The 57,671-nt window shown below is 31.7% G+C and carries 62 protein-coding genes and 1 pseudogene (2 of these 63 cut by a window edge); 44 read left to right on the plus strand and 19 right to left on the minus strand.

Annotated elements, in window-relative coordinates; all coding sequences use genetic code 11:
- On the plus strand, positions 1-479 hold the 3' portion of the coding sequence (locus IM744_RS04125) for an NAD(P)-dependent oxidoreductase (RefSeq protein ID WP_194506841.1). The gene continues 403 nt to the left of window position 1, outside the view; 479 of the gene's 882 nt are visible here — the last part of the coding sequence; its start codon lies off the left edge, out of view; it ends in the stop codon at positions 477-479.
- Positions 480-644: 165 nt separating this feature from the next.
- Here IM744_RS04125 and IM744_RS04130 read toward each other — a convergent pair whose 3' ends face one another.
- The 4 genes from IM744_RS04130 to IM744_RS04145 all read right to left on the minus strand — a co-directional run bounded on the left by IM744_RS04130 (position 645) and on the right by IM744_RS04145 (position 3,854).
- On the minus strand, positions 645-902 hold the full coding sequence (locus IM744_RS04130; protein WP_194506842.1) for a DUF6952 family protein: 258 nt from the start codon (positions 900-902) through the stop codon (positions 645-647).
- 113 nt (positions 903-1,015) lie between these two features.
- Entirely contained in the window at positions 1,016-1,324 is a 309-nt protein-coding gene (locus tag IM744_RS04135) for a thioredoxin family protein (protein WP_194506843.1), read from the minus strand.
- Between the two features lie 7 nt (positions 1,325-1,331).
- Positions 1,332-1,976 carry a peroxiredoxin gene (locus IM744_RS04140; protein WP_194506844.1) on the minus strand — a complete coding sequence of 215 codons (645 nt, stop codon included), beginning with the start codon at positions 1,974-1,976 and terminating at the stop codon, positions 1,332-1,334.
- A 204-nt stretch (positions 1,977-2,180) separates the two neighbouring features.
- Positions 2,181-3,854 carry a Na+/H+ antiporter NhaC family protein gene (locus IM744_RS04145; protein ID WP_194506845.1) on the minus strand — a complete coding sequence of 558 codons (1,674 nt, stop codon included), beginning with the start codon at positions 3,852-3,854 and terminating at the stop codon, positions 2,181-2,183.
- A gap of 120 nt (positions 3,855-3,974) precedes the next feature.
- Between IM744_RS04145 and IM744_RS20835 the strand changes: the two genes are divergently transcribed.
- Entirely contained in the window at positions 3,975-4,205 is a 231-nt protein-coding gene (locus IM744_RS20835; RefSeq protein ID WP_317175386.1) for a metal-dependent hydrolase, read from the plus strand.
- Positions 4,206-4,402: 197 nt separating this feature from the next.
- Positions 4,403-4,828: a hypothetical protein gene (locus IM744_RS04150; protein WP_194506846.1), complete on the plus strand. Its 426-nt coding sequence runs from the start codon at positions 4,403-4,405 to the stop codon at positions 4,826-4,828.
- 47 nt (positions 4,829-4,875) lie between these two features.
- On the opposite strand, the gene IM744_RS04155 is transcribed toward IM744_RS04150, so the two are convergent.
- Complete coding sequence (locus IM744_RS04155) at positions 4,876-6,090, minus strand: aminotransferase class I/II-fold pyridoxal phosphate-dependent enzyme (protein WP_194506847.1); 1,215 nt, start codon at positions 6,088-6,090, stop codon at positions 4,876-4,878.
- 184 nt (positions 6,091-6,274) lie between these two features.
- Here IM744_RS04155 and IM744_RS04160 point away from each other — a divergent pair, with 184 nt between their 5' ends.
- The 4 genes from IM744_RS04160 to lpdA all read left to right on the plus strand — a co-directional run bounded on the left by IM744_RS04160 (position 6,275) and on the right by lpdA (position 9,821).
- Positions 6,275-6,736, plus strand: a complete 462-nt coding sequence (locus IM744_RS04160) for an Lrp/AsnC family transcriptional regulator (protein WP_194507377.1) — start codon at positions 6,275-6,277, stop codon at positions 6,734-6,736.
- Positions 6,737-6,754: 18 nt separating this feature from the next.
- Positions 6,755-7,381 carry a CPBP family intramembrane glutamic endopeptidase gene (locus IM744_RS04165; RefSeq protein WP_194506848.1) on the plus strand — a complete coding sequence of 209 codons (627 nt, stop codon included), beginning with the start codon at positions 6,755-6,757 and terminating at the stop codon, positions 7,379-7,381.
- Positions 7,382-7,427: 46 nt separating this feature from the next.
- Positions 7,428-8,198 carry a LuxR C-terminal-related transcriptional regulator gene (locus IM744_RS04170; protein ID WP_194506849.1) on the plus strand — a complete coding sequence of 257 codons (771 nt, stop codon included), beginning with the start codon at positions 7,428-7,430 and terminating at the stop codon, positions 8,196-8,198.
- Positions 8,199-8,423: 225 nt separating this feature from the next.
- Positions 8,424-9,821: a dihydrolipoyl dehydrogenase gene (lpdA, locus tag IM744_RS04175; protein ID WP_194506850.1), complete on the plus strand. Its 1,398-nt coding sequence runs from the start codon at positions 8,424-8,426 to the stop codon at positions 9,819-9,821.
- Here the strand turns inward: lpdA and IM744_RS20775 are convergent, their stop codons facing one another.
- Positions 9,822-9,947, minus strand: coding sequence for a hypothetical protein (locus IM744_RS20775; protein ID WP_262892943.1), 126 nt, complete (start codon positions 9,945-9,947; stop codon positions 9,822-9,824).
- Between the two features lie 114 nt (positions 9,948-10,061).
- Between IM744_RS20775 and IM744_RS04180 the strand changes: the two genes are divergently transcribed.
- From IM744_RS04180 to IM744_RS04210, 7 genes are all read left to right on the plus strand, one after another.
- Positions 10,062-10,838 carry a DUF6090 family protein gene (locus IM744_RS04180; protein WP_194506851.1) on the plus strand — a complete coding sequence of 259 codons (777 nt, stop codon included), beginning with the start codon at positions 10,062-10,064 and terminating at the stop codon, positions 10,836-10,838.
- 35 nt (positions 10,839-10,873) lie between these two features.
- Entirely contained in the window at positions 10,874-11,578 is a 705-nt protein-coding gene (locus IM744_RS04185; protein WP_194507398.1) for a DUF6090 family protein, read from the plus strand.
- Positions 11,579-11,609: 31 nt separating this feature from the next.
- On the plus strand, positions 11,610-12,263 hold the full coding sequence (locus tag IM744_RS04190; protein ID WP_194507399.1) for a DUF6090 family protein: 654 nt from the start codon (positions 11,610-11,612) through the stop codon (positions 12,261-12,263).
- Positions 12,264-12,295: 32 nt separating this feature from the next.
- Positions 12,296-13,006 carry a DUF6090 family protein gene (locus IM744_RS04195; RefSeq protein ID WP_449421301.1) on the plus strand — a complete coding sequence of 237 codons (711 nt, stop codon included), beginning with the start codon at positions 12,296-12,298 and terminating at the stop codon, positions 13,004-13,006.
- Positions 12,999-13,718, plus strand: a complete 720-nt coding sequence (locus IM744_RS04200; RefSeq protein WP_194507400.1) for a DUF6090 family protein — start codon at positions 12,999-13,001, stop codon at positions 13,716-13,718. The genes IM744_RS04195 and IM744_RS04200 overlap by 8 nt, the downstream gene beginning before the upstream one ends.
- A gap of 70 nt (positions 13,719-13,788) precedes the next feature.
- On the plus strand, positions 13,789-14,502 hold the full coding sequence (locus IM744_RS04205; RefSeq protein WP_194507401.1) for a hypothetical protein: 714 nt from the start codon (positions 13,789-13,791) through the stop codon (positions 14,500-14,502).
- On the plus strand, positions 14,499-15,239 hold the full coding sequence (locus IM744_RS04210) for a DUF6090 family protein (protein ID WP_194506853.1): 741 nt from the start codon (positions 14,499-14,501) through the stop codon (positions 15,237-15,239). Before IM744_RS04205 ends, IM744_RS04210 begins: the two co-directional genes overlap by 4 nt.
- A gap of 84 nt (positions 15,240-15,323) precedes the next feature.
- Here the strand turns inward: IM744_RS04210 and IM744_RS04215 are convergent, their stop codons facing one another.
- From IM744_RS04215 to IM744_RS04225, 3 genes are all read right to left on the minus strand, one after another.
- Positions 15,324-15,914: a hypothetical protein gene (locus tag IM744_RS04215; protein WP_194506854.1), complete on the minus strand. Its 591-nt coding sequence runs from the start codon at positions 15,912-15,914 to the stop codon at positions 15,324-15,326.
- Between the two features lie 67 nt (positions 15,915-15,981).
- Positions 15,982-16,698: a LytR/AlgR family response regulator transcription factor gene (locus IM744_RS04220; protein WP_194506855.1), complete on the minus strand. Its 717-nt coding sequence runs from the start codon at positions 16,696-16,698 to the stop codon at positions 15,982-15,984.
- Complete coding sequence (locus IM744_RS04225; protein ID WP_194506856.1) at positions 16,691-17,752, minus strand: sensor histidine kinase; 1,062 nt, start codon at positions 17,750-17,752, stop codon at positions 16,691-16,693. Before IM744_RS04225 ends, IM744_RS04220 begins: the two co-directional genes overlap by 8 nt.
- 190 nt (positions 17,753-17,942) lie before the next feature.
- Between IM744_RS04225 and IM744_RS04230 the strand changes: the two genes are divergently transcribed.
- The 5 genes from IM744_RS04230 (at position 17,943) to IM744_RS04250 (ending at position 21,501) form a co-directional block, all read left to right on the plus strand.
- On the plus strand, positions 17,943-19,274 hold the full coding sequence (locus tag IM744_RS04230) for a serine hydrolase domain-containing protein (RefSeq protein WP_194506857.1): 1,332 nt from the start codon (positions 17,943-17,945) through the stop codon (positions 19,272-19,274).
- Positions 19,275-19,289: 15 nt separating this feature from the next.
- The gene (locus IM744_RS04235) at positions 19,290-19,712 is read left to right on the plus strand and encodes a MotA/TolQ/ExbB proton channel family protein (RefSeq protein WP_241738284.1); all 423 of its coding nucleotides are present in this window, start codon (positions 19,290-19,292) and stop codon (positions 19,710-19,712) included.
- A gap of 196 nt (positions 19,713-19,908) precedes the next feature.
- On the plus strand, positions 19,909-20,463 hold the full coding sequence (locus IM744_RS04240; RefSeq protein WP_194506858.1) for an RNA polymerase sigma factor: 555 nt from the start codon (positions 19,909-19,911) through the stop codon (positions 20,461-20,463).
- Positions 20,463-20,639 (plus strand): hypothetical protein, encoded by a 177-nt coding sequence (locus IM744_RS04245; RefSeq protein WP_194506859.1) that lies wholly within the window; start codon positions 20,463-20,465, stop codon positions 20,637-20,639. The genes IM744_RS04240 and IM744_RS04245 overlap by 1 nt, the downstream gene beginning before the upstream one ends.
- A 31-nt stretch (positions 20,640-20,670) precedes the next feature.
- Entirely contained in the window at positions 20,671-21,501 is an 831-nt protein-coding gene (locus IM744_RS04250; protein ID WP_194506860.1) for a mechanosensitive ion channel family protein, read from the plus strand.
- A 218-nt stretch (positions 21,502-21,719) separates the two neighbouring features.
- Here the strand turns inward: IM744_RS04250 and IM744_RS04255 are convergent, their stop codons facing one another.
- The 3 genes from IM744_RS04255 to IM744_RS04265 all read right to left on the minus strand — a co-directional run bounded on the left by IM744_RS04255 (position 21,720) and on the right by IM744_RS04265 (position 24,375).
- A complete protein-coding gene (locus IM744_RS04255) occupies positions 21,720-21,941 on the minus strand; it encodes a hypothetical protein (RefSeq protein ID WP_194506861.1) in 222 nt (73 codons plus the stop codon).
- A gap of 195 nt (positions 21,942-22,136) precedes the next feature.
- Positions 22,137-22,919, minus strand: coding sequence for a S1/P1 nuclease (locus IM744_RS04260; RefSeq protein ID WP_194506862.1), 783 nt, complete (start codon positions 22,917-22,919; stop codon positions 22,137-22,139).
- Positions 22,920-23,013: 94 nt separating this feature from the next.
- Positions 23,014-24,375, minus strand: coding sequence for a DEAD/DEAH box helicase (locus tag IM744_RS04265; RefSeq protein WP_194506863.1), 1,362 nt, complete (start codon positions 24,373-24,375; stop codon positions 23,014-23,016).
- An 87-nt stretch (positions 24,376-24,462) separates the two neighbouring features.
- Between IM744_RS04265 and pabB the strand changes: the two genes are divergently transcribed.
- Together pabB and tilS are read left to right on the plus strand one after the other, a co-directional pair.
- Positions 24,463-25,767 (plus strand): aminodeoxychorismate synthase component I, encoded by a 1,305-nt coding sequence (gene pabB / locus IM744_RS04270; RefSeq protein ID WP_194506864.1) that lies wholly within the window; start codon positions 24,463-24,465, stop codon positions 25,765-25,767.
- Between the two features lie 163 nt (positions 25,768-25,930).
- Positions 25,931-27,265, plus strand: a complete 1,335-nt coding sequence (tilS, locus tag IM744_RS04275) for a tRNA lysidine(34) synthetase TilS (protein ID WP_317175382.1) — start codon at positions 25,931-25,933, stop codon at positions 27,263-27,265.
- A 36-nt stretch (positions 27,266-27,301) separates the two neighbouring features.
- Here tilS and IM744_RS04280 read toward each other — a convergent pair whose 3' ends face one another.
- Complete coding sequence (locus IM744_RS04280; RefSeq protein WP_194506866.1) at positions 27,302-27,952, minus strand: response regulator transcription factor; 651 nt, start codon at positions 27,950-27,952, stop codon at positions 27,302-27,304.
- Positions 27,953-28,141: 189 nt separating this feature from the next.
- Here IM744_RS04280 and IM744_RS04285 point away from each other — a divergent pair, with 189 nt between their 5' ends.
- The 15 genes from IM744_RS04285 to IM744_RS04355 all read left to right on the plus strand — a co-directional run bounded on the left by IM744_RS04285 (position 28,142) and on the right by IM744_RS04355 (position 46,188).
- On the plus strand, positions 28,142-28,840 hold the full coding sequence (locus IM744_RS04285; RefSeq protein ID WP_194506867.1) for a C40 family peptidase: 699 nt from the start codon (positions 28,142-28,144) through the stop codon (positions 28,838-28,840).
- 35 nt (positions 28,841-28,875) lie between these two features.
- A complete protein-coding gene (locus IM744_RS04290) occupies positions 28,876-30,345 on the plus strand; it encodes a hypothetical protein (RefSeq protein WP_194506868.1) in 1,470 nt (489 codons plus the stop codon).
- 76 nt (positions 30,346-30,421) lie between these two features.
- Positions 30,422-31,693, plus strand: coding sequence for a hypothetical protein (locus IM744_RS04295; RefSeq protein WP_194506869.1), 1,272 nt, complete (start codon positions 30,422-30,424; stop codon positions 31,691-31,693).
- 55 nt (positions 31,694-31,748) lie between these two features.
- The gene (locus IM744_RS04300; RefSeq protein WP_194506870.1) at positions 31,749-32,024 is read left to right on the plus strand and encodes a hypothetical protein; all 276 of its coding nucleotides are present in this window, start codon (positions 31,749-31,751) and stop codon (positions 32,022-32,024) included.
- Between the two features lie 78 nt (positions 32,025-32,102).
- On the plus strand, positions 32,103-33,320 hold the full coding sequence (locus IM744_RS04305; protein WP_194506871.1) for a murein L,D-transpeptidase catalytic domain-containing protein: 1,218 nt from the start codon (positions 32,103-32,105) through the stop codon (positions 33,318-33,320).
- A gap of 85 nt (positions 33,321-33,405) precedes the next feature.
- On the plus strand, positions 33,406-34,047 hold the full coding sequence (locus IM744_RS04310; RefSeq protein ID WP_194506872.1) for an HmuY family protein: 642 nt from the start codon (positions 33,406-33,408) through the stop codon (positions 34,045-34,047).
- 139 nt (positions 34,048-34,186) lie between these two features.
- Positions 34,187-35,839 carry an adenine deaminase gene (ade, locus tag IM744_RS04315; RefSeq protein WP_194506873.1) on the plus strand — a complete coding sequence of 551 codons (1,653 nt, stop codon included), beginning with the start codon at positions 34,187-34,189 and terminating at the stop codon, positions 35,837-35,839.
- 122 nt (positions 35,840-35,961) lie between these two features.
- Positions 35,962-36,927 carry a YheT family hydrolase gene (locus IM744_RS04320; protein WP_194506874.1) on the plus strand — a complete coding sequence of 322 codons (966 nt, stop codon included), beginning with the start codon at positions 35,962-35,964 and terminating at the stop codon, positions 36,925-36,927.
- Positions 36,928-36,931: 4 nt separating this feature from the next.
- Positions 36,932-37,921 carry an aldose epimerase family protein gene (locus IM744_RS04325; protein ID WP_194506875.1) on the plus strand — a complete coding sequence of 330 codons (990 nt, stop codon included), beginning with the start codon at positions 36,932-36,934 and terminating at the stop codon, positions 37,919-37,921.
- 293 nt (positions 37,922-38,214) lie between these two features.
- The gene (locus tag IM744_RS04330) at positions 38,215-40,812 is read left to right on the plus strand and encodes a hypothetical protein (protein ID WP_194506876.1); all 2,598 of its coding nucleotides are present in this window, start codon (positions 38,215-38,217) and stop codon (positions 40,810-40,812) included.
- Positions 40,813-40,818: 6 nt separating this feature from the next.
- Complete coding sequence (locus IM744_RS04335) at positions 40,819-41,643, plus strand: hypothetical protein (protein WP_194506877.1); 825 nt, start codon at positions 40,819-40,821, stop codon at positions 41,641-41,643.
- A 27-nt stretch (positions 41,644-41,670) separates the two neighbouring features.
- Entirely contained in the window at positions 41,671-42,072 is a 402-nt protein-coding gene (locus tag IM744_RS04340; protein ID WP_194506878.1) for a hypothetical protein, read from the plus strand.
- Between the two features lie 5 nt (positions 42,073-42,077).
- Positions 42,078-43,232: a hypothetical protein gene (locus IM744_RS04345; protein ID WP_194506879.1), complete on the plus strand. Its 1,155-nt coding sequence runs from the start codon at positions 42,078-42,080 to the stop codon at positions 43,230-43,232.
- Between the two features lie 853 nt (positions 43,233-44,085).
- Positions 44,086-44,307, plus strand: coding sequence for a hypothetical protein (locus IM744_RS04350; RefSeq protein ID WP_194506880.1), 222 nt, complete (start codon positions 44,086-44,088; stop codon positions 44,305-44,307).
- A 342-nt stretch (positions 44,308-44,649) separates the two neighbouring features.
- Positions 44,650-46,188, plus strand: coding sequence for a YifB family Mg chelatase-like AAA ATPase (locus IM744_RS04355; protein WP_194506881.1), 1,539 nt, complete (start codon positions 44,650-44,652; stop codon positions 46,186-46,188).
- A 50-nt stretch (positions 46,189-46,238) separates the two neighbouring features.
- On the opposite strand, the gene IM744_RS04360 is transcribed toward IM744_RS04355, so the two are convergent.
- Positions 46,239-46,580, minus strand: a complete 342-nt coding sequence (locus tag IM744_RS04360; protein ID WP_194506882.1) for a hypothetical protein — start codon at positions 46,578-46,580, stop codon at positions 46,239-46,241.
- Between the two features lie 193 nt (positions 46,581-46,773).
- On the opposite strand from IM744_RS04360, the pseudogene IM744_RS04365 reads away from it, so the two are divergent.
- Positions 46,774-46,944: pseudogene (locus IM744_RS04365) on the plus strand (magnesium chelatase subunit ChlI family protein); the annotation flags it as partial.
- Positions 46,945-46,952: 8 nt separating this feature from the next.
- Here IM744_RS04365 and IM744_RS04370 read toward each other — a convergent pair.
- The 5 genes from IM744_RS04370 to IM744_RS04390 all read right to left on the minus strand — a co-directional run bounded on the left by IM744_RS04370 (position 46,953) and on the right by IM744_RS04390 (position 51,975).
- On the minus strand, positions 46,953-47,720 hold the full coding sequence (locus tag IM744_RS04370) for a hypothetical protein (RefSeq protein WP_194506884.1): 768 nt from the start codon (positions 47,718-47,720) through the stop codon (positions 46,953-46,955).
- 96 nt (positions 47,721-47,816) lie between these two features.
- Entirely contained in the window at positions 47,817-49,100 is a 1,284-nt protein-coding gene (locus IM744_RS04375; RefSeq protein WP_194506885.1) for an ATP-grasp domain-containing protein, read from the minus strand.
- 43 nt (positions 49,101-49,143) lie between these two features.
- On the minus strand, positions 49,144-50,397 hold the full coding sequence (locus tag IM744_RS04380) for a glycosyltransferase family 2 protein (RefSeq protein ID WP_194506886.1): 1,254 nt from the start codon (positions 50,395-50,397) through the stop codon (positions 49,144-49,146).
- A complete protein-coding gene (locus IM744_RS04385) occupies positions 50,398-51,219 on the minus strand; it encodes an SMP-30/gluconolactonase/LRE family protein (protein ID WP_194506887.1) in 822 nt (273 codons plus the stop codon).
- 9 nt (positions 51,220-51,228) lie between these two features.
- Positions 51,229-51,975: an SDR family NAD(P)-dependent oxidoreductase gene (locus tag IM744_RS04390; protein WP_194506888.1), complete on the minus strand. Its 747-nt coding sequence runs from the start codon at positions 51,973-51,975 to the stop codon at positions 51,229-51,231.
- 286 nt (positions 51,976-52,261) lie between these two features.
- Here IM744_RS04390 and IM744_RS04395 point away from each other — a divergent pair, with 286 nt between their 5' ends.
- From IM744_RS04395 to IM744_RS04425, 7 genes are all read left to right on the plus strand, one after another.
- Complete coding sequence (locus IM744_RS04395) at positions 52,262-53,380, plus strand: DUF2891 domain-containing protein (RefSeq protein ID WP_194506889.1); 1,119 nt, start codon at positions 52,262-52,264, stop codon at positions 53,378-53,380.
- Positions 53,373-54,584 carry an Nramp family divalent metal transporter gene (locus IM744_RS04400; RefSeq protein ID WP_194506890.1) on the plus strand — a complete coding sequence of 404 codons (1,212 nt, stop codon included), beginning with the start codon at positions 53,373-53,375 and terminating at the stop codon, positions 54,582-54,584. Before IM744_RS04395 ends, IM744_RS04400 begins: the two co-directional genes overlap by 8 nt.
- A gap of 9 nt (positions 54,585-54,593) precedes the next feature.
- Positions 54,594-55,328 carry a 5-oxoprolinase subunit PxpA gene (pxpA, locus tag IM744_RS04405; RefSeq protein WP_194506891.1) on the plus strand — a complete coding sequence of 245 codons (735 nt, stop codon included), beginning with the start codon at positions 54,594-54,596 and terminating at the stop codon, positions 55,326-55,328.
- Between the two features lie 7 nt (positions 55,329-55,335).
- Positions 55,336-56,067 carry a 5-oxoprolinase subunit PxpB gene (gene pxpB / locus IM744_RS04410; protein WP_194506892.1) on the plus strand — a complete coding sequence of 244 codons (732 nt, stop codon included), beginning with the start codon at positions 55,336-55,338 and terminating at the stop codon, positions 56,065-56,067.
- The gene (locus IM744_RS04415; protein ID WP_194506893.1) at positions 56,060-56,908 is read left to right on the plus strand and encodes a 5-oxoprolinase subunit C family protein; all 849 of its coding nucleotides are present in this window, start codon (positions 56,060-56,062) and stop codon (positions 56,906-56,908) included. The genes pxpB and IM744_RS04415 overlap by 8 nt, the downstream gene beginning before the upstream one ends.
- Positions 56,909-56,999: 91 nt before the next feature.
- Complete coding sequence (locus IM744_RS04420; RefSeq protein WP_194506894.1) at positions 57,000-57,524, plus strand: hypothetical protein; 525 nt, start codon at positions 57,000-57,002, stop codon at positions 57,522-57,524.
- A gap of 7 nt (positions 57,525-57,531) precedes the next feature.
- Positions 57,532-57,671, plus strand: the start of a protein-coding gene (locus tag IM744_RS04425) for a hypothetical protein (RefSeq protein WP_194506895.1). The gene runs 571 nt beyond the window's last position; only the first 140 of its 711 coding nucleotides appear in the window; the start codon lies at positions 57,532-57,534; its stop codon lies beyond the right edge, outside the window.

A 57,671-nucleotide genomic window follows, 5' to 3' on the forward strand; every position in this document is an offset into this window, starting at 1 on the left:
TGCTTAACATTATGGCAGCTGGAAATAAAGATACTTTTGACAAGGTGAAACCAGTTCTTGACGAACAAGGTGAAAACATATTTTATCTAGGTGCTCTTGGTGCTGGTCATACGACTAAGCTTATCAATAATTTTATGGGTATGACAACTGTTGTTGCTATGTCTCAAGCTTTCGCAGCAGCGGAACTTGCAGGTGTAGATAAGCAGCAACTGTTTGATATCATGTCTTCAGGACCATCGAATTCACCATTCATGAAATTCTGTAAACACTACGCTGTAGATCATGTAAGTGATTTAGGTTTCTCTATTGCTAATGCTAATAAAGATCTAGGTTATTTTGTACAGATGATGAATGATCTTGGTACAGTTTCTCAGATTGCTGAAGCTACTTCTGCAAATCTTCAGGAAGCTTTAGGTGCTGATATGGGTAATAAAAATGTACCTGAAATCTACGATTATTTCATGAAGCTAGAGAAATAGTAGATCTGCTAATTTGTTTTAATACTGAAAAAGTCCAGTATAGCTGAAGTTTTTAGGTCATAAAATAAAGACAGCAAATTTTTTAAATGTTACTTTCAAATAAAACAAAAACCACTTTGCTTTCGCAAAGTGGTTTTTTATTACTAATTTTTATTGGTCTACTTTCTACTTATCAATAGATCCTAAAACACGTTTCATAAAGTTGTTTACTGCATCTTTTTTAGTTGCACCTTCTTTAATCATTTTATTAACTTCAATTGCACCATACATGTTAGAGATTAATTCTCCAATAACATCTAGTTCTTCATCTTTTAGAGAAGGAACTTCGGTTAAAGCTTCTAAAGTTTCAATGGTTTCAACGATGTAGTCTTCATCATTGTCTTCAATAAATTGCGTTAGGTGTTTTATTACTGGTAATTTCATCTCATCATCCATCTTCCCAAAGGGAAAATTATTTTTAATTAATATTTTCTAGCCTTATAGAATGCAGCCGAAAGGTTTAAAGTTTCGGCTGCGATCTATTTGGTATTTCTAGTTTATAAGACCTCGTTTACTAAATCTTTTAAAACATCAAACTTGTTAGTTTGTACTTGATCAACAAAATCGCCATTTTTAAAAGTTGCAAAGGTTGGTAAATTATCAACTGTTGCTAATTTTCTAGATTCTGGAAATTTCTCTGCATCAGCCATAATAAACGTGATGTTTTCATTTTCCGAAGCTAACTTTTTAAACTTTGGTTTCATGATTCTACAGTTTCCACACCAAGTGGCAGAATACTGTACAACCACGGTTTCATTCTCTGAAATTAATTCAGATAAATTATCTTGTTCTAATTCCTTAACCATGATCAACTTAGTTTAAATGTGCTTTCAAGTATTCAGCAGTACCTTTAGCATTAGCTTGCATTGCATCTTTTCCTTCTTCCCAGTTTGCAGGACAAACTTCTCCTTTTTCTTGTACGTGAGTTAAAGCATCAATGATTCTTAAATATTCGTTGACGTTTCTTCCTAAAGGCATATTGTTAATGCTTTCGTGTTGGATTGTTCCTTCTTCATCAATGATGTACGTAGCTCTGTAAGTTACATTATCACCTTCTACTGTGTATAATCCAGTTTCTTCGTTAAAAGTTCCTTCGGAAATATCTAAAATATCAAGTGCAGATGCTAAGTTTCTATTTGAGTCTGCTAATATTGGGTAAGTTACACCTTCAATTCCTCCGTTATCTTTTGCAGTACTTAACCATGCAAAATGAACTTCGGCAGTATCACAAGATGCTCCAATAACAATTGTGTTTCTTTTTTCAAATTCTGCTTGAGCAGCTTGAAACGCGTGTAATTCTGTTGGGCAAACAAAAGTGAAATCTTTTGGGTACCAAAATAATACTACTTTTTTATTGTTGTTTTTTGCTTCTTCAAGAACGTTGAGTTTGAAAGTGTCACCCATATCGTTCATTGCATTGACGTTTAAATCTGGAAATTTTTTACCTACTAAAGCCATATCTATATTTTTTAATTGTTGTTATAATTTTATACAAAATTAAAGAATAGAATAGGTAATCAAAATAGGAATTAATTATAAGAAACTATGAAATGATAGTATGAAAGAATGGCTTTAAGAAAGTACGTCAAAATGTGCTAATTTGGCAACAAACAAGTGTTCAAATTGTCAACTATGCAAATATCATCTAATAATGATGCATATCTATTTTTGCTTCTTTTTCAATTCTCGTATTTTTATTGAAAAAGCTGCAAAAACCAAAGTGGTAAAAGGACTTAGCCAATTAAAAATAGCGTAGGCAAAATACTCACCAACACCAACACCTAAAACACCAGATTGGTAAGCTCCACAAGTGTTCCAAGGAATTAATACAGATGTCACAGTACCAGAATCTTCTAGAGTTCTAGATAAGTTTTCTGGAGCAAGACCTTTATCTTTATAAGCTTGTTTAAACATCTTTCCTGGAATAACTATAGCGAGATATTGATCTGATGCAATAATATTTAACCCTAAACAACTTGCAACAGTAGCAGCAAAGAGACCAAAGACTGAAGTTGCAATAGAAAGTAATGCGTTTGTAATTCTTGATAATGCTCCAATCCCATCCATAATACCTCCAAAAACCATAGCGCAAATGATGAGGTATATCGTCCATAGCATTCCGTTCATTCCACCAGCACTAAATAGTTGTTTTAGTTTGTCAATCGTTAGAAGTCTACTTAAACTCTCAGTTTTTAAGTTTAATGTGTTTTTATCATAATTTGCATTAGCAAAAACTTGTGCTAATTCATCGTTAGAGAAATTTTTATCAATACCACCATCAGTAAACAAAGTCGCAAGATTCTTATTGTCATTTATTGCTTCAATATCTTGTGTGTTGAGATTGGCAACATAAGCAGAGTCATCTATAGGAATGTTTGTATCTGTGAGTACTGCATTCACAATAGTTTTAGTTTTTGATCCTGTAACATCTTCTATAACATCTGGTTGAAAAACGAGAGCAAAAACAATTGCTAAAATGACTCCGGTTCCTAAAGCGATTAACGGTTTTGTTTTTAAAAGAATTAATGCAACAACAGCAACAGGTACCAAAAATAACCAAGGAGTGATATTAAACGTCGTATCAATAGTTTCTAAAATTTGAGAGATATCTGCATTTCCTGTAGTATCTATTGAGGCACTTATAATTCCGAAGAAAATCAACGTCACAATAATGGTTGGTACAGTTGTATAGGTCATGTATTTTATATGTGTAAACAAATCTGTTCCAGCCATAGCAGGAGCAAGGTTTGTTGTATCACTTAAAGGCGACATTTTATCTCCAAAATAAGCTCCGGAAATCACTGCTCCAGCAATCATTCCAGGATTAATACCTAAAGCTGTACCAATACCAACCAAAGCAATACCAACTGTTGCTGAGGTCGTCCAAGAACTACCTGTAGCAATAGAAATCACTGCAGCAATAATCACAGAGGCTGGTAAAAATATCTCTGGACTTAACACTTGCAAACCATAATAAACCATGGCAGGAATCACACCACTAATGAGCCAAGTACCAGCAAGAGCACCAACTAAGAGCAATATCATGATAGGTACAAAAATACTTTTTAGGTTTTCCCAAACCTCTTTTAGCATTAGATCTATCGAGACTTTGTTAAAGAAGCCAACAATAGCAGCTACTATACCTCCAAGCAATAAAATAATTTGATTAGTATAACCTCCAAACCATTCTTGACCATCAACAAAAAAGATATTATAAGCTAACATTCCCATTAAAATGATAACAGGAATTAAGGCTTCAAAAAAATTAAGTTCCTTATTATCAACGATATTTTGATCTTTAGCTTTAAATTCTGAAATGTTTTTGTCGTCGCTCATTTAATAGAAGTGTCGGTTTACACTTGTAATGTTACAATAATGTTGGCTATTCTGCAAATCATAATTGTTACGCGCTTTTGTACTTCTATTCTAAAAACAGAAATGGATTCATCAACTTAAATTGTTTTAGGAGCTGCTTTTGGAGAAGGGATTCTAGATGAAAAGAGAGGAAATAAAGCCTTATTATTTGGAGTGATTAGAGGTGCTATTCTAAATTTAAATGTATTCTTCGGAAAATTATTTTACTACAACGAAATGGATCTCATATTATTCCATAGAGGTTTTATGCACTCAATTTTGTTTTTCGTTTTGGCTGCATTTGTATTGTGTTGGCTTGTACATAAATTGTAGAATACCGGAAATCAATTACATACAACCAATTAGTTTTTCAACAAATAGTTGATTAATTACTTGTAACTGTTTAAGGATTAGAGCACTTGGTCGGATTTTTATATCCTATAAACATGAAAATCTGCTTTATATCGAAAACTTGTGACTTTACATAATTTGGGTGTCCAAATAGTAACATTAATTAATTAGCTGTCAGTATGTTAACTATTTCACCTTCTATTTCTAATCAATTTTCTTACAGGTCTTTTGTTTTTCACCACATCAATATGATTGGTGAAATGATTATAAAAAATCTTAATTTTTTAATGATTTCAAAATCTGTTTTACAAGAGATAGAGGTTATCTCTCCAATTATAATTGAGCCTTCAATATCAAAAAACAAGAAGAATAGTAATGAACCAGAGTCTAATTTTGAACTCTTTCAATGGAAGCTAAGAAAGAATTTAGAAACACTAACATTTTTGGCAGAGCTAGAGTCGCGCTACGATGTTAATAAAAGATTGCCAAAGTTTGTTGACGAATGTTATGCTATAAAAGTTGAAGTACAGCAAAAAACTATTGAGCTAACTAAAAAATTAGCGTCTTATAAAAATCTACATACAAATAAGACTGCGTCTTTTTAATATAAAAAACCTCACAGATTTTAAAAACCTGTGAGGTTTGTTTTTATTTAAGCCATTTCTGGTTCTAAAATATTTAATTTTTCCATACACTCACGCATCATGTTGTAAGTGCGTTCAATATCTGCATCTAAACCAATTGAGAAACGAATTAAGCCATCACTTAATCCCATTTCTTTTTGTTCTTCTTCAGGAATTTCCGAAGAAGTAGAACTTCCAGGAGCAGAGAATAACGTTTTATAAAACCCTAAACTCACAGCTAAGTAACCTAAGTTTTTCTCTTGCATAAGTTCCATAAGTTCGTTTGCTTTATCAAGGCTTCCAACGTCAACGGTGAGCATGCCTCCAAATCCATATTTTTCATTCATCATAGATGTGAATAACTCATGAGAAGGATGTGATGCCAATCCTGGATAAACCGTTTTTAGTCCGTCGTTTTCAAATTTTTCAGCTAAATATGTAGCATTCAAACTGTGTTGTTGCATTCTAATATGTAAAGTTCTTAAGTTTTTTAATACTGAAGCAGCTCTTAAACTATCCATAGTAGAACCTAAAAGCATTGAAGCTCCACTGTTTACATTTCTAAGATCGTTAATAAACTCTTGAGTACCACAAACAACTCCTCCAACAGTATCACTAGAACCATTAATGAATTTAGTTAAACTGTGAATCACAACATCTGCTCCTAATTTTGCAGGAGATATTGATAAAGGTGAAAACGTATTATCTACGATTAATTTTAAATTATGACGTTTAGCAATCTCAGCAAGACCTTTGATATCTGCAACTTCTAATAGAGGGTTACTAACAGACTCGCAGTATAATACTTTTGTATTTTTTGTAATTGCAGCTTCAACAACATCTAGTTTTGTAATGTCAACAAAAGACGTTTCAATATTAAAACGAGGTGTGAAGTTTTTTAAGAATGCATAAGTTCCTCCGTAAATAGTTCTACTAGATACAACATGATCTCCTGCACCACATAATTGCATTAAAACAGGTGTAATTGCTCCCATTCCAGAGGCAGAAACATTTGCAGTTTCAGTACCTTCCATTGCTGCCAATGCTTCACCTAAATATAAATTTGAAGGTGTAGAGTGACGTGAGTATAAATAACAACCATCTGCATTACCTTCAAAGGTATCAAACATTGTTTTTGCTGAAAGAAAGGTGTACGTTGACGAATCTGAAATTGAAGGGTTTACACCTCCAAATTCTCCAAAGTATTGTAAATCTTGTATGCTATTTGCTGGTTTAAAAGCCATATCTATTAAGTTTAATTAAAAGTTTATTTGATTAATTTAACATCAAATGTGATGCTATTTAGATTAAAATACAATACTTAGTTGATTAATTAGAATATAAAACTATATAATTGCCTTATTATGGTTATTTTTGTGAGCTCTGCTGAGCTAGTAATTATTAAACTGAAAATCTTTCAAAATCATGATACAATTAGATGCTATAGATAAAAAGTTGCTGCATTTACTTCAAGTGGATAGCAAACAAACCAATAAAGAACTTTCTGGTAAATTAAATCTATCTGTTACAGCAGTTTATGAGCGCATTAAGAAATTAGAACGCGCTCAAATAATTTCTGGATATGTTGCCTTAGTAGATAAAAAGCAAGTAGATAGATCATTCGTGACATTTTGTAGTATTAAATTATTGCAGCACACTCAAGATTTTGTGGTTAAATTTGAAAAAGAGGTGACTAAACTAGATGAGGTTTTAGAATGTTATCACATAAGTGGAGATTATGATTATTTGCTTAAAGTTATTGTTGCAGATATGGATGAGTTTAGAGAGTTTATGGTCAAAAAATTGACAACAATAAGTCATATTGGGAGTACACACAGCGCCTTCATGATTAGCGAAGTAAAACACACCACTGCAATTAATGTAGGATAAATAGGTTACCTTTAAAAGATGCAATCTACAGTTTATAAACTTTCCGAATTATTCATCATTTTCATTCTAGTACCTGTCAGTTTTGCAATTGACTATCCAATTTGGATTAAAATGATCATTGGCGTTTTAGGATTTATGTATGTTCTGTTTGTATTGCTGCGTATTGAAAAAAACAAGTTTAAAATTGCTCAACATCTTAATTGGAAATCTTTTTTTAAACGTACTTTCATTCAACTAACCATTATTGCAGTACTAACGACTTTATATATGTTGTTTGTAGATCCACCAAACCTTTATGTTGTCGTTTTGAATAAACCGTTAATGTGGCTCATACTTCTATTTGTTTACAGTGTTTTTTCTGTATATCCTCAAGAATTAATTTATCGTACTTTCTATTTTCAGCGTTATCAATCGCTATTCAAAAATGAAACGCTTTTCATTATTATAAATGCAACGTTATTTTCTTTAGCGCATTTATTCTTTAGAAATGGTCTCGTCATGATCCTGACGTTCATTGGAGGAATCCTCTTTGCATTAACATATAAAAAGACAAAATCTACGCTTTTAGTGACTATAGAACATGCAATTTATGGCTGTTGGTTATTTACAGTTGGGATGGGAGAGATGCTTGGTTTTCCAAGTTAAAAAAAACTATTAAATTTATGCCACTCCAAATTACATCAATGTTATAATGAAGTACAATCAAATCAAGGACTTATATAAAACAATTTTTCAATCTTACGATAAACCTTCGTTACAAGAACATATTAAGAAAATCATAGAGTTAGATAAGTTTTTACCATACAGTTCTACGTTTTTTTGTATAACGAATACCCAAGATTTAAAATTTGAATTCATTAGTAAAAATTTTAAAGCATGCTTAGGATTAGATCCTGTAGAATTAAAGACTAATGGTATGCGTTATTTTTGGCGTAGAATTCATCCAGATGACATAAAAGGATGGTTAACTGCATTAAATGAGCTTATGGAATTTACACTTAGTGAGATTTCAGAAGAGAAAAGAGAACGTGCAAACTACACTTGGAATTTTAGATTTAAAAATGCAGATGATGTTTATGTTAATATCATTCAAAATACAACACCTTTAGCTTTTGATTCTGATGGGAAACCTATTATAGGATTAGCACATTACACTGTTTTGCATCCCAATATTAAAATGGAACTCAATGCTTCTGCCAAATTACTTAATGAGCAAAACGAATATGAGACTATCTATTTTAATAATTTTTCTCAAAAATTATTAAGTGAAGTTGTGAGTAACAGAGAGCGAGACGTGATTAGGTTACTTTTACAAGATTATTCAAGTAAGCTCATTTCAGAAAAATTAAATATTAGTCCACATACTGTTGATACTCATAGGAGAAATATCCTCAAAAAATTCAATATTTCTTCAACAGGAGAACTTATTGGGATGATGAAAATGAATCAGCATTTTTTATAAAATCATAGAAATACTCAAATTGAGTATTGTAATACCTATTGAAAATATCGAGTTTTGAACTGTTATTAATTGAATAGGGAAAATATGCTCATTCTACTTAGATTTTTTAATCTAATAAGAATGGGCTTTTTTATTTTTAAGGTCTTAAATTTTAAAAATAATAGTAATTCATTAATCAAAATTGTACTTTTGTTTATGTATTAAAATTAGATAAAAATATAGTTTATGAAATCATATGATGTAGCAGTAATAGGTTCTGGACCTGGTGGATATGTAGCAGCAATTCGTTGTGCACAATTAGGTATGACAACCGCAATCATTGAAAAATACTCTACACTTGGAGGAACCTGCTTAAACGTAGGGTGTATACCAAGTAAAGCACTTTTAGATTCTTCTCATCACTATGAGGATGCAGTAAAGCATTTTGAAGAACATGGGATTGAAATTCCTGGTGACATCAAAATCAATTTAGAAAAAATGATAGCTCGTAAGCAGTCAGTTGTTGATCAAACAACAAGCGGGATTGATTTCTTAATGAAGAAAAATAAAATTGACGTTTATGAAGGTTTAGGAAGTTTTAAAGATGCTACGCATATTTCTATTGACGGAAAAGAGAAGACTGAAATTGAAGCAAAACATACCATTATTGCTACTGGATCTAAACCGTCAAACTTACCATTTATCAAATTAGATAAAGAACGAATTATCACATCTACCGAAGCATTAAAACTCAAAGAAATCCCTAAGCATTTAATTGTGATTGGAGGAGGAGTTATTGGTTTAGAACTAGGTCAAGTATATAGACGTTTAGGATCTGAAGTAACTGTTATAGAATTCATGGATCGTATCATTGCTGGTATGGATGCTAGCTTATCTAAAGAATTAAACAAAGTATTTAAGAAAGCTAAGTTTAAAATGAATATGTCACACAAAGTGACATCTGTTGAGCGTGTTGGTGATGAGGTTATCGTTAAAGCTGAAAACAAAAAAGGAGAAACTGTAGAATTTAAAGGTGATTATTGTTTAGTTGCTGTTGGTCGTACACCATTTACAGATGGACTCAATCTTGAAGCTGCAGGAGTAAAATTAACAGATAGAGGACAAATTGAAACCAATGCTCATTTACAAACTACTGCTAAAAACATTTATGCTGTTGGTGATGTTGTAAAAGGTGCTATGTTAGCTCATAAAGCATCTGAAGAAGGTGTTTTAGTTGCAGAGGAATTGGCAGGTCAAAAACCACATATAGATTATAATTTAATTCCTGGTGTTGTTTACACATGGCCAGAAGTTGCAGCAGTTGGAAAAACTGAAGAAGAATTAAAAGAAGCTGGTGTAGATTATAAAGTTGGACAATTCCCAATGCGAGCTTTAGGTAGAAGTAGAGCAAGTATGGATACTGACGGATTTGTAAAAATCCTAGCAGATAAAAAAACAGACGAAATTTTAGGTGTACATATGATTGGAGCTCGTGCAGCAGATTTAATTGCTGAAGCAGTTGTCGCTATGGAATACAGAGCATCTGCAGAAGATATTTCTCGTATGTCACATGCACACCCAACATTTGCAGAAGCGATTAAAGAAGCAGCTTTAGATGTTGATGGTAATGCATTACATATTTAATTAACTCATTCCTTTGGAAAAAGGAATCTCAATATATTTAAAAGGCGAGCCATTTGGTTCGCTTTTTCTGTTTGTCTTTTCTGCGGAAATAGGAATCCACACAACAGCTCTGAGAGAGGAACTCATTTTTTTTATAAGATATTATCTATTGTCTGCAACAATTTAATATCTTTAAACACAAATAGTTAACTAGCCTCATCTCTACAGTCATCAACTTAATTTACTTTCTAACCAAAGTGAATGATTACATTGTTTCGCCGATTAAGACAACGACTTCTATCTGAAAATAAATTTTCGAAATACCTTATCTATGCCATAGGCGAAATTATCCTTGTGGTTATTGGTATTCTCATTGCATTACAGATTAATAATTGGAATGAAAATAGAAAATTACAACAAAAAGAAGTTCAAATTTTAAAAGAAATAAGGAGCGATTTATTTCAGACAAAAAAAGATATTTTTAGAACAGTAGAGTATCATAAAAAATTGGTGTCCCAAACCCAGTTTCTTTTAAATGCAATTTACAATAAAGTATCTTACTCTGATTCTATTTACCGAGCATTTGCAGATTCTGGTTACGATTCTAAAATTATTCCTAAATCTAGTAGCTTCGAAAATCTTAAAACTATTGGGTTAAACGCCATATCAAACGATAGTTTGCGTACTGCCATTACCACTATTTTTCAATTGAGTTTTTCACGATTAACAAACGATTTTCAAGAAGATAATTCTGAGTTTGATATATCAAATATGTTGTATCCATATCAACAAAAATATTTTGAAATTGACTTTTCAAACTTTGTAATGCAACCACGAAAACACTCTGATTCATTGAAGCTATTCAAACTCAAAATAGCTAATTATCACCAGTTTTTGAATGATACCGAACTTTTTAAAATAATACAACTCTCAATGTATACTAGAAGTAACTTAATTGATAGCCAAATCGAAGTTATTGACGATATTGATACTGTTGTTGAACAAATAGAAAATGAACTTGAGAAAAAAGCAAGATGATTAAATTCTTTAGAAAAATCCGCCAAAACCTAATTATGGAAAGCAAAACATCCAAATACTTTAAATACGCAATCGGCGAAATTATTTTAGTTGTTATTGGGATTCTCATTGCATTAAGTATTAATACTTGGAATGAAAACCGAATTAATAATGGTAAATTAAAAACCTACATTACAGATATTATTAAAGACCTAAAAAAGGATACCCTAAACATTAATATTGCCATAAAGCAAGCAGAAAAACGAAGTAGAATTACTAAATCATTTTTGGCACTTAAAGATTATAATACGTTGTCTAGAGATAGTTTAGAGAAAAGTCTAGAAACATTTTACTCGAAAGTTGTTTTTAGTAAATCTACTTTTGCAAAAATTGAAAATTCTGGAATTACAGACTTTGGCGATTATGAAGACTTAATAGAAATTTATAAAACATATTATACTATTGCCATACCTGATATCATAAGTTTTGAAGGCACACATAATCGTGCTGTAGATATAGAAGATAATTATTGGAGATATGAACAAAAAGTATATGAATTTATCTATGATGATGCATTATCATCCTATCAAAATAAAGAAGAATCAAAAAGAAATTTAATTCTTTTGTTAAAATCTCCAACTGCTAGGAATATTTTGAAGATAGATTATCGTAGAAATAGAAATACTATTAAAAGGTTGTATAACTTTAATAATAATGTTATAAAACTTATAGACAAATCTCAAAAAGAACTCAATGATTAAATTCTTCCGAAAAATCCGTCAAAACCTCATAATGAAAAGTAAAACAGGCAAATACTTTAAATATGCCATTGGTGAAATTGTGCTTGTGGTTATTGGAATTTTAATTGCTTTACAAATAAACAATTGGAACGAGAATAGAAAACAAGCTATAGCAGAAAAAGAATTTTATAAAGGCATAAAAAACGATTTAAAGCAAGACTTAGAATTTATAAGTTATGTACAAGGGTATATAGAACCCAAAATGGATGCTTATAATCTTTTAAACAGTAAATATTCTAAAAATTATGTTAGCAACAAAACAGAAATAGATTCTTTATTGTCCATTTATCTCTTTTCTGGACAACGTACATTTTATCCTGTTTCTGGGTCATTTAAATCTGCTGTCGCAGGAAATGAAATTAACAATTACAAACAAAAAAAGTTAATTCAAAATATTATAAAACTATATGGCTCTAATTATGATAGGATAATAGACAACGGTAAAATTGTAGATGATAGATGGAGTACTGTAGGTGAAAAATACATTCATCATAGAAGAACTAATACTTTTGAAACTATTAACAATGAGGTATATATTAAAATGTTAGACGATTTTCACTTTCACTTCATTCAATTAAACTGGTACAATAAGTTATTAGATGAAGCAGAAATAGAAGTTAACGAATTGTTGAAAAAATTAAAATGATTAAATTCTTCCGAAAAATCCGTCAAAACCTCATAATGAAAAATAAAACAGGCAAATACTTTAAATATGCCATTGGTGAAATTGTGCTTGTGGTTATTGGGATTTTGTTAGCACTTCAGATTAACAATTGGAATGAAAATAGAAAGATTAATAATCAAGAGACTATTTATTTACAAGACATAAAAAATGATATCACTTTTGATATAGAGACGCTCAATGCTAGAGTTGTGAATAATAATCTAATGTTACATAATATTGATACCATCTTAACACTCATTTCCTCAAAAAAAATATTTACAGAACAAGATGAAGTGTTACTTGCTAATATGACATTAAAATTATTTGGTGAATCTTATTTTATTCCTGAAAAAGGAACCATCAATCAAATACAATCGAGTAGTTCTGGTAGCTTTATAAAAAATAAAACTTTACGAGATCTTATATTTAGATATTATTCTAACGCTGAAAGAATTGAAAAAAACATGGAACAAAGTATTCAAATTTATCAGCATCAAATTATTACTCCCACATTAATACATCCTGCGATATCAAAAAAGGGCATGAATATAGATGCAGAAGTGCCTCTATTAGATATGTCTCTGTTGATAAAAAATAATGATTATTTAAATGCATTAACATTAAAATCAGTTGGCACTCAAAACCAAAATATACAGTATTTAAAAATTATAGGAAAAGCAGAGCAAATCTTATCAATTATTAATACCGAATTAACCAATGATTAAATTCTTTAGACATATAAGGCAACGTTACATTTCCGAAGGAAAAACAACCAAATATTTTAAGTATGCCATTGGTGAAATTTTACTAGTTGTAATTGGAATTTTGATTGCCTTGCAGATTAATAACTGGAATGAAGTCCAAAAAGGCAAAATGAAAGCTACCACTATTTTGGAAGCAATTCGATCGGATATGGTTAAAGATTTAGAACGCATAGAAGACTTAAAGCCTTATTGGGGAAAAGAAATAGTATACTTTAAAAAAGTATTCCCTTCTTATACATATCCAATAGATATGGAGATTATTGTAGATATGGAAACAGTTAGCCAAGTGAATTATTCGACATTATTTGATTATGATGCACCATTTCGATCTAACACTAGCGCCTTCGATGCTATGATTGCTGATGGTAATTCTGACCTTATAACAAATGACACTCTATTTTCAAATATTCAAAAGTTCTATACTTTTAATGTTCCTACCAATGAAAATCTATTCGAAATTTTGAGGGAACGTTCATCGGATTTAAATTATAAATATGCTCATATAATAACTTATAAGCCCTATAAAAATATTAGTGATTTAACGGATGAATATTTAATAGCAGATCTTAATATTTATTTTCGATCAAAGAATTTTTATTACTGGAGAACATTTATAATAAACCAAGAAAGTCTTACAGGTATAATTGCTCAAATTGATAAGGAACTAGAATAATAGCTGAATAAAAATAACGAAAGCACAACAACTAATGATAAAATTCTTTAGAAAAATACGCTATGACCTTATGGAAAAGAACAAAACAGGAAAGTATTTGAAATATGCCATTGGCGAAATTATACTCGTAATGATAGGTATTCTTTTAGCATTACAAGTCAATAACTGGAACAACAATCGCATTGAGCAAAACGAAGAAAAAGAGGTAACTGCCAAACTACACGCAGATTTTAAAGAAAATAAAAAGGTGTTGAAATATTTTCTGATTGAAGTTAATAATCAGATGAATGCGCAAATAACTCTAATGAATTTAGTTGGAGCTTCTAAAGAAGAACTCTATAAACATAATTTAGATAGCATATTTTATATTTCTTTTGGAGCTACTGAAATGGCTTTTGCCGATAATACCATTAAAAATATTATGCAAAGTGGAAAGTTAAATCTTTTGAAAAATGAAAAAATTACAGACTTACTTTATAAATGGAATACATTATCTGAAATTAGAAAAACTCGTATGACAAAATTGGATGATTGGGCAAACGATAAGCTTATACCTTATTTATTACCCAAAATATCTTTTAAACAAATGGATATGACCAGTAATTATCCTTGGTCCGGAATTTCTAAAGTAAAACCAGATTATTATCCTGTGTTTCAGGAGGTAACATTCGAAAATTATTTAGACAATAGTATTTGGCATTATCAACAAGTAAAAGAGCGATGCGTAGAAACAGATAAGCTTATTGATGAAATAATTGATGCTACAAAACCTAAAGGGAAATGATAAAATTCTTCAGAAAAATAAGATACAACCTCATAGAAACAGGCAAAACAACCAAGTATTTTAAATACGCCATTGGCGAAATTATCCTTGTGGTGATTGGGATTCTCATTGCGCTTCAAATTAATAACTGGAATGAAGCCCAAAAATCTAGGGAACAAGAACGACAAGTTTTATTAGAAATCATTTCAGATTTACAGTACACCAATGATAATTGTGAATATGTAATACATGGCAGAGAAAACAATTTAAATAGGACGATATATTCCCAAAAAGCTATAATAGATATTATTGATACAAACAAAAAGTATCACGATTCTTTAGGTGTTTATTTTAGAGCTTCTAACGCTTATGATGAAGTAGATTTTAAAACAAGTGGTTATCAGTCTTTAGTTTCTGTAGGTACAGATCTGGTTCAAGATACCGAAATAAGATCTGCAATAGGAAAATTTTATACATCTACCATATCTGAAACCAAAGAGGCCTTTGATGAGGTTAAACTAGATTTTCATGATTATATGATAGATTATTTTAGGGAAAAGTTTACATCAGAAAATATAAATTCTGCTATAAAGCCAATGCATCCCAATGATTTTGAATCCTTGAAACAAGACAAAGAATATAGACAATCTTTAATGACATTTATGGAAGTTAGCGAGGCCTATTTAGAAAGCTTAGAGATTATGCAAAAGGAAATAAGTACACTAAAAAAAGATATTGAAAATTATATAGATGATTAAAGTTCTTAGAAACTACGTCAAAACTATTAGCCAAGTATTTTACTGAAAGTTATAACTACGTGATGACGCTTAAACCTAAATAAATTAGAGTTCTTTAATCAAATCATAAATACGTAAACGATTACTGTAGTCATACTCATTAACATCTCTTACAAAACAGTACGCGCTAATTTTGTCATTACTTACTTTTTCAGACAATTCCTCTACAGTAAATGGTCCAAATTCTTTTGAATTTTCAATGTAGTAAAATTCATGATCGTAAATTAAACTAGTTAGTTTTTGCTTATATTTTTCTTTTAAAAAATTCTGGACATCTTCAACCGAGTTTAAATCTTCAGTATAATTAGTGGTATTAATAAAAAGAGCAAATTCTTGTTTGTTTTGATGGTTAAGAACCAAAACATCATCGTCCTTGAAATATACTTTTACGGTTATGAGCCCATCTTCTGTCTCTATAGAAAAAATGTTTTGAATATTAATGGTCCAAGAAGTTTCAATAGTGTAATCCTTTCTAGAAATTTCTAAAATGTTATCTGTTTTAAAAATATATGTTGATTTTTTTTCAGAAATACCATTAACTAAAACCCAAGCTTTATTTATAAATAGTGCTTCATAATGAAGCTCATGATCAAAAGGTTTTAAATTAGGAATAGTGTTGTGTAGGTATTCTTTCATTAATAAGCAGACTTTAAAATAAACGGATAATAAGGCAACGTCTAAATTACGTTTTTATTGAGTAAACTTAAAATTTTTCAAGTTGTTTTAAAACTTCTTTTTTGTAAGATCTGCTAATAGGTAGTGCTTGTTCATTAATATTAATGTGTTCATTCGTAAAGGATTGAATGCATTGTATTGAAATAATATAAGAACGATGAATTCGCAAAAACAAGTGTTTTGGTAGTTTTGCTTCAATTGAACTTATTGTTTCTCTGGTCACAATGGTTTGATCTTCCAAATGTATTTTTAAATAATCACTATAACTTTCAATATAAAAAATAGAACCATAATTTATTTTAATCATTTTACGGTCTGATCTCACAAACATAAAATCTGAAATGTCATGAGTTGAGGTGTTTGTGTCTGTTACATTTCCGTAGATATCAAAATAAGTATCCAATGCTTTTTTGAGCCTTTCAAAAGAAATTGGTTTCAATAAATAGTCAACAGCTTTGAGCTCAAAACCTTCTACAGCATAGTCTCTATAAGCGGTTGTGAAAATGACTTTAATATCACTATTTATAGATTTCGCAAATGAAATACCCGAAATTTCTGGCATGTTTATATCCAAAAACACCAAATCAATTTGTTGATTACTTATGTGATTAAACGCCTCTAACGCATTACTACAGCTCGCAACAATATGGATGTTTTTAATTTTAGACAAGTGTGTAGCGATGATTTCTCTAGCTATAGATTCGTCATCAACAATCAAACAAGAAAGGGTATGATTTTTATGCATTGCTTGCTGTTTTTAGTTTCAAATTCACCTCAAAAACGTCTTCATGATCATGTATTAATAACTCATGTTTATTTGGATACGATAACTCCAATCGCTTCTTAATATTTTCAAGTCCAATGCCATGTTGAGAAATACTGTTTTGAGAATTTGAATTTTTTATTCGGAAATGAACCTGCTCCAAACTTGCTGTCAATTGAATATCAATATTTAAAACACCATTTTTTATACTGCCATGCTTAAAACTATTCTCAATAAACGGAAGTAGGAGCATAGGAGCAATAGTCGTGTTTTCTGATTCTAATTTCACATCCATTGTCACATTTAAAGTGTCGTTAAAACGCATTTTTTCTAAAGCTATATAATCTTTAATATGTTCAATTTCTTCGGAAATTCGCACGATAGGTTTTTCAGTCTGATACAATAAATAATCTAATAAATTAGAAAGTTTTAAAATCATATCAGGCGTTTCATCTGCCTTTTTTAAGGCAAATCCATACATGGTATTAAGTGTATTAAACAAAAAATGCGGATGAATTTGCATTTTTAAATAGTTAAGCTCTTGTTCCTTTAATTTGAGTTGTGTATTTAAAATTTTGGTTTCAAGTGCTTTGGTCTTTGATGCTTGTTTTAAGTTAAGTTTTAATAATTTAAAAGCGCTTACTATAACGACTATCAAATAAACAGCAGTACTTATAAAAATGATATTCTTGGTTGCAGGATTCATGTCTGCATACTTAAAGTTTGATATATAAATGAAACTAAAATAAATAGAAACCATTAATAAATACAACGAAATAATGAATGTGCAAATGGTATAAAGTATAAATCGCCAATAGCGTTTTGTGATTAAATAATCTGGTATTAATTTATAAGTTGAGACGTAAGTTGTAGCGATTGTTATAGGCATTAAAAATAGAGAAAATACCAATGTATCATTATAATTAGCATTATTGACGCCAAAAAAATAGGTATAGAAAAACAGCACACCAATCCAGAAGAGTAGGTGTAAAAGACCTTGCCCTATTTTTTTTAAAATATATTTCTTAGTAAACATAAATGGTGTTATCCATACAATAATACTATATTTTTTTTCTGAATAACACGAAATAGAGACGAACTACCAATTTAGTAAGCGTTTTGACATTGATGCTAAAACCAGAATTAAAATGGTCGTTGGTCGCAAAAGTTAAGAGAAACAAAATGTTAATGATAGATTCGTTATCGTAATCAAAAAACAACAGAGAATGATATCATTAATTAAAAAGCTATTACTAATCATCTTAGTTATTTCGAGTCAAAGTTTTGCACAACAAACCGACTTTACTCAACTAGATGAATTTTTAAATAGTCTAGAAAAGAATGAAAAACTTATGGGTACAATGATTATTAGTAAAGACGGTAAAGACGTTTTTAGTAAAGCTATAGGTTTTTCAGACGTAGCAATACAATTAAAAAACACTAATGACACAAGGTTTAGAATTGGCTCTATAACTAAAACATTTACTGCTGTGATGATTTTTCAGCTAATTGAGGAAGGGAAAATCACTTTAGAAACCCCTTTATCTAAATTTTATCCAACAATTCCGCAAGCAGATAACATCAAAATAGCAAACCTTTTAAATCATAGTAGTGGTTTGTTTAACATAACTAATGATCCAAATTTTGGTGAATGGATGTTAAAGTACTCAAGTAAGAAAATGATGTTGCCAAGAATATTCAAATATGAACTAGATTTTAATCCAGGAGAACAAACAGCTTATAGTAACACTAATTATATGTTATTAGGTTACATCATTGAAATTTTGGATAGCAGTATCTATGCTCAATCTTTAGAAAGTAGAATTACAAAAAAGATCAATCTAGAAAACACCTATTATGGGAAGAAGATAGGTAGTAATAAAAACGAAAGTTGCTCTTACGCTAAAGAAAATGAAGTTTGGATCATAACTCCAGAAACAGATATGTCAAATCCAGGTGGAGCAGGAGCAATAGTGTCAACATCGCGAGACTTAACAACCTTTATGAATGCGCTTTTTGATGGTAAATTAATATCTGCCTCAAGTCTAGAAGCCATGAAAAAAACAAATGATCAAGAAGTTTGTCATGGTATTTTTTATGCCAATACGAATGGAATGGATTTATATGGCAGTGAAGGAGGAATAGACGGTTTTCAATCCATGTTAGTTTATGTGCCCAAAACAAAGACAACAATTGCTTTAACTGCTAATGGTTTAGATTTTAGTAAAATGCGTATTATGTTATCTGCTTTTGCTGCAAGCCACGATAAATCAATAACACTTCCCAATTTTGAAAAAATAGAACTTACAGAAGAAGAAGTGCAACTATATGTTGGAGAATATGCGTGTGATGATGTACCATATAAACTCATTTTCAAGGCAAAAGGAAATGTATTAATAGGAGCACCAGAACAAAGCAACCTCAAAGAATTAACACCAACTAAACAACACCAATTTACTTTTGATACTTTAGGGATTGTACTGGATTTTTATCCGGAATCAGGATTAGTAAGATTTACTAGAGCAGATGAAGAACCATTATTATTTAAAAAACTATAACTAAATTTGAAAACTATGTACACACTAAAAATGACATGTAAAGGGGTATTTGCCCAACCTATCGCAACTAATCTATTTATGGAAGGAGGACCTGTTTTTATGACACTAATTCTACTATGTTTATTAGCATCATTATTTTTTATTATTAATGGTTTTATAAAAATAAAATCATCAGTAAGTAGCGCTACAAAAATGCTAAGTCTAGCAATAGACGCTAGTTTGTTAGGGCTTGTTATAGGCTTTTTAGGATCTGTGCTGGGATTAATCTCTGCATTTGATACAATCGAATCAATGGGTAATCCAAATCCTGAAGTTTTTAGTGCAGGACTTAAAATTTCATTGTTAACTGCTACATTTGGATTATTCACTTTTATTGTTGCTAGAATAGGAATTATGGCCTTAAGACTGCTGTTGCCAAGTAAAGATATTTCAGAATAAAATAAAATCAAATATTTCAATGAAGCGAACTTTATCAGGTTCGCTTTTTTTTATATCAAATTTTTAGTGCTAACAATTATTTAATTTCATAATTTTAACAAATCATTCTAACATAGATGTGACATGTCACTAATTTGAGTGTCCTAATACAAACTATTAAACAAACTAATTTTTTTTGCAACCCTCTAAAGACATTATGAAATTATCAGATGAAGATCTGGTAGCTGCTATTGTTAAAACTAATGATACCTTACTTTTTGGAGTATTGTATGATCGTTTTTCCAGTCTAGTCTATAATAAATGTTATGGGTTTGCTAAAGATGGAGATGAAGCTAAAGATTTAACTCAAGATGTATTTTTAAAGCTTTTTGTTAAGTTGGCAAGTTTTAAAGGTAATTCTAAATTTTCAACATGGTTGTATGCTTTTACATATAATCATTGTGTTAATTATGTCACTAGAAATACCGCTAAAAAGTTAGAAAAACAATCTGTAGATTATGCAGATATTGAGAATATATCTGAAGAAGAAGATGACTCATCAGATTTTAATGACATGAGAGTTGACAAACTCAAAAAAGCATTAGACCTTGTATCACCAGATGAAAAGATGATACTATTACTAAAATATCAAGATAACCTTACAATTAAGGAAATCGAAACTGTTTTAGGTGTTGGAGCAAGCGCTGTTAAAATGAGAATTAAACGTGCTAAAGAAAAATTATTAACCGTATATGAAAATAACCTTAACTAATGGATAATCCTTTCAGAGATCTAGATAAGCCATTGAAGTCAGTTCCACAGGAATTGAAGTCTAAGGTTATGAATGATATCGCCATTGCTAAATTGCTTATGGAATTGGCAGAGTTGTTCTCATATAATTTGGCAGATGTCATTGAAACAGTAATGAGTAAAAGGGATAAGAACTAATAATAAAAAGCTATTTAATTAATAATAAATCATGGAACAAGTATCAGAATATAAGGACATTGTAATGGATTCGCTATCTACTATGTGGCTAGAAATGACAAAAATTTTCCCAAGCATAGTTGGTGCATTGGTTATATTAGTTTTAGGATGGTTAATTGCTAAAGTAGTGGTGAAGATCATTAAAAAAGCACTCAAGTTAGCTAAAGTGAATAAGCTAGATGACATGATTAATGAAATTGAAATAGTAGAAGGGAAACAACTCAATTTTGATATTATAAAGGTCATTTCTACATTTGTAAAGTATCTAATATATATAATGATCCTTATTGTAGTATCAGATATATTGAATCTAAAAATAATATCAGAGCAAATTAGTAACCTCTTAGGTTATTTACCTAAACTGTTTGCAGCACTAATCATATTCACAGCAGGTTTGCTTTTTGCAAATTTTGTAAAGAACGGTTTGAAAAAGTTATTTGAATCTATGGATTTGTCTGGAGGCAAAATGATTAGTCAAGTTGTATTTTTCTTACTATTAATTTTTATTTCAATTACCGCATTAAACCAAGCAGGAATAAATACAGAAATAATTACTAGTAATTTTACAATGATTCTTGCTGCATTTCTTGTAGCATTTGCTCTAGCTTTTGGTTTAGGAGCAAAAGATGTTGTTACAGATTTATTAAAGACATTTTACACTAGAAAAACTTTTGAAATAGGTAAGAAAATAGAATTTCAAGAAAAGGTTTATGAAATTGAAGCTATTAATAATATATCTGTAGTATTAAAAGATTCAGAAGGGAAAAAGGTTATCATTCCTGTAAAAGATATTGTCGAAAGTCATATTAAGGTAGTAGATTAAAACAATACTTATTCTAAAAACACACAACCCCTTTTCTTAATTGAAGAGGGTTTTTTATTCTGAAATTTTAAAACTTACAAATAGTTAACATATTTGTATGCGTTTTAGTTGTGTTTTTATCAATTGAGTTCTTTCAGTTTATGCTCTATTAAAAGTCTGAAATTTTTCAATCCGTTTGGTAGATTTTCTGTTTTGACTACGTAGTCATTAATAGTAATTTATTTTTTAAGATTACCATCAAATAGTTCTACAACTAACTGGTCTTCATTATTATTTCCAGTAGTATAAAAACTGTTTAGATTTTTATCTAAAATATCATCAGGCACTCTGTTTATTAAGTTTTTAGCAATTTTAAACTTAAGCGCTAACATTAACTCTACTTTAAATGTGTAGCCTTCTCTAGTATGTCTTTTAGAATGCCATATTTCTCTACTATCCACGAATAGTTCTGTGTGAGTTAATTTATAAATTTTATAAGAGTTGTAGTAGTTGTCAGTGAACCTCCCGAAAATGAGATATTCTAGGTTTTGGAGATTGACTTTTTGGTTTTTCTTAAAAATTCTATTTAACTATTTATACATACCTGTATCTTGGTTCTCTTGATGGTTTTTGGCTAAATTTATACGTAATAGTCTTTACAATATATCATTCAACACAACAGCCAATCTAATTCCAGCTTTTTGCATTTGAGATCTAGCAATTTCTAAATATTTATAAGAATATCTACTACGTAAATTTTCTCCTTTTTCTGCGGAAGTATAAATAAGATTAGTCACGATATGAGTTTCAGCAATCCAATCTAAAACAGTTCCTTTTTCTATAGCTTTTATCTCAGTTTTAGATAAAAAAGCTGCATTGTCTGCCAATTCAGAAAAACTCATCCCATAAGAGTCAAGCATCTGCGAATCCCAAACTCTGTGCATATTAGAATCTTTATAAAACCATTGTACATCAAAATCATTTCCACCACGATCTTCCTGCAATCCTAAGTGCATGGGTTGGTGCAAATCGCCAATGAGGTGAATAAGTAATCTTAAATAAAATGCCTTATCATCATCTGTTGAATTTTCATTAGTAATAATCTCTTTACAATATTCAATTCCTGTAAATAAATCACCTTCAGTATTTTTCTCAGACGTTTCATAAGTCCCATTTAAAGGCATATTTAGATAATGCCATGTTTTAAATTTATTATAACGAGAATCTGATTTAATCTCATCAGCAAACGTAGATACAAAAGCTAGTGATTCATTATTTAATAACTTTTTGAGTTGACGTTTAGTGTTTCCTTTTAAATAGTTATCTGCAATAGCACCAACCACACGATGACCAGTTTGTCCCCAAACAGGAGGAGGAGTTTCTGCTTTTAAACTGAAATTGGAAATCAATAGAAACAGGATTAAAAAAGAATATTTCATTATAATTAATTTGAGGGATTGTATGATTTTAAAAAAGTAAGTAATTAATGTTTTTCAATACAAGGGTAAGAACTGAAAAACTGAGATTACTCACTTATTTCTTATTTCGTTTATTGTAATTTTTGTCACCTCTAGTTTTAGGCTTTTTATATTTTGCAGCAATTTTGAACTTGTAAGAGCCACCAAGATTTTCTTTCTTGTTCTTGTCTTTCTTTTCATGAAAAGCAGGTCCAGGAGCATCTAAATCCCTTTGTTTGATAGGATTGTTATGTTCTCTAATTTGAGGTCTTTCCTCTTCAATCAGTTCTCCAGAAACTTCAACGCCTTCAGGGAAATCAAGCAATTTAATTTTCATATCCATGTAAGCTTCAATCTCCTCAATGGATTCTTGCTCTTTTTCCGTAGAAAAAGAAATCGCATGTCCTGGTTGTTCAGCACGACCTGTTCTACCAATTCTATGCATGTAATTTTCAGAATATTTAGGTGTATCAAAATTAATCACCTGACTAATATTCTCAATATCCAATCCACGAGCCATGACATCTGTAGCAATCAAGATTCTGTTTTCACCAGCTCTAAATTGTTCAATACTTCGCAATCTGTAGTTCTGAGTTTTATTAGAATGAATCACACAAGATTGATCAGGGAACAATTCTTCTAATTGCTCAAATAATAAATCAGCCATACGTTTAAAAGCCACAAAAATGAGGACTTTATTATACGTTTGAGTATCATGAAGTAAATGTTCTAATAGATTTACTTTCGTGTAAAAATTAGCAGCATCGTATCGTTCTTGCTCAATATTATCTAAAGGTGTTCCAGAAACTGCAATGGTTACTTTTTCTGGTTTCTTGAAAAAATCTACAATTAAATCATCAACATCTTGAGTCATTGTTGCAGAGAACATAATGTTTTGACGACGAGGAGGTAAAATATCAAAAATGTTGAGTAATTGATGTCTAAAACCTAAATCTAGCATCACATCCACTTCATCAATCACCAATTTTTGTATTGATTTTAAATGGAGTACATGACTAACAGCTAAATCAAATAAACGACCTGGAGTTGCAACAATAATATCTTGACCAGAAGCAACTGCTTGCTTTTGTGTGTTGATGTTTGTTCCTCCATAAACGCCTAAAACTCTCACGTTAGTATAAGCTGCCAATTTTTCTATTTCATCAACAACTTGCACAACTAATTCTCTAGTAGGCACTAAAATTAAAACTCTAGGATTATCTTGTTGTGAATATTTTAGATGACGTAAAATAGGTAGCATATAGGCGAACGTCTTACCAGTACCGGTTTGCGCAATACCAACTACATCTTTTCCAGAGGCCACAATATTAAAAGCTTGTGCTTGAATAGGTGTTGGGTACTCAAAACCTAAATCGCCTAAAGCATTATATAAAGGCGTATTTAAATTTAAATCGGTAAAAGTGGTTTGTTTTTCCATGGTGCAAAGATAATTTTTTACTTCGGAAAAAACATACTTGTTATTGACAGCTTTAATTCGGAACTTTGTTTTTCATAAAAATTCACATTGAGACAGGTCAAAACCCAGCATATTTCTAATCCAGAAACTTTTAAAAAGCAGCTACTTAATTGGAGTCAGCAATTTGATGAAGTCGTATGGTTAGATAGTAATGACTATACTCAAAAACACACATCGTACGACGCAGTTTTAGCGGTTGAGGCGTTTACAGTGTTTCAAACCGACTATTTTGATGCTTTCAACCAGCTTAAAGAATATCAAACAATTACTAATGATTGGATTTTTGGATACTTGTCATATGATCTTAAAAATGATGTAGAACGATTATCTTCTAGCAATCATGATGAATTAGGATTTCCTGATCTCTTTTTCTTTCAGCCTAAAAAACTTTTTTTCCTAAAAGGAAATGTGCTAGAAACACATTATCTCAATTTTGTTGAAGATGAGTTAGATCATGATTTAAAATCGATCGCTTCTAGCGTAATTGAGAAGTCTGAGCAAGAAAATTATTCCGAAGAAAAAGACATTAAAATAAAACTCAGAATCCATAAAGACGAGTATTTCAATAAACTTAACGAAATGTTGTCTCACATTCACAGAGGTGATATTTATGAAGCTAATTTTTGTCAGGAATTTTATGCAGAAGACACAACAATAATTCCTTTAGAAACTTATCAAAAACTTAATGCGATTTCAAAACCGCCTTTCGCAACGTATATGCGAGTTTATGATAAATATCTATTATCTGCTTCACCAGAGCGCTATATTAAAAAAGAAGGCCTAAAAATCACATCTCAACCTATTAAAGGAACTGCAAAGCGTTCTAAAGATAAACAAGAAGATGAGGCTTTGATTAAGCAGCTTTCCGAAGATATAAAAGAGCGTAGTGAGAATATAATGATTGTAGATTTGGTAAGAAACGATCTTTCAAAAACAGCAACAAAAGGAAGTGTAAAAGTTGAAGAGCTGTGTAAAGTGTATACGTTTGATCAAGTGCATCAAATGATTTCTACGGTGACATCTCAAGTTAATGAGTCAACGCATCCTGTAGATATTATTAAAACGACGTTCCCAATGGGAAGTATGACAGGAGCTCCAAAAATTTCGGCAATGAAAATTATTGAAGAATTGGAAGAAACAAAACGCGGACTTTACTCTGGAGCAGTTGGTTATTTCTCACCAGATGATGATTTTGATTTTAATGTCGTGATACGTAGTATTTTATATAACGAGACCAATAAATATTTGTCGTACTCTGTAGGAGGAGCAATTACTGCTAAAAGTGAACCGCTTAAAGAATATGAGGAATGTTTGGTTAAGGCTAAGGCAATGCGTGAGGTTTTGGAGAACTAGAATTCTTGCAAAGTCGCAGAGACGCAGAGTCTTACTCTTATGGTTTTACTCGGTTGCAATTAACTTATTGTATTTTGTTCATTATATCTTCACAAGAGTAATCACATCTAACTTTGCGTCTTTGCGCCTTTGCGAGAAAACCAAAATAATCTACCTTTACAGAGTGCAAAAAACATTCAACAACCATATCATCAAAAATCTACCTTTCCTAAAAGAAAGCAAACTTCTAATCGCTATTTCTGGAGGATTAGATAGTGTCATATTAACGCATTTATGCCACGAATTAAAGTTAGATATATCATTAGCACATTGCAATTTCAATTTACGCGGAAACGAAAGTGATGGAGATGAAGCCTTTGTTCTTGATTTAGCAGAAAATTTAGATTTAGAAATATTTACTGAAAGTTTTTCTACGGAAGAATTCGCCAAAGCAAGCAAGCTCTCAACTCAAATGGCAGCTAGAGAACTACGTTACAATTGGTTTTTTGATTTAGCTGAAATTTTAAAATTCGATTATATACTGACAGCTCATCATGCGGATGATAATCTAGAAACATTTTTAATCAATCTCACAAGAGGAACCGGATTAAGCGGATTAACAGGGATCCCTGAAGTTAATGATAAGATTGTAAGACCTTTATTGCCATTTTCTAGAGAAGCGTTAGAAACTTACGCCAAAGCAAACCATTTAAAATGGAGAGAAGATAGTAGCAACGCTTCAGATAAGTATTTGAGGAATAAATTACGTCATCATGTGATTCCGGTTTTGAAGGAAACCAATTCAAATTTGCTTCAAAATTTTAAGACAACGTTAGAAAATCTCAATGATACAGCAGATATTGTTGAAGAAAGTTTGAACGCAGTCACCAAAAGAGCAATTGACGAAATAGATGAAGAACAAATAAAATTTAAAATTTCCGAATTTAAAAAGGTAAAGAATCCTAAAGCTTATCTTTTTGGGGTTTTTCATGAGTACGGATTTACAGAATGGAATGATATTTTGAATTTATTAGATGCACAATCTGGAAAGCAAGTCTTATCAAAAACACATAAATTAATAAAAGATAGAGAGCATTTAATTTTGATAGATTTTAGTCAGTCAGACGAGTGTCAATCAGAGTATAGCGAAGAATCTCTAATCATAAATGCTACCGATAAAAAAGTTAAAAGACCAGCAGGAGTCTTATTCTTCGATGAAGCTGATGCTGTTTTCGGGAAACGAAGTAATGTGATTTTTGTAGATAAAGATGTATTGAAATTCCCTTTAGAAATTCGCAAATGGAAAGAAGGTGATGTCTTTTATCCATTAGGAATGAAAGGGAAAAAGAAACTGAGTAAATATTTCAAAGACGAGAAGTTGTCATTAGTAGACAAAGAAAATGTGTGGTTGCTCATTTCCGAAGAAAAAATTGTTTGGGTAATTGGAAAACGAGCAGATGAACGTTTTAAAGTGAATGAGAGCACAAGTAATATTTTGAAAATAGAATTTAGCTCATGATTTTTAAATCGACTCCAAAAGGAGCATGATTATCTATCACTGTATATTAAAAATTTTATTTTTAATAGCATAAAGGACCAAACCTGTCCTATTTCTAATGTTTAGTTTTTCAAATAAATCATTTCTATAGCCATCAATAGTTTTTGGGCTTCTATACATGCGATTTGCTATTTCCTTATATGTTAACTCTGAGCAAGCATATCGAATAAACTCTTCCTCTTGTTTTTTTAATTGAATGTTTTCTTGTTTTTCATCTTCATTAATAATAGAGTTAATAATTATGTTGGTGATTTTTTCGTTGTAGTAACTTCCGTTTTGAATTACTCGTTTTAATGTATTCTCAAATATTGGAATGTCTGCACCTTTCAATACATAACCTTTTGCTCCAGCCTTGAGCATTTTAATAATAGAATCATTGTTTTCTATAGCAGTTAAGGCAATAACTTTAATATCTGGATACATTTCTTTAACGTATAAAGTCGTTTCAATACCATTCATGTGAGGCATGGAAATATCCATTAAAATGAGACGTGGTTTTGCCTTTTCAAGTTTTAACTTTTCAATTAATTCTTTACCACTGTTACAAATATATTGTGTTTTAAAATCTCTAAAAGAGTTGACCAAACTACCAATAGCCTGAGAAACTAGAGTGTGATCATCAACTATAACTACAGAATGTGTTTTCATAATACTAAGATTTATATCAATAATGTCTTAGCTATGTAATTACATAAATAGGGTTTTAATGCTTTTTTTGGGGGAAAAAGATGTGGGGAAAAACAATGATTTAATCTTTTGACTATCAGTGTTTTATTTTTTTCAAAGATAAAATTTTATTTCAAATTTACCTAATCTATATATCACAAAATCAATAACATGAAAGACATACTTGAAATAGCATCTATGGAAATTGGTGTTAAAGAGAAAAAGGGAAAAGGGAATAACCCACGAATTATACAGTATGCTAAGGATACGGGTTTTGATAATTACAAATCTGATGATTCTCATTGGTGTAGTTTATTTATGAATTGGTGTGCACATGAAGCAGGATTAGAACGGTCTTATAGTTTGGGAGCGAGATCTTGGTTGCGTGTTGGTATGCCCATAACAAATCCGGAGTTGGGAGATGTTGTTGTTTTTTGGAGAGTAAGTCCAGAATCTTGGCAAGGACACGTAGGTCTTTTTAATGGGTATTCGAGAGATGGTAGAATTTATTGTTTGGGAGGAAATCAAGGAGATCAAGTTTCAAGTACTGGGAAATCTCAAGATCGAATTTTAGGTTATAGAAGATTGCGACTAGTTGAAGATGTTCACTTTCCGAGGAAAATATTAAAGAAGGGGAGTAAAGGCGTAGAAGTAAAATTACTTCAAGATTCTTTAAAAAAACTTGGCTTTGAGGTTGGAACCACAGATGGAGATTTTGGTCAAAGAACAGAAAAAGAACTCATACAATTTCAACTTACAAACCAAAACTTAACAGCTAATGGCGTTTTTGATAAAGCCACTAGAGAATATATGGAAATTGTATTGTCTGGTTTGATATCTGTGAAGTCATTAGTGGATAAAGTGTTTTAGAAATTAAAATAATATTAATCTTAAAAATTATAATCATGCCAGAAGAAAAAAAAGATGTCTATGTCATATTTGATGAATTAAAGAAAAGAATGTTAGGTGTTAGCGATAAAAACCCTAACGGAATGGATGGTTTTTTAGTCTCTTTCTTGCCAACAGGACAACCTGTTAATTGTTTGGATTTTAGAACTCCATGGAAGCCAAATATGACTTCTCCAAACACAGTGCAACCACCTACATTGCCAGGAGAAGATCCTGCTATTCCTGACACTTCTGATATTGCAAAACGGTATGAAAATTTGGCTAATACTTGTACATTGGTGGATAGTAAAATTCGTGTTAATGAAAATTATCAAGCTATAGAGAATAGCTCTACCATTAGCCAATCCTGGGAGCTCATTATAAATGCAGCTAATGTGATGCCAATGGATCCAGCTCAAGAAGCATTTCAAAAAAAACAATTTGAGAAATATTTTCCAAAATTAAGAAAAACGAAAAAAGATGATGATGGAGAAGATGTTGAAGTAGATACTAAAGAGTATAAAGCATATAATGAATATGAAGAAAAGTATAGCGACGCACTTCAAGATTATGCTACAGATTATATGATTGCCATGAGTAATCGTCAAACAGCACAATTATGGGGAATTATGGGGAAAAAACCTCTAAGAAAAGTAGATCGTGCTTGGGATGAATGGATTTCTTTAGGCTCAAAAGCCATGATTGAACAGGCAATAGATAATTTGGCTGCAATGGGAACAGACGCTTCGGCACATATGATTGCTTCTGCGAAGAAAAAATTTGAAGCATATAGTATCGCTACTCAAGGTGTTATTCCGGTAACTAGTAAATATGTTGAATTATTTCCAAGTAATTGGTGCGAGGACGATGCTACTGGGTTTTCAGAATATGAGTATGAATGGGGGAAAAATGAATTCTCAACATCAACAAAAACGTCTAGTTTTAAGGCAGGTGGAGGAGCCTCATTTGGTTTTTGGAGTGCTAAAGCAAATGTGTCTGTTGATAAAAGCGAAAAACATGAAGATAGAAGTGTTGATTCGATGTCCATTTATATTAAATATGGAACAGTGAGTATTAACCGTCCATGGTTGGACACACTATTGTTTGATTTAAGCAATTGGTTTCTTGTTGGTGATGGTGAAATTGGTCAGATTTCTACTGGTAAAATGGATCAAGTATTTCCTGAAACAAAAGGAGCAGATACTTGGTTGCCAATTATACCCAAAAAACTAATTATAATTAAAGAACTTAGAATTAAATCTAAACAATTTGTGTCACACTATGAAGCTTTAAAAAAGGATGTTGGTGTAGGAGGATCAGTTGGTTTTGGACCTTTTAAGTTAAGCAGCAATTACAGTAATAGTAAAAGTTCTAGTACATATGAAGCAGAGACAGAAGGAAGCTCATTGGTAGTAAAAGGAACCCAAATTATAGGGTGGATAAGTAATTTAGTACAGCTAAGTCCTAAAATAGATGCTCCAAAATAATTTCAATCTTTCTTTTTAGAATTTAACCTATCTATGTTTTTAAAAACATTTTAATAAACTTAAACAAACAGTATAAATGGGAATTACATTAGAATCAATATATAAGCCAGTTAATGACTTTTTTCTCAATACGTTTAAAAGCGATGAAGGTGCACCAGTAGAGTTTAGATTACAACAGTTTGGTACTGTAATTAGCGAAGAGGATTTTGAAGGTTTAAGCAATGAAGAAATGTCTTCAGATTTGGTAAATGAGATTCCATATGTAGAGGATAATGGATTGAATGTTGGATTTCTATCAAATAATATTGACAGTGTTTATGAACTAATATTGGGTGCTCAGCCTTTTGTTGATGAAAGTTTGAGTCATGATGAGAAAGAAGTCATTCATAATAATGTTATGAGAACTTTAGCGCAAGTTGGTCGAGATTTAGAATCTTTTAGTTTGGTAAGAGGTAATGGTATTACAGATTTTTTTAGACTGACTAATTTATCGCCTTCAAATTGGTTTGAAAGTGACAGTAAAGTTTGGGAAAAACGTGAGTTTGAAATAAAAGAACCAAAATCTATAGTAGAATCAGAAAAATCAAATACAAATCAAAAGATCCTTAAGGTTAGAATGACAGATGCCCAACTTATTAATGTTTTGCCTATGCTAGAAGATTCTAAGAAGGTAAAACCATTGGAGTTAAAAATGCAAGTACTTAAAATGCAACCTGCATTTATTGCTAATCCAATAATGATAAATAAAGTTCATACGTCAAAACCAATTAGAAGAATTAGAGATCATCGTAAAGTTCAAAAACCAGTTCTTGCTAGAAGAGTAAATATGACATTAAAACCGACTCATAAAAAGATTTCTAATGTTAAAAGAACAGCAGTTGGTTTAAAATTTTCTCAAGCATTTCATGGATTGAGATTAAATGAAAAGATTTTAGTTAAAGATTTTATTAAAAAGGAATCACCCTCAAAAGCTATAAAAACTAATGATATAAATATAAGTTTTGAATTTTGTGTAGTTAATATTAGAAGAAAGTGGTTTAATGAAGTGATATGCAATATTAATAGATCATGGTATATTCCTGGGATACCTAAAGGTGCATTAAGTAATCCGAAAATTGGAGGATTATCGCATTTGCCAGTAGCTTTTCTTGCAGTAAAAAACCTCAATATTACTGCTAATTGGGATAATCTTGATAAAAAAGAGTTAGAAAATGTAGTGAGTTTTGGGCCATTTGATATTAATAATCAAAATATAAAAGAAAAAGGAAGTCTCTCTCATGATGGAATTCAAATTATAGGATGGATGCTACAAAAATTACCAGAATTGCCACCACATGGTAAGAACTAAATTAATGTCAGTTTAAAAGTTGAATATAAAGTCTAAGTATTAATAAATACAAATTATGGAAAATCATAAATCTTTCAATGAAGTTGAAGAATCAATTAAAAATGAATTATCAAAACTTCAAAGACCAAGAATAGAAGCGCTAAAATTGATTATGGAAAATGTTCCAGAAAAATTTGTACAAAAACTACATGATAATTACTTGGGAGAATCACCTACAAGAGCTGTGCTTTCTGCTCAATTTCATGCAACTTTAGATAGTGCGGAAAAAGAAGAGTTACTTAGCATATTATCGAAAAAGATCATCGATTATGAAAACAATACAAGTACTTAAAGGATTCCCTAAATCCCAATATAGATTGGATATAACCTGAATTTATCATTAGTATTTAATTAATCATTAACAATAATTATGAAAATAAATGACTTTATGTTGTGCACCTTTGATGGTGACACTGAGAATCCGAAAACTAATTATGTCGCAAAAATATTAGATATAGATCATATCAATGGCACTTTTGACTGTGAAATTACTGATACTAAACAACAGATGAGATTTCAGTATAATCTCTCCGGAATCTGGCCTGGAACCGATCTTGCAGATGGCATAAATTATAACATCGACACACATGATATTTATTCACCTAACCAAAGTTCTCCAGATGTTGATCAGATGGCTGTAGTTACATTTCCAGATAATGCTCAGTATTTATGTTATGTTGAAAGCATTGGCAATGCCACTAATGTTCAATTTTATCATCATCCATATTCAAGAATAAGCATATCTCATGAGAGTGTTATTACTTTTTCTGATTGGGATCAATATCCTCTTGGAAACAAAATCAGTTCAATTGAAGCGTGTATTTTAACTGATGCTGCTTCAACTGCTACAGAATCTAACGACGAAACTGCTAGACTGTTTAATCTATTTGATTTAGAAGGAGAAATAGCTTTTGAAGCTTTTAGAATTGCCTACTTAGGTTACACGAAAATTGATAATGGTTGCGCTTCTAATGCGCATTGGGTAGATCACAAGAACAGAACAAAGCAAATCACATATGATAAAAACACAGGGTATTTGATAATAATTGATTTTTCTAAACCCTCAAATCAAAGACGTATGGTCGTATTGAATATGTTGAATGGTACTAAACGAAGCCATTTATATGTATCACATGGCGTAGGTTCTGAAAATGAAGATAAAGAAAAGCGAAAAGCTCGAAATTTTTCAAATACAACGGGATCAAATAAGTCAAGCCTTGGTTTTTTTGTTACAGCTAGGGCATATGCAAGAGATAAAGTGAAAAACGGTAACATCGAAAAACGGGTATGGTTAATACTTCACGGACTTGAAGAGGGCATAAATGATATGGCATATAGTAGATTTATAAAGATGCATACTGCAAATTATGTTAACGAACAGTCAGGAAACGTCGGGAGAAGTCATGGCTGTCCAGCTATTTCTGATGATGAAAACGAAGTAGTCGATGGAAAACTAAAAAACAAATTGTTTGAAGATATCAAGAATGGAAATTTGCTATTTGCCTATACTGTTAAGGAGCATGCAACCGATGATTTAGACCATAACTACTTTGAAAATTCATCGTTATTAAAGTGTTTGGAACAATAAAAATTTCTCTACTGGAGCAGATATAAAAAATTGGCTTCTAGATATAAAAGTAAGTTTATATGAAACTCTAAAACCTGATTAAAATATGTCAATTAACACAGATCATAAAAAAAAAGGAAGTAAGTTAAACTGGATTATCGGGATTTTTATTTCAGTTTTAGCTGCTGGTGGAGGCATATCTGCACTTTTGGAGTACAATGATTCTATTATAAAAAAGGATAATAAAGACTTTGAAAAAGAAATGGTTGCATGGGAGAATTTTTCACCTGAGTCGCTATCTCTAGGAGTTCAGTCTGATATTTTGCTTACCAATGCTCCATTTGATTTAGATAAGGGTTCTATGACAAATGGCGCTGAGAATCAATATTCAGATTTAGTTTTTGGATGTTGGCCTCAAGGTAAAGAGTTTTTAAGAGCTCCAAAAGGAGTGACATGGTCAGATCAAGGTGTTATGAATTTTGAAAACATCAAGTATAGAAAAATCAGAGATGCAAAATTTGGTTCTTCAAAATATCTAAAATTTGATCATTATTTCCTTTTTATTGATGACAAAAGTAATGTCCCTAGAAAAAATCATGTTTATTTTGTTAAAACAAATGATGGAAACATAGCCAAAATTCAAATTGTTGATTACATTTCTGGCGGTGACCCAAGACGTTGTCGAAAAATAAAAATTAAGTACGAAGTATTTCCTATTGTTAAAGATCCTCCAAAGCCAAAAAGGTGAAATTGACAACTAGTAATAGTCTTTATTATTATAGATAAAATCTTTAAAATATTTTACTACATATTCAATCCTAATAGCGAGATTTATTCTCGTTTTTTTTATTTTAAAATGTTAGTTTTACAAAACAATTATCCATTACATGAAACTACAAGGACAAATAGTCGACATAAAAAATAAGCGCATCTTCAAAGGAGAAATCATAATTTCCGAAGGAAAAATAAAAAGTATAGAGGAGAAAGAACATGACATCAATCAGTATATCCTTCCTGGTTTTATAGATGCACACATTCATATAGAAAGTTCAATGCTTGTGCCAACAGAGTTTGCTAAAATAGCAGTTAATCATGGTACAGTGGCAACAGTTTCAGATCCTCATGAGATTGCAAATGTTCTAGGAATTGAAGGCGTTAATTTCATGATAGAAAACGGAAAACAAACCCCTTTTAAGTTCAATTTTGGAGCACCTTCTTGCGTACCTGCAACAAGTTTTGAGTCTGCTGGAGCTGTCATAGATTCCGAAGGTATTAAACAACTCATGGCAAATCCAGATATCAAATATTTGGCAGAGATGATGAATTATCCAGGCGTTTTATTTGATGACGAAGAAGTGCTTAAAAAATTAGAATGGGCAAAACATTATAACAAACCAATTGATGGTCATGCTCCAGGCGTTGTTGGTGATGATATTACCAAATATATAAATGCTGGGATTTCTACAGATCACGAATGTTTCACATATGAAGAGGGCTTAGAAAAGCTTCAAAAAGGTATGAAAATTCTCATTAGAGAAGGTAGCGCTGCCAAGAATTTTGAAGCGTTGATTGATTTGCTTCCAGAGCATTATGAAAACATGATGTTTTGTAGTGATGACAAGCATCCAGATGATTTAATCATCAATCATATTAATAAATTATGTGCAAGAGCAGTTGCTAAAGACATTGATATCTTTAAAGTATTACAAGCTGCTTGTATAAATCCGGTTAAACACTACAATTTAGATGTTGGTTTATTGCAAAAAGGCGATGATGCCGATTGTATTGTTGTTGAAGATTTAAAAGATTTTAAAGTCATTCAAACCTATATAAATGGTGAATTGGTGAGTGACCACGGAAATTCTAAACTACAATCTATTGCTTTCAAAAATTTAAACAATTTTAATACAACAAAGAAGCAAGTTTCCGATTTTAGAATTGATTCGGAAAGTGCTTCGGAAAGTGCTTCAGCAAAAAAACAAATTAGAGTTATTGAAGCTTTAGAAGGTCAACTAGTAACAAATGAACTTATAGAGGAAGCAACTATTGAAAATGGAAACTTGGTTTCAAATACTGAAAACGATATTCTAAAAATGACAGTCGTTAACCGCTATAATAATGATGAGCCAGCATTGGCATTTATTAAAAATTTCGGACTAAAAGAAGGCGCAATAGCATCTTCCGTAGGTCATGATTCTCACAATATTATTGCAGTAGGAGTGAACGATGAGATGATTTGTAAAGCAGTTAATCTCATTATTGAAAATAAAGGTGGTATTTGTGCAGTAAATACTTCCGAAGAAAAAATAGTTCCGCTTCCTGTCGCAGGAATTATGAGCGATCAAGATGGTGAAACTATAGGTAAAGCTTATGCAGAGCTTGATAAAATGGCAAAACAGTTAGGGAGTAAATTAAATGCACCTTATATGACGTTGTCTTTTATGGCATTATTGGTGATTCCGTCATTGAAATTAAGTGATAAAGGTTTATTTAATGGTAAAGATTTTAAATTTACAGACCTAATATTAACACAAGAGTAGCATAACAAAATAATAATCAACATTTAAATAGGAGTAATCATATACGATTTTGTGTCTTCGCGCCTTTGCGAGAGAATCATACAAGAATAAAACCGCAAACTGATCGCTACAAACTAAGAAAAATGCCAATCCTACAATCAACTTATAAACCTCCATTTCAATTTAGAAACGGATTCATAGCAACCGTATATTCTGGATTAATAAGAAAAGTGAAACTAGAACAATCTCGTGAACGTATTGAAACACGTGATGCAGATTTTCTGGATTTGGATTGGAGTTATGCTGAAGAAAAATCAGACACAGTTATTATTCTTCTCCACGGATTAGAAGGTCACGCACAACGACCTTACGTCACAGGAACCGCAAAATTGTTTAATCAAAACGGAACGGATGCAGTTTGTGTGAATTTTAGAGGTTGTAGTGGTGAGGATAATAGGTTTTATCATAGTTACCATTCTGGCGCAACAAATGATTTAGATGATGTTGTCAATCATTGTATTGAGCAAAAAAAATATTCTAAAATTTATATCAAAGGAATTAGTTTAGGCGGAAATATTACACTCAAATATTTAGGCGAAGACAGAATAATTCCTAACCAAATAAAAGCTGCAATCGCAATTTCTGTTCCTGCTCATCTTGATGGATCAGCAACCGAATTACACAAATTAAAGAATAGAGCATTTGCGATAAGGTTTAGGAAACATTTACTAGATAAATTAAGAGTTAAAAAAATACAATTTCCAGAAATACTCAAAGACAAAGATTTAAACGACATAAAAACGTTAAGAGAGTTTGATGAGTTTTATACATCACAAGCGCATGGTTTTGTGGATGCTAAGGATTATTATACACAAAGTAGTAGTCTTCAATTCTTAAAAAATATAAAAGTGCCAACCTTGATGATTAACGCATTAAATGATTCGTTTTTATCTGCAGAATGTTACCCAGTAAAAGAAGCTAAACATAATGATAATCTGCATTTAGAAATGCCAAATTATGGAGGTCATGTTGGATTTATTCAAAAAGGAGATGTATATTACAACGAGAAAAGAGCCATAGAGTTTGTAAGGCAATTTGATACCCATTAACTAAATGTCATCCCTAAAAACCGCAATAATCTCCAACGCTAACGGAATGGAGCTCCACATCTCAAACTTTGGAGCAACCATTATCAGTTTGAAAGTGCCCAACAAACAAGGAACACTTACTGAAGTTGTTGTAGGCTTATCATCACCTTTAGATTATCTAAAAGACGATTATCTCACCCAAAATAGATGTTTGGGGAGTTCCTGTGGTAGATATGCTGGGCGAATTTCGGGAGGTGGCTATAAAATTGATGGAAAGTTATATGCGCTTTCACAGCACAATGGTCAGCATTTGCATGGTGGTTTTAATGGTTTCGATAAAAAATATTGGAATTTTGAAAGTGTTGATCGACATGAAAATCCTACGATTACATTATCATACACAAGTAAACATTTAGAAGAAGGCCATCCAGGAAATTTACAAGTATCTGTCAGCTATCAATTATTAGAAACCAACGAGCTTATCATTACTTACAATGCAAAAACTGATGAGCCAACACATGTTAATTTAACCAACCATTCTTATTTTAATCTCAACGGAAATGGAACAATTTGCAATCACAAGCTACAAATTAAAAGTAATAGCTATCTAGAAGTAGATTCAAAAACAATGATTTCCTCAGGAGAAATTCTATCGTCTATTGGGACTAGAGTAGATAGAAATGAGCTTGATGTCATTGCAAACGAAAATTTTAGAGGTTTTGATGATACATTTATTCTGACTACAGAAGTAAATTGTGCTAGGCTCATTTCCGAAGAAACAGGAATTGAAATGATTGTGGATACCAATCAGCCTGCTTTAGTCCTTTTTACACCAAAAACTTTTGATGATTTATCATTTAAAGAGGGCTTGACTTATGGAGAGTTTCCTGCAATATGCTTTGAAACACAAAATTACCCAGATGCACCAAACCATATTAATTTTCCATCGACCTTATTGCTGCCAGATGAAACTTATGAGAATAAGTCGAACTTTAGGTTTAAGATAGTTAGTTGATAATGATCTTGTCATTCCTGCGAAGGGAGGAGTCTACTTAGGCTCCAAGACTTAAATTTCTGATTGGTCACTAGGCTTGTCGAAGTAAAGTAATGACAAAACAGACTTGATTTTACATTTCCGAAGAAAACCTGAAAATAATATTCATCGAAATCATATTATTTATTTTACTCTTTTTCAGACTACTAAAATAAATTATTAATTTTTTTTTTGTAATTTAGATGTGATAATCTCCCTATAGGTTATTGAATTGATTATAATTGACACTAAAAGTGCTAATTTAAATTGTATTTATGTTATTCAAAAAAATAGGGGCATTAATCCTACGTTTTCTCAATTTCGTTAATAATCTTATTACCTCCTTTGGTAAATTTGGAAAGTCCTCTTATTTAAGTCTTTTATTTCTTGGTATTATTTTACTTATGGTTCAAGCCTTAGAGCAGGCTAACACACTTTTAGTAGATATGATAGAGCGTGATAAAACCTCTCTGATTTTTTGTTTTATAGTGATTTCTGTCTTTGCATCTGTACTCTCTCATTATCCAAGATATATTTATTATGCCGAGAATATAAATAATAGTCGCGATGACCATAAATGGTATGCTTATAAATGGTTTGGGTATGCGATTTTCATTTTTTCTAAAATAGATCCCAATTATAAACAGGATTATAAAGCAAAGTTTTTTAGGCATTGTTTAGGCTTAGTAATTTTTATTATTTGGCATTATTACATCTATCAAACCTTTTACTCTAAACTATATTTTAGTGGTTTGGATGTTACCATGATACAATTAGGAACACTTTTTCTTTCCATTATTCCTGCAATTATATTAATCGTTTTACTAGATAAATTTGATGTGTACCAGGATAAATTATTAGAATTAAAAAGTGATGAAGCGATTGCATTGGTGAAAGCTCAAAAAAAACAATTTGTCACAAGAGGAATACATACACTCTTTATTTGTTTTGGTTTGGCAATCATTTTAGGAGGAATAATAGCAGGTACTTTAAATTTTAGTTTATATGGGTATTGGTTGCTCCAAGCGTTCACATTTTTATTAGCAATACTCTATATCATGTTTAGGGTTTTTCGTGTGTATGCAAAAACAATCAATTTTTATCGCTATTATTTTTTGAGTAGTAGTGTGGGGTATCTTAGATATTATTTTGTGTTCGCTATAGTCGTCGTTCTTTTCTTGATCTACAGCAATGTCGCAGTTTATAACAAATGGAAACTCTCTAATGCTATGCTCATACTGTTGTCATACATATTTGTTATCTATTATTCTATAGCCTGTTTAGTGAAGTACTTTTTTATGTTGACCATTTTTAAAACTCAAAAACAAGACTTAAAGAATAATCCTTACGTTACCGAAAAAAACTATTTATATAGTTCTGGTGTGTTAAAAGAAAATTGGAGTAACCTCTTGTCTTTAGACAAACAAAACTCATTTGCAATTAGACGAAGACTAATAGCATCTATAGTGACTTTTGTCATCTTTATATTTGGTATTTTAAGTTATACTTCGGAAACTCAAATACACGAGCTTCAATCTTATGCAACGAATAAAAACGAAAATAGTCTCGATATAGAAGTGTTTAAAGATAGTCTTAGAAGCAGAACAGATAAACCCTTATTTTTTGTAGCAGCTCATGGAGGAGGTTTGAAAGCTAATATATGGACGATGAAAGTCCTAAATGAAGTTCAATTAAAAACTGAAGGTGAGTTTCTTGATCAAACAGTATCTTTCTCTGGAGCATCTGGAGGCATGATGGGAGTCTCGTTGTATTCGGTTTTAGGAGGTCAACACACAGATGATTTTATGACGATTGGATCAAAAATAGATAGTGTTGCTCGAGAGAACTTTGCATCTAAAGATTTAGCATTGGCTTTTGGATTTGATTTTGTTAGAAAAATTTATCCTCTTAATAACATTGGTAAATATAAAGACAGGTCATATTATTCTATGGTGACCTACCGTAATATTTTAGAGGATAACACGTCAATGACCTTAGATTCATTGTCTTTTAATTCATATTGGAAAACAAAGATATTTGATAATAAAAGAGGCTATTTCCCATCGTTGATTGTCAATACAGCAAAAACGAATGGACGACGTGGTGTGTTTTATTCGGTGAAATATCCACAAGATTCTACTGTGTTTTACAATTCCGATAATTTATCACAACTGCGTAATGATCATTCTATCGCTTACTACGAAGCTATTTCTTCTACTAATAGATTTCCTGGACTTAGTCCTGCAGCAAAAATAAAAGGATATGGACATTATATAGATGCTGGAGCACTTGATAATAGTGGTTTGTTGAGTTCACTAGACTTACATAATTATTTGCTAAAAGACTCTACATTAAATAAAACTAAAAAAGTCTTCGTAGAAATTATTAATGGTCGTAACAATTATATCTGGTACTTGGTTAAAAAATTTAAAACCGAAAATGAAATAACACATTTAAAAATAGATGAAGTAGAACAGGATAATATTATTGCAGATTTAAAAACGGGATTAAATCTAGACAAAATACCAAACTATTTAAGTGATTACTTGCGAGATCGAAGTAAAGACCCTTTAATTGGATATGTACCTATCTATTTACCGTTTCAAATAGAATTTGATGAAGTTCAAAGTTTTTTGGGAGGAGAGCTTACAGATAAAAATCAAATCAGATTACTTGATACATTTCTAAATAGAGAAAATAATAAAGTCAAAGAAGAAATCGATGACAATGGTTTTGAATGGGAAACTTATGAGCCTACACTTGCGAGACATTTGAGTAAAAGTACCATAACCTATTATGATCGTGTTATTCAAAGTACATTGATTACAGATCAAATTACAGAAATTAAAAAATTATTAAATCAGCAAAATTAATATTTTATGAAAGCAATCAACTCCATTAACAACATTCCGTTGCATTATGCAAGGCTCGTAAATCATCCATATGGCACACTTGGTGAACAACGAAATTTTTCAATAGATTCTAATTTTCATGAAGTACTTAAAGATGCTTTTGATGAGGTGTTTGCAAACTGTCCTTTGGGTAAACCTGAGGTGGTGACAACTGCTGGAATTTTTGTCAATAAACCAGGACAACATGGTCATGGTACTGCTTTTGATTTGGATGCTGTTTTCTGGAAAGACAAAACGCTCATTACTACCAATTTTATTCATCAAAAAGAATTGTACTTAGGTATAGAATCTTTTCTTCGGAAGCATTTCGGAATCGTTCTCAACTATTATTACAGAGGTCATGAAGATCATTGGCATTTAGATACAAGTGTGTCTGTAGATTATAATGAATCATCTAAGTCTGAAACTTTATACCTACAGATGGTATTAAAATATATCTACGGAAAACCAGTCATTATTGACGGACTTTCAGGACCTCAAACCAGGAACTACACTAATGAAGTGTTTAATAGACTCAATATAAATACACCTATTACAACAAAAGCTAATTACTTAAAATTCTTAGATATCACAGGTAAGGTGGCTTTTAAACTTTCCGAAGAGAAAACGACACCATTACAATTATTAGAAAATCTAGAGACTGTTATTAATCAATTGCCTGCAGCAAATAAACATGTGGTAAAAGGAGCGTTCAATACATTTGTTGATAATGATGAGACTGCAACTTGGTTAAATAGTGTCACAAATCATCATGATTTGGATTCGGTTATTGATCATGTATTAGCGTCATAACAATTAAAAAAAATAAAAACTAGTATTATGGATTCATATCAAGTAGGTAACAATAAGCCCATAAAATTAAAAGTTGCGATTGCTACAGAGGCAATCCCAATGAGCTATGCATTTTTATATCATACTATTGATGATAAAGTGCCTTATGCTGTCATTCCGCCATTTGATCCAACTCAAAAATCGGGTTGGAAACAATTAGATGGTGGCAACGAAGTGCAATCAAAGATTTTTAGAGTGATGACTTTTTGTCGATTTTTTAACCCGTTTCCAAATGAAGAAACCTTCAAATTAGCCATCAAACAAATAGAAGACACGTATAAAGTTAGTATTAATGGAGGTGATGAAGGTCCATTAGATATGAACTTTAAGGTTAATGCCTTTTATGAAGGTCAAACCTGCATTTTAGAAAGTGAATTAAAGTTAACATAACAGCCATGAGACATCTTAAAATTTTAGTACTGTTGATAACGAGCACAGTTTTTGCTCAAACTGATACCAATCCAAGTGCAGCATTAAAAAACTTAGCGCCTCCAAGTTCTCCTGCCTTTGTATTGATGGATTTGACACCTTCAAATATCATTGTGCCAGAGAATATTCAAGCGTTTTCTATCCAGACGATTAGTGCTTTTTCTGGAGATAGCTCCAACGGACTTTCAAATAATAATTACGCAGTAGAATTTCAACCGTATTGGTACGTTAAGCGAGAAAATATGAACTTCTTTAAGTATAATAATCTCAAGCCAGAAAAGGGATCAAATGAAGAGAATTTAAAGCCTTCAGATTATACATGTTACAACGTTTTTGGTGACGCCTGGAAACGTGCCTCAGTATCTTTAGCATTAATGAATGGTAATTTTAATGTGTTTGAAAACGCACAATCCTATGTTTCAGTAGGAGCGAGGACACGTTTGTTATCTTTTAAAACCAATGAGCAGCGCAATGCTATTATGTCGCAATATTCAGCATATGAGCAATTTATGTCTAGTCAGGAAGTGATTATGATATTTGCAAATACTGATTTAACTCGTCCGCAAAAAAATACAGCCATCACAAATCTCGAAACTTATAAAACCATTGCAGATGATTTTGAAAAAGCACTCAACCGGAAACCTTTGTTTGCTCTTGATGTTGCAGTTGCCTACAGTCATTTTATGGGAGACAAAAGTCAGGATTTAGATGATGCTTTTGGGAGGTTAGGTGTTTGGGCATCTGGAGATTTAGCATTTTATACACCAACCATTGGAGATAATGGTCATATTCATTTCTATGGTGTGTTTAGATATCTTCGCGACGGACTCAACATCAACCCAGAATCTGGAGGTTTAAGAATCGAAGAAGCAATAGATTATGGTGCAAAACTAGAGCTAGAACTCGATAACTTGTCTTTTGCCTACGAGTACATCACAAGAGATATTGATAACGACAACGAAAAACGCTCCATAGGCTCAATCAGGTATAAAATCAATAATGCATTCACATTGAATGGCGGTTTTGGAAGAAACTTTAAAAGCGATGGAGAAACCGTAGCGCTTTTTGGCATACAATGGGGAATTGATTTTGGGAGTTCGGTGTCGCTTGGTTCTAAATGATAATGTAGATTGAATTGAGTTGGCTGATTAGAGTAATCAAAAATTTGCTTTTGCTGATAAAAAATCGAGTTATTTTATTCAAATAGAAAATCAAGATGTTCAAAATCCATTTTTTTATTTAAGTTGTTAACAGCTTATTCACTAAAGTTAGTAAATTAAAAAATGTACTAGATAGTAGTACTAGACTAGTATGAATATATACTATAAGTACTTCTTATTTATCATATGGAAAATATTTGAATAAAATATTTTATTGATACTAGTTCAAATATTTGAACAAAAGTTTAAATTTGTATTGTTGTAATATACATACTTACAATAAAAAAAAACGCCAATGCTACGAACATTGACGCTTTTAAATGTAATCTCTAAGATTTAGCTATTTGCTAATGAGACAAAACTATTTTCTTTCAACTCTATATCTGTTGGTAGAGTCTTAAAAGATTACAATTAGAATTTGAGTCTACTAAACTCGATTTTAGAATAGCTAATGAAACTATTTAAAATCACTCACTGAAAACAATCCTAAAGCACTTCTAAATGAGGTGCTTATTTGTTTCAAAGGTATATGAATCCTATTATTCTGAAAAGGGTATTTTATAAACATTGTCAACAAGTTTTTAACATTATGATATTCTCATAAAATTAAACATCTCCCTAATACGCTTTGTAAACACCTGAATAACAGTTAGTTGGTAATTTTATGCTATATAAGAAATGTAAGATTAATCTTGTTAAAATAATAGTGAAGAGTTATATTTACTAGGTTTCTAGATATATGTAGTTTTTAGGTATATAAATTTGGAATTATTCACTAATTCTTTACAAACCCTCGTTTTTACGACTAAAATTGATGATTCCATATTTCAACAGTATCAGAGTAAATCTCTACTACAATAATAATAACGACAACGAAAAACGCTCCATAGGCTCAATCAGGTATAAAATCAACAATGCATTCAAATTAAATGGCGGTTTTGGAAGAAACTTTAAAAGCGATGGAGAAACTGTGGCTCTTTTTGGGATTCAATGGGGAATTGATTTTGGGAGTTCGGTGTCGCTTGGTTCTAATTGATTAAATTTGGATCAACTTTTAAACAGAAAAATAAAATGATTAAATTTATTAAAATTAAAGATTATAATGATTTGCAAATTTGTATTAACGTTAATCATATCACGTCATATGTTCAATATGATAATCATTGCGAGATAGAGTTGTCTTCATCCAAAAAGTTAACAACGAAATTGGAGTTAAACGAAATTACAGCTTTAATAAATAGTTAAAATAAACCCTCACTGGTGTCATACTAAAGAGGGTTTTGTTTTATAGCTGTATATCAAATTAATAATAACTAGATGAGTTTATCAATCATTCATTTCACAATTAAATCCGTACATTTAAGCAAACCAACTAATTATGCTTAAAAAAGTTTTTGGAAGCGCTGTATTTGGCGTCGAGGCTACAACAATTACAGTTGAGGTCAACGTTGATACAGGAATCGGTTACCACCTCGTAGGTCTTCCAGATAACGCCATTAAAGAGAGTAATTTTCGCATCGCTGCAGCACTTCAAAATAACGGTTATAAAATTCCAGGTAAAAAGATAATTATTAACATGTCGCCTGCCGATTTACGCAAGGAAGGATCATCATACGATCTTACTTTAGCGATTGGAATTTTAGTGGCAACCAACCAAATTCAAGGAGACGAGATTGATAAATATCTTATTATGGGTGAATTGTCTCTTGACGGAAATTTACAACCTATAAGAGGTGCGCTTCCCATTGCAGTAAAGGCTAGGGAAGAAGGGTTTAAAGGATTTATCCTTCCGAAACAAAATGCTAAAGAAGCTGCTATAGTTGACGGATTAGAAGTTTTTGGTGTCGATAATATTTCTCAAGTCATTAAGTTTTTTGATGTTGGAGAACCTTTAGAACAAACCATAATAAATACAAGGGAAGAATTTTATAAAAATCTAGATTTCCCAGAGTTTGATTTTAGTGACGTCAAAGGACAGGAAAGCATCAAACGTTGCATGGAAATTGCAGCAGCAGGAGGTCATAATGTAATATTGATTGGTCCTCCAGGAGCAGGAAAAACAATGCTTGCCAAAAGGTTACCATCTATTTTACCACCAATGACTTTGCATGAAGCTTTAGAGACGACTAAAATACATTCGGTTGTTGGTAGAGTTAAAGAACATACAGGATTAATGGCTCAGCGACCCTTTAGGAGTCCGCATCATACGATTTCAAATGTTGCCTTAGTTGGAGGAGGAAGTTATCCGCAACCAGGAGAAATCTCTTTATCTCACAACGGAGTTTTATTTTTAGATGAACTCCCAGAATTCAAACGAGAAGTCCTAGAAGTGATGCGTCAACCACTAGAAGATCGAGAAGTCACGATTTCTAGAGCAAAATTTACTGTGACATATCCATCTTCATTTATGTTGGTTGCCAGTATGAATCCAAGTCCTGGTGGTTATTTTAATGATCCAAATGCTCCTGTGACATCTTCTCCAGCTGAAATGCAACGGTATTTGAGTAAAATTTCCGGACCACTATTAGATCGTATTGATATTCACATAGAAGTGACACCAGTTCCTTTTGAGAAATTAGCAGATGAGCGCAAAGGAGAAACTTCCGTAGAAATCAGAAAAAGAGTGACAGCTGCTAGAGAAATCCAAACTGACCGTTTTAAGGAATCAGAGAAAGTGCATTACAATGCACAAATGAATACCAAATTCTTGCGACAACATTGCAAATTGGATGATGCATCCATGCAACTTTTGAAAACAGCAATGGAGCGTTTAAATTTATCTGCCAGAGCTTATGACAGGATCTTGAAAGTTTCAAGAACAATCGCTGATTTAGCAGGTGTTGAATCTATTGATGGTTCTCATCTTAGTGAAGCCATACAATATAGAAGTATGGATCGTGAAGGATGGTTGGGTTAATAATATTGAGTAAAAGCTAGTTTGAATAGCTTTTACTCAATAATTTTTGTTTACCATTTCCAAGAATCTGGAGATGTAGAGGTAACAATAACTGAAATTCCGTAGTCACTAATTACAACTGCTGCAAGTCTGTCATCGCCATAAGCGTTAAGTTGATAGCTTCTTCCTTTTTCTGACCATTGCCATGTATCTGGAATACCACCCTTAGGACTAAAGACTTGTTTTTGAGAAATAGAGCCTGGTTTTAATCCATTTACATTAATTGACACTTCGTTGTTCCAACTTACTGTCCCTTTTAATTCGCCACTTCTTACATTGACAACGAAAAACTCGTATTTTCCGCCTGCTACCATATCTCCTTTAGGTAGGTTTTCTTCGTGTGATAATCTCATGTCATTTTGATTTAAATTAATTAATAATTTTTACTACTCAATAACATTATAATGTATTGAATAATAGTGTTATAAAATTAATAAGATGTTGGTGGTTATTTATACGTGCTACTACTTGATTCCTGTAATGGGTAGTTAATCGTAAGTGCACACGCATATATAAATTAAAGTCTTACGTATAATTACCTAATTAGTATTTAAAACAGCTATGAAACACTTGAATTTATCTGCCAGAGCTTATGACAAGATTTTGAAAGTCTCTGGAACAATCGCAGATTTAGAAGGTTTAGAATCTATAAATGGTTCTCGTATTTCCGATGCCATACAATATAGAAGTATGGATCGTAAAGGTTGGTTGGAGTAATTTAAAAATTAAATTTCTTTGAGATTAAATTCTTTTTTTATGAGAGCAGTAGGCATTAATCTATATTTTCCTAATCTTCTAAATAGCGTTTTAAAAAATACCTTTTTAGAAGGTTTGACTTCTGTTCGTTTTTTCATTTCTCCTACATCTAGATATATATTAGAACCATTAAGCATACTGTATAGAGCAGCAGGAAAAGGAAGAGGTTCTAATGATGCTATGTTAGAAAATTTAGTACGATCATGATGAAACCAAAAATTCTCCCCATACATTAAATCTATATGTTCTGGCTTAATGATTGCGCAAGTGCCACATATGGTTTGAAAATTTTTTAAGTTGAGATATGCATATTTTTTACCTTCAGGATAGAGGTATCCCTTTTTTACATACCAGCCAGATTTTGAATCATCCCTATTTTTGTTTACGAATTCACATATTTTGTTGCTTATGCAATCATCAGAATCAACTACCATTATGTAAGAGGCTCCTAATTTTTTTGCATAATCTGTTGCTAGTTTTATCTTTTTGCCTTTATCTTTTTCTTTTGGAATTAGCGGTGTATTTATACCAGGAGGAGCAAAATCAACTTGTAAAAATGTTACTCGAGGGTCGTTATTATAAGTTGTTTCAGGTATTTCATGACAAGCAACAACGACTTTGAAATTTGTGTTAGACTGATTGCAAATTGAGCCTATACAACGATCTAAAAGACGACTAAAAGAAGCCCAGTTTTTTTCTATAGTTTTACATTTTACAGGAATAACGAATACGAGCATGGCTAAATCATTTATTTGTTTAAAAAAATAGTTAAGAAAAGATCTGCAACATAAATTTGATCATCTATCGCTTTTTTAGAATTTCAAAAATTATTACTAGTTTTTGATATAATCAGCTTCTTCAAAAGGTTCCATCCATTGTAGAATCATATCTTGTTCTTTAGAATCTGTTATTTTTAATAGATTTCTAAATTCAACTATCTTTTTGTTAATATCAGTTATAGTGTCTGCTACAAGATAAATTCTAGCAAAAACTTGTTTTTCAGTACCTAACATTTCAGCATCAACAACATCACCAGTTTTGAATCTATCTAATACGAAAATGACATTTTCATCAGTTTGTATTTGTTCTAAACCTTCAATTGAATCTATTGTTCCTTCTTTTAAGAGCACCCAAATTGTACATGCTGTTTTTCCTTTAAATCTAAAATCATTTTTAATAGCGAAATCATCGTCACCGAACACGCCAGTTAGGGCAAAGTTGACAAGCATTTCTCTATGATCAAACTTATTTATATGAGCAATTGGCAGGTGAGGAGCTTCACCTTGTAATCTAAATCCTGGATCGTAGGCGTAAAAGATATTATCTTCTACAAAAAACTGAAGATTTAAAACACCATTTTGAACATCTAACGATTCAAAGAACTCACATAACTTAGGATTAACTTCCTTAACGAATTGATCTGTGTACTTAGAAGGGAAAATAGCGCCTATACAAACAGGACTAGAATCTCCTTGTTTTTTTGTTGTCAATCTATCTGAAATAGCTGAAAGGTAAGCTTTACCATCTTTAAAAGTATAATAGGCTGCCATATCATCACAATCCATATATCTTTCAACTAAAACCACTCCTTTTTTAGAAAATTTTAAAGCAGTTTTTACCGAATTTTTATAATCATCTTCATCTCTACAAATCTTCATGCCAACGCCTCCACCATTATCTACAGGCTTGATCATCACAGGAAATTTCATGTTTTTAGAATCATCAATACTAGCAATATCATTAATGTAAATACCTGGAATATCTTGAATATTATGCTGTATGCAGTATCTTTTGAAACCATCTTTACTGCAAAAAGCGTCAACAGCATCTTCAGTAACGTAACAATGCATATTTAATTTTTCACATATTTTTTGATAAGGCGCTACTAATATATCTGCAACTCCAACTAAGACTCCATCAACGTTAAGTCTCTTAGCTAAATCAACGACTTCATCAACATTAAAAACTTCGATATCATAACTTTCGTTTGCAACTTTTTTTGCAGGTGAAAGAGGGTTTGGGTCAACAACAATGGTATATACTCCCATTGACATTGCAGTTTTTACCAAAATGGCTGTCTCAGGATTTCCTCCAAGAATAATAAGTTTTTTCATCATAATTTAAACTAGTAATTAATATGATTTACTATCAATAATGTTGTTAAGATTTTTCTTTTAATAATGTATTTCCTGTAAACTCAAAAGCTTCATTAAACCCAATATCTATTAACAGTTTGTCAATGTCGTTTACATCAGTATTAATTTTTGCGATTTTGTTTTCATCAATTCCCATTAAGCCTAATTCAATTTTGATTGCATTATAGATAGAAGGGTTAATCGTAGCTATTATTAAAAAGTCAAATTCATTGTTTTCAATTGAACTAATGGGTTGAACAGAGTTACCACCAATATTTAATTTGTGAAAATCAATATCAATCCATTTGACAATTTGAAAAAAATCAGTTTTTGTATTTGTAGATAGAATGTGTTGACCAAATGAGCCAGAACTGTATACAACTATTTTAGACTTGTGTTTGGTTTTTAAAAATGGATTGAAAATAATTTCGTCTTCATTATTTTGTATTATTCCACCAGACCTTACTAAAATTTGAGAATAGAGATATAGCTTAATTTGTTTATTTAGAGTTTCTTCATCTAGGATATGACTGAGTTTTACCTTTAAAAAACTCATGAGTAAGCCTAATCTGTAATATTCTGTTTGTGGATCTTCAACAGACTTTACGATAGAATCAAACCGTTGTCTGTAATAGTATAACGGAATTTTACTTATCACAAGACATTTTGAAATTGCTAAATAGGAATAGGTTATAGCTGCATCTTCACCCATAACGATTTCATTTGGCACATCAAAAAGAATGGATTCTAATAATTCTCTTTTAAAAAGCTTATTCCAAACATATGTAGAGATACCATGCTCGCAAAAGTCACCATTGTAAATGGCATTAGGCATTATGCGAGATTCTATATCATCTGCATCATACACACCTATTAACTTTGGTGTAATAGTTTCTATTTTACCATCAAACTCCCTAAAATGACCAGTTTTAACCAAATCTGCCGAGTTGGCTTCAGCAAGTTTGAATAAAATATCTAAATAATATTTATCTACCCAATCATCACCATCAACAAAAGCGATATACTTTCCACTAGCATTTCTTAATCCTTCTTTTCTGGCACTTAATAATCCGCCATTTTTTTTATGTATAACCTTTATTCTATCATCTGTTTTTGCGTAGTCGTCACAAATTTTCGGACAACTATCAGGACTTCCGTCATCAACTAGAATGAGTTCAAAATTGAGAAAAGATTGTTCTAAAATACTATCTATACATTCAGGGAGATATTTTTCAATTCGAAAAATAGGAACAATTACACTAATTTTAATTTTATCCATTTAATCAAATTTATTTAGTTCAACATAAAACAATCCACCGCCAAATGTGTCATTTTTATCATTGTTTTTGGCTGTTGTTATATATAAGTTAGAAAGATTATCAAAGCAACAAGATGTAACGTTAGTGCAAGGTAATTTAATTTTTTCAAGTTGTTTTCCATTTTCAGGATTCCATTTAGAGATGCAATTGCCTTCCCATTCTGCAATCCAAAGCATACCGTCTTTATCAATACACATTCCGTCAGGACTGCTAAGTCCTTTAAATTCTATGACATAAGAATCAAAATCAACATTTCCGCTATTCATGTCATAAGCGTATTTAGCTACTTTGTTTGTCGGTGTATCAATGAAATAAAGAAATTTATTATCTAAAGAAAACGCCAGGCCATTTGATATCGTAGTATTTTTAATAATAGTTTTATGCTCTCCATTGTGGTATGAGAAAACTTCTCCTATGTTTCCTTTTACTTCAGGAAATCCCATTGTGCCTACAATTATTCTACCAATTGGATCTTTTATACCGTCATTGAATCTTACAGAGTTGTCAATATCAATTTGAAATTCAAATGTCACTTTCAACGTATTAAAATCAATTTCAAAGAATCCGTTTTTAGAAGCTGCTAAGATTATTTTATTGCTTCTTAAAAATACAGAACCAACTGGAGAATCTAATTTAATACTTAAAATTTCTTTTGTTTCAGGATTGTAGCAATACACCAGACCGTCTAGAATATCAACAAAATAGAGAAGGTTATTTTCTTTATCAAATACAGGTCCTTCAAGAAGCTCTGAGTTAGAATAAAAAACTAAAGATGGTGTCATAAATTTCTGTTAGATATATTCTCCTCCTGTAATTCTAATTAAAGAGCCTGTTGTCATAGCAGAGTCGTCAGAAATAAAATGCATTACAGCTGGTACTGGGTCAAAACGGTTTAGCATACGACCCATTGGTATAATATCTTTGGCTTCATTTTTTAATTCGTCTTCACTTATGCCTTCGCTAGCTCTTAAATCTACTTCTCCTTCTGTGTTTGTCCAACCCATTACAACATAATTTGATCTAACACCATATTTAGCATAGTGATGTGCTATATGATTGGATAATGTATAAAGCGTACTTTTTGTGAGAGCGTAAGCAGTTCTGTCTTCTTGTCCGTAATCCATATGAGCAGAACCAAAGAAAATAATAGAACCAGATTTGAACTCCATCATAGACTTCAAAACATGTTTTATTAAGAAATATGGCGCTTTAAGGTTTACATTAAATACACTGTCGTAAAGGTCTTCTTCTGTGTCGATTAGTGAGGATACAGGAGTGATGCCAGCGTACAAAACTAAAGCATCTACTTTACCGAATTTTTTTATAGTTTGATTGTAGAAATTTTCAATTTCATCTGTAGAGTTTAGATCAAGTTCATGAAAATATAATTGATCTTCTTGTTGTAACTCTTTTATGATGTCATTGCCTCTGCTTAGGTTTCTGCCACAAAAAGAGACATTGTAGCCTTTTTTTAAACAAGATTTTAGTATTTCATTACCAACACCTTTCGTTCCTCCTAAAATCATTACTGTCTTCATACCTCTTAGGCTCTATATAACCTGAGGGCGAATTTATAAAAATTTTAGTTAATGCTATTCTAAGGGTTGATTATTTTCGTTTAAATGCGTAAAAAGTATGATTGTAGGAATAATTATATAAAAAAGCTGACCGTTATTTGATTTATTAATAACATAAAGCATTAAAAATATAGAAAATAATCATTAGATTTAAGTTTGATTGTGAGTTTCTTAATAAGTTGAGCATTTATCAATGGAAACAATCTTGAAGCATTTTCAAAATATTAAAAACTGTAATTTTCAAAGCATGAAAAAAACACTAATACTATTAATTTCAATTTGTCTTTTTAGCTGCAATACTTCCGAAGAAAAGAAAAAAGAACATGTTAAAGAAAAAGTTGAAATAAAAGCAGCTAAAATACCAGCAATCAATTTAAAAGAAGCAAATCATTTAGCGCAATTACCAATTCATTGCATTCAAATCGAATACCCTAATAAACTCAATCAGACTATTGGTGAGGATGATGATTTAAAGTCGCCTCAAGATTTACATCCTGCGTTTTATGGTTGTTTTGATTGGCATTCTGCTGTTCATGGGCATTGGAGTTTGGTGAGCCTTTTAAGGCAATATCCGAATTTGGAAAATGCAGATGAGATTAAAAGCATGCTGCTAGAAAATCTATCTCAAGAAAATATAAAAGCAGAAGTTGATTATTTCTTCGGAAAGTATAACGCAACATACGAGCGCACTTACGGTTGGGCTTGGTTATTAAAACTAACCGAAGAACTCCACAAATGGAATGATCCTATTTCTAAAGAGTTAGAGTCAAATTTACAACCGCTAACCAGTTTAATTGTTGAGAAATACATTGATTTTATTCCGAAGCTAAATTACCCAATTCGAGTAGGAGAGCATCCTAACACAGCTTTTGGCTTGTCATTCGCTTATGATTATGCAAAAACTTTAGGGAATGAGCAGTTGCAGTCATTAATAGAGCAACGAGCAAAAGATTTTTATATGACAGATGCTGGTTGTCCGTTGAGTTGGGAGCCTGGCGGATTCGATTTTCTGTCACCTTGCTTTGAGGAAGCTGCTTTAATGAAGCGCGTACTTCCAGTAGAAGACTTTAAAAACTGGCTCAGCGATTTCCTTCCGCAGTTAAAAGATAAAAACTTCACACTAGAAACAGGGGAAGTAAGTGATAGAACCGATGGGAAACTTGTGCATCTAGATGGTGTTAACTTCTCTAGAGCATGGAGTTTAAATGAAATTGCTAAAGATTTGCCAGAATATGCGCATCTTAAAAACATTGCAAATCAGCATATAAATTACTCGTTGCCAAGTATTGTTGGTGATAGCTATGAAGGTGGTCACTGGCTGGGTAGTTTTGCTATTTATGCATTAAACTCTGTTGAGCGTGATTAAAAACTGGTTTAAGAATATAGGTCCAGGACCTTTGGTTGCTGCAGCATTTATTGGTCCAGGAACCGTTACAGTTTGCACTATTGCTGGTGTAAATCATGGGTTTACATTGCTTTGGGCAATGCTGTTATCTATTGTGGCGACTATTGTGTTACAGGAAATGTCTGCTCGTTTAGGAATCGTGTCTCAAAAAGGATTATCTGAAGTTATTAGAACCGAAATTTCTAACCCGTTTTTTAAGATTTTAGCTGTAATCCTCATTCTGTCAGCTATTGTGATTGGAAATGCAGCTTATGAAGCGGGAAATATAAGTGGTGGAGTTTTAGGGTTGGAGGCTTTGACAGGAAGTTATAGTGATTATGGTTCGTTATGGAGTATCGTAATAGGTGTTGTTGCCTTTGTATTGCTATATATTGGTAATTATAAAGTGTTAGAAAAAGCGCTAATTGCATTAGTTGTTATGATGAGTTTAGCGTTCTTAATCACTGCGATATTGACAAAGCCAGACCTTTCACAGATCTTGAAAGGACTATTTACTCCTAATTTTTCTGATGATAATATATTGACTGTGATTGCATTGGTTGGAACAACGGTTGTGCCTTATAATTTGTTTTTGCATGCGTCTTTGGTGAAAGAAAAGTGGAAAAACACTTCAGATTTAAAATACGCAAGAAAAGACACCATTATAGCTGTTCTTTTAGGTGGTATGGTGTCTATGTGTATTATTATTTCGGCAGCTGCGATTAAAGATGCACAAGTGACTAATGCTGCAGATTTGGCAAAAGGATTGGAGCCTTTATTTGGAGCGTATTCTAAATATTTCCTATCCATTGGGTTGTTCGCTGCAGGAATAACAAGCGCTATCACTGCGCCTTTAGCTGCTGCTTATGTGGCAACGGGTTGTTTGGGTTGGAGTTCAAATATGAAATCTCTGCACTTTAGATTGGTATGGATGTTTATTTTAGGCTTGGGAGTCTTGTTTTCTTCAATTGGTTTTAAATCTATAGAAATCATCAAATTTGCTCAGGTGGCTAATGGGTTGTTATTACCAATAATCGCTGGGTTTTTGCTTTGGGTGATGAATAAATCGTCAATTCTAGGGAAGTATAAAAACTCAGTAATTCAAAATGTTTTCGGATTTATTATCTTCGGAATAGCGCTGTTTTTAGGTGTTAAGAGTGTTTTGAAAGTATTTGATTTGTTATAAAATATATAAATGAAAACCATAGATATTAATTGTGACTTAGGTGAAGGTGTTGGGAATGAATCTGTTTTGATGCCTTTGATTTCTTCGTGTAACATCGCTTGTGGTGGGCATGCGGGAGATTTAGAAACTATGCACGACGTTGTTGTCTTAGCTAAAAACTATAATGTAAAAATTGGTGCACATCCTTCATTTCCAGATAAGAAGAACTTTGGGAGATTGGTTATGGAAATGTCTTCTATTGATTTGTTTGATGCTTTAAAATCTCAAATTGAAAGTTTGAAATCAATAGTAGAAGCGCAGCAGTTGAAATTACATCACGTGAAACCACATGGAGCTTTGTATAATTTGGCTTCAGTTGATGTTGAGATAGCGACTGTTATTGTAAATGTGATTAAAAGTATTGATGAAAACCTGATTTTATATGCGCCTTTTGGGTCTGTAATTTCAAGAATTGCTCAGCAAGAAGGTTTGAAAGTGATGTTTGAAGGTTTTGCAGATAGAAATTACAATCAAGACCTGACTTTGGTGTCGAGAATAAAGCCAAATGCTTTGATTCATGATCCAATTAAGATGTTTGATCATGTTTATAATATGATTTGCTTCGGAAAGGTAACAACTAGCAATGGAGTAGAGGTGGAGTTAAGAGCAGATACAATTTGTGTGCATGGTGATGGAGAAAACGTAGAAGAAAATTTGCAATTATTAATGCAGAAATTAGCTTCTAAAAACATAAAAATATCATAGTGTATTTATGAATTTTGAATTGATATATCGACGCTTTTCAGAACGTTCAATTTTGGTTGAATGGCCACAAGAAATTGATGAATATATTCTTAAAGATGTGTTGTTGTTTAAAAATTCGCTTTTGGATTTAGATGATAAACTAATACTTCAAATAAATACTGCATACAATTCGTTGTTAATTATTTACCAATCGACTATTGATAATGTCAATGATGAAATTTTAACACTTAAATCACATTACATAAACCGAAAGGTAGTAAAAAAACCGATAACGACATTATTCAAAATCCCTGTGTGTTATGATGAAGAATTCGGGTTGGATTTAATAGCGATTTCCGAAGAAAAGAAAATGCCAATTCCTGAAATTATCAAACGACATTCTCAGCCTGTTTACACTGTTTTTTTTATTGGATTTTTACCTGGCTTTTTATACTTAGGAGGATTGGGTGAACAACTCCATTTTCCGAGGAAAAAAAGTCCGAGACTACAAATCAAAAAAGGAGCAGTTGCAATTGGAGGGTCGCAAACAGGAATCTATCCAAATGAAAGTCCAGGAGGTTGGAATGTTATTGGAAACTCACCTGTTGAGTTATTTCTTCCGAAGAAAAAAGAACCTTGTTTTGCAAAAGCAGGAGATAAAATTCAGTTTGTACCTGTTTCAAAGACAGTATACGATTCTATAGTGCTCCAAATTAAACAGGATAAATATAGTATAGAAAGCGAGGTGATTGATGATTGAAATTTTAAAAACAGGTATGTATGACAGCATACAAGATTTTGGGAGAATGGGTTATCAAGAGTTTGGTGTCCCAATGTCTGGTGTGATGGATCGTTATTCGGCAACTTTAGCGAATTCCATTTTAGGGAATCCTAGTCACACTGCAGTTTTGGAGAGTACTATTGTTGGTCCGCATTTAAAATTTAATCATGAAACCGCTATTTGTATTTCGGGAGCAGATATGAATGCTAAACTAAACGATTTAGAATTAAGAACTAATGCTGTGTATCGAGTAAAGCAAGGAGATGTACTAAAATTAGGAAAATGTAATTATGGTTGTCGTGGATATCTAGCTGTATTAGGAGGTTTTCAAACTGAAGAACAAATAGGGAGCCTAAGTATGTATAAAGGTATTACAGCAAATTATAGACTGGTTAAGGGCGACGTTTTACCAATCTTGAAGACGAACAATTATGCTGGAAATTCATTCTCATCAATTAAAATAGATAAAAATCATTTTGAAGACTATGAGTTAGAAGTTTTTAATGGTCCAGAATTTGACAAATTAGATGATAATCAACAACAAAAATTATTTAATACAGCTTTTTCGATTTCAAAAGATAGTAATAGGATGGCTTATCAATTTAATGAGCCATTAGAAAACTCGCTTCAACCAATCATAACCTCTTTGGTGTTACCAGGGACAATACAGTTAACACCTTCGGGACAATTGATGGTACTCATGAGAGATTGTCAAACTACAGGAGGATATCCAAGGGTTTTACAGCTTACAGAAAATGCTATAAACAGGTTGTCTCAGAGGGTTTTTGGTAGTAAGATTACGTTTAAATGCAAGAAATAGTAAGAATAAACCTAGATTTTAACACAAATTCTAGATTTGTATGTAGATTTTCAATACTTTAGACGCACTATTAATTCAAAATAAACAAATTATGAAAAAATTAGTACTACTTATTTTAGGATTTATTTTAGGAGCTTTGGCTATGTATTTTTACTGCGCAAATAATAAATTAAATATAGATAATATGACAGAAACACCCACACCAAAGGGTATGATTACTCCTGACGAAATTACAGAATTAACTCAAGCCTACAACCCAAGGTACGACACCATAAGTAACACTATCTTTAAAGATGTGCCTGGAGGTGATAATAGATCATCTTGGTATTCTTTAAAAGATTTACGTGATTATTTAACTATTGCCGAGCAAAAAGCAAATGATTTAAAATATACTATGGATGGTGTGAGATTATATCTTGGAGCTCATCCACCTGTAGATAATATACCTGGTTACACTACATTATTATTTGTGCCAACTGGTACGCCTATGACATCTGAAGGGAAAATGATTAACTTAGCAGTTCAAGGTGGAGATGGAAGTCCAGATATTCCTGGTGCTCCTGGATTTGATCATGGTACTCAAGGAATGCCTCCAGGAATCAATTATCCTCAATAAGATTTATGTGGTAGACTTTTTATTAAAAAATGGACTTTTAGTAATTGATACAGTTGAAATAATGGCTGCCATTTTTGGTAGCTATTATATTTCAAAAGTTAGTAATTCTGTTTTGAAAATCTTTGTCTATTATTTATGGTTAACAGT

Source organism: Psychroserpens luteus (assembly GCF_015319355.1).
In the GTDB taxonomy this organism is placed as follows: domain Bacteria; phylum Bacteroidota; class Bacteroidia; order Flavobacteriales; family Flavobacteriaceae; genus Psychroserpens; species Psychroserpens luteus.

What these genes read in the sequence shown, in the direction of transcription:
- IM744_RS04145 (WP_194506845.1), bottom strand. Translation starts at nt 3,854, where the DNA reads ATGAGCGACGACAAAAACATTTCAGAATTTAAAGCTAAAGATCAAAAT.
- IM744_RS04225 (WP_194506856.1), bottom strand. Translation starts at nt 17,752, where the DNA reads ATGTTTACTAAGAAATATATTTTAAAAAAAATAGGGCAAGGTCTTTTA.
- IM744_RS04390 (WP_194506888.1), bottom strand. Translation starts at nt 51,975, where the DNA reads ATGAAGACAGTAATGATTTTAGGAGGAACGAAAGGTGTTGGTAATGAA.
- IM744_RS04170 (WP_194506849.1), top strand. Translation starts at nt 7,428, where the DNA reads ATGAAGTACAATCAAATCAAGGACTTATATAAAACAATTTTTCAATCT.
- lpdA (WP_194506850.1), top strand. Translation starts at nt 8,424, where the DNA reads ATGAAATCATATGATGTAGCAGTAATAGGTTCTGGACCTGGTGGATAT.
- IM744_RS04185 (WP_194507398.1), top strand. Translation starts at nt 10,874, where the DNA reads ATGGAAAGCAAAACATCCAAATACTTTAAATACGCAATCGGCGAAATT.
- IM744_RS04295 (WP_194506869.1), top strand. Translation starts at nt 30,422, where the DNA reads ATGGGAATTACATTAGAATCAATATATAAGCCAGTTAATGACTTTTTT.
- IM744_RS04345 (WP_194506879.1), top strand. Translation starts at nt 42,078, where the DNA reads ATGAGACATCTTAAAATTTTAGTACTGTTGATAACGAGCACAGTTTTT.
- IM744_RS04305 (WP_194506871.1), top strand. Translation starts at nt 32,103, where the DNA reads ATGAAAATAAATGACTTTATGTTGTGCACCTTTGATGGTGACACTGAG.
- IM744_RS04190 (WP_194507399.1), top strand. Translation starts at nt 11,610, where the DNA reads ATGAAAAGTAAAACAGGCAAATACTTTAAATATGCCATTGGTGAAATT.
- IM744_RS04340 (WP_194506878.1), top strand. Translation starts at nt 41,671, where the DNA reads ATGGATTCATATCAAGTAGGTAACAATAAGCCCATAAAATTAAAAGTT.
- IM744_RS04210 (WP_194506853.1), top strand. Translation starts at nt 14,499, where the DNA reads ATGATAAAATTCTTCAGAAAAATAAGATACAACCTCATAGAAACAGGC.
- IM744_RS04310 (WP_194506872.1), top strand. Translation starts at nt 33,406, where the DNA reads ATGTCAATTAACACAGATCATAAAAAAAAAGGAAGTAAGTTAAACTGG.
- IM744_RS04230 (WP_194506857.1), top strand. Translation starts at nt 17,943, where the DNA reads ATGATATCATTAATTAAAAAGCTATTACTAATCATCTTAGTTATTTCG.
- IM744_RS04360 (WP_194506882.1), bottom strand. Translation starts at nt 46,580, where the DNA reads ATGAGATTATCACACGAAGAAAACCTACCTAAAGGAGATATGGTAGCA.
- IM744_RS04330 (WP_194506876.1), top strand. Translation starts at nt 38,215, where the DNA reads ATGTTATTCAAAAAAATAGGGGCATTAATCCTACGTTTTCTCAATTTC.
- IM744_RS04290 (WP_194506868.1), top strand. Translation starts at nt 28,876, where the DNA reads ATGCCAGAAGAAAAAAAAGATGTCTATGTCATATTTGATGAATTAAAG.
- IM744_RS04140 (WP_194506844.1), bottom strand. Translation starts at nt 1,976, where the DNA reads ATGGCTTTAGTAGGTAAAAAATTTCCAGATTTAAACGTCAATGCAATG.
- IM744_RS04265 (WP_194506863.1), bottom strand. Translation starts at nt 24,375, where the DNA reads ATGGAAAAACAAACCACTTTTACCGATTTAAATTTAAATACGCCTTTA.
- pxpB (WP_194506892.1), top strand. Translation starts at nt 55,336, where the DNA reads ATGAATTTTGAATTGATATATCGACGCTTTTCAGAACGTTCAATTTTG.
- IM744_RS04325 (WP_194506875.1), top strand. Translation starts at nt 36,932, where the DNA reads ATGTCATCCCTAAAAACCGCAATAATCTCCAACGCTAACGGAATGGAG.
- IM744_RS04395 (WP_194506889.1), top strand. Translation starts at nt 52,262, where the DNA reads ATGAAAAAAACACTAATACTATTAATTTCAATTTGTCTTTTTAGCTGC.
- IM744_RS04155 (WP_194506847.1), bottom strand. Translation starts at nt 6,090, where the DNA reads ATGGCTTTTAAACCAGCAAATAGCATACAAGATTTACAATACTTTGGA.
- IM744_RS04200 (WP_194507400.1), top strand. Translation starts at nt 12,999, where the DNA reads ATGATTAAATTCTTTAGACATATAAGGCAACGTTACATTTCCGAAGGA.
- IM744_RS04220 (WP_194506855.1), bottom strand. Translation starts at nt 16,698, where the DNA reads ATGCATAAAAATCATACCCTTTCTTGTTTGATTGTTGATGACGAATCT.
- IM744_RS04350 (WP_194506880.1), top strand. Translation starts at nt 44,086, where the DNA reads ATGATTCCATATTTCAACAGTATCAGAGTAAATCTCTACTACAATAAT.
- IM744_RS04205 (WP_194507401.1), top strand. Translation starts at nt 13,789, where the DNA reads ATGGAAAAGAACAAAACAGGAAAGTATTTGAAATATGCCATTGGCGAA.
- pxpA (WP_194506891.1), top strand. Translation starts at nt 54,594, where the DNA reads ATGAAAACCATAGATATTAATTGTGACTTAGGTGAAGGTGTTGGGAAT.
- IM744_RS04280 (WP_194506866.1), bottom strand. Translation starts at nt 27,952, where the DNA reads ATGAAAACACATTCTGTAGTTATAGTTGATGATCACACTCTAGTTTCT.
- IM744_RS04250 (WP_194506860.1), top strand. Translation starts at nt 20,671, where the DNA reads ATGGAACAAGTATCAGAATATAAGGACATTGTAATGGATTCGCTATCT.
- IM744_RS04415 (WP_194506893.1), top strand. Translation starts at nt 56,060, where the DNA reads ATGATTGAAATTTTAAAAACAGGTATGTATGACAGCATACAAGATTTT.
- IM744_RS04260 (WP_194506862.1), bottom strand. Translation starts at nt 22,919, where the DNA reads ATGAAATATTCTTTTTTAATCCTGTTTCTATTGATTTCCAATTTCAGT.
- IM744_RS04240 (WP_194506858.1), top strand. Translation starts at nt 19,909, where the DNA reads ATGAAATTATCAGATGAAGATCTGGTAGCTGCTATTGTTAAAACTAAT.
- IM744_RS20775 (WP_262892943.1), bottom strand. Translation starts at nt 9,947, where the DNA reads ATGAGTTCCTCTCTCAGAGCTGTTGTGTGGATTCCTATTTCCGCAGAA.
- IM744_RS04135 (WP_194506843.1), bottom strand. Translation starts at nt 1,324, where the DNA reads ATGGTTAAGGAATTAGAACAAGATAATTTATCTGAATTAATTTCAGAG.
- IM744_RS04375 (WP_194506885.1), bottom strand. Translation starts at nt 49,100, where the DNA reads ATGATGAAAAAACTTATTATTCTTGGAGGAAATCCTGAGACAGCCATT.
- IM744_RS04245 (WP_194506859.1), top strand. Translation starts at nt 20,463, where the DNA reads ATGGATAATCCTTTCAGAGATCTAGATAAGCCATTGAAGTCAGTTCCA.
- IM744_RS04420 (WP_194506894.1), top strand. Translation starts at nt 57,000, where the DNA reads ATGAAAAAATTAGTACTACTTATTTTAGGATTTATTTTAGGAGCTTTG.
- IM744_RS04130 (WP_194506842.1), bottom strand. Translation starts at nt 902, where the DNA reads ATGAAATTACCAGTAATAAAACACCTAACGCAATTTATTGAAGACAAT.
- IM744_RS04150 (WP_194506846.1), top strand. Translation starts at nt 4,403, where the DNA reads ATGTTAACTATTTCACCTTCTATTTCTAATCAATTTTCTTACAGGTCT.
- IM744_RS04370 (WP_194506884.1), bottom strand. Translation starts at nt 47,720, where the DNA reads ATGCTCGTATTCGTTATTCCTGTAAAATGTAAAACTATAGAAAAAAAC.
- IM744_RS04235 (WP_241738284.1), top strand. Translation starts at nt 19,290, where the DNA reads ATGTACACACTAAAAATGACATGTAAAGGGGTATTTGCCCAACCTATC.
- IM744_RS04285 (WP_194506867.1), top strand. Translation starts at nt 28,142, where the DNA reads ATGAAAGACATACTTGAAATAGCATCTATGGAAATTGGTGTTAAAGAG.
- IM744_RS04215 (WP_194506854.1), bottom strand. Translation starts at nt 15,914, where the DNA reads ATGAAAGAATACCTACACAACACTATTCCTAATTTAAAACCTTTTGAT.
- IM744_RS04335 (WP_194506877.1), top strand. Translation starts at nt 40,819, where the DNA reads ATGAAAGCAATCAACTCCATTAACAACATTCCGTTGCATTATGCAAGG.
- ade (WP_194506873.1), top strand. Translation starts at nt 34,187, where the DNA reads ATGAAACTACAAGGACAAATAGTCGACATAAAAAATAAGCGCATCTTC.
- IM744_RS04300 (WP_194506870.1), top strand. Translation starts at nt 31,749, where the DNA reads ATGGAAAATCATAAATCTTTCAATGAAGTTGAAGAATCAATTAAAAAT.
- IM744_RS04165 (WP_194506848.1), top strand. Translation starts at nt 6,755, where the DNA reads ATGCAATCTACAGTTTATAAACTTTCCGAATTATTCATCATTTTCATT.
- IM744_RS04380 (WP_194506886.1), bottom strand. Translation starts at nt 50,397, where the DNA reads ATGGATAAAATTAAAATTAGTGTAATTGTTCCTATTTTTCGAATTGAA.
- IM744_RS04180 (WP_194506851.1), top strand. Translation starts at nt 10,062, where the DNA reads ATGATTACATTGTTTCGCCGATTAAGACAACGACTTCTATCTGAAAAT.
- IM744_RS04320 (WP_194506874.1), top strand. Translation starts at nt 35,962, where the DNA reads ATGCCAATCCTACAATCAACTTATAAACCTCCATTTCAATTTAGAAAC.
- IM744_RS04385 (WP_194506887.1), bottom strand. Translation starts at nt 51,219, where the DNA reads ATGACACCATCTTTAGTTTTTTATTCTAACTCAGAGCTTCTTGAAGGA.
- IM744_RS04355 (WP_194506881.1), top strand. Translation starts at nt 44,650, where the DNA reads ATGCTTAAAAAAGTTTTTGGAAGCGCTGTATTTGGCGTCGAGGCTACA.